Source organism: Janthinobacterium sp. 75 (assembly GCF_004365495.1).
In the GTDB taxonomy this organism is placed as follows: domain Bacteria; phylum Pseudomonadota; class Gammaproteobacteria; order Burkholderiales; family Burkholderiaceae_D; genus Janthinobacterium.
Genome location: NZ_SORD01000001.1, coordinates 1,250,503 through 1,308,173, shown reverse-complemented (window position 1 = coordinate 1,308,173; position 57,671 = coordinate 1,250,503). Strand labels below are relative to the sequence as shown.

Sequence of the window (57,671 nt, the reverse complement as noted above, 5' to 3'; positions counted from 1 at the left end):
TCGGAAGCGCTGCAGCTGCAAACGGCCACCGATACCTACATGATGCTGGCAGAAGCCTTGCCCGCGCTGCAGGTGGGCCTCGTGCACGGCCGTTTGAAACCGGCGGAAAAGCAGGAAGTGATGGATGCCTTCATTGCCGGCCATATCCATGTGCTGGTGGCCACCACCGTCATCGAGGTGGGCGTCGATGTGCCGAACGCCTCGCTGATGGTGATCGAGCACGCCGAGCGTTTTGGCTTGTCCCAGCTGCATCAGCTGCGCGGCCGCGTGGGCCGCGGCTCGGCGGCCAGCGTCTGCCTGTTGCTGTACCAGGGTCCGTTGGGAGGTGTGGCGCGCCAGCGCTTGATGACCATGCGCGAGACGACGGACGGCTTCGAGATCGCCCGCCGCGACCTGGAAATCCGCGGCCCCGGCGAATTCCTCGGCGCGCGCCAGTCCGGCCAGGCCATGCTGCGCTTCGCCGACCTGGAGACGGATCAATGGCTGGTCGACCAAGCGCGCGACGTGGCGCACGATCTGCTGCACGCCACCACAGCCGCCGCCGCTGCCACCGTGGAAGCGCACCTGGCGCGCTGGCTGGGTGGGAAAGAAGAGTTTTTGAAGGTGTAAATCTGGTATTGCATGCTTCAGGGTGTTGTCGGATTACGCGCTGTGCGCTAATCCGACAACATTGTTAGCGCTCCTCACTCCCGCCCAACACACTCAATCGCCACACCGTCCCCGCCCCAATCCTCTGCACACAAGCCGTGCTTTACATACTGGTGAAAACTGGAATACGGCCAATCGATAACTTTGCCCACTAAACCATGTTTGACAGGGTTGTAATGGATGTAATCGACATGGTTGGCGAAGTCGCGCTCGTCGCGCAAGACATGCTCCCAATACCGCTGCTGCCAGATATTTTTAAGATCGCTATGCTTGCTGAACCACGTCTTGATCAAGCGCCAGCGCGTCATGAAATCGGCATCGCCTTCAGGCAAAGTCCAGATGCAGTGCAGATGGTCAGGTAGGATGACGATAGCGTCGATAGCGAATGGCCTTTTATGGCGCACGGCGCTGAATGAGCCACACAGCAAGTCCACGGCTGTTGCCGACGAAAAAATGGGTCGGCGATGAGCCGTCACCACCGTGAAGAAAAAGCTTCCACCTGGCTGGAATGCGCGTCGGTATCGCATGGTTTCAGGGTGTTGTCGGATTACGGCCAATGGCCCAGACGCCGTCGGTACTGTTTGTTTTCGGGTGTTGTCGGATTACGGCCTGCGGCCTAATCCGACCTACGCGAATACGCTGACGGCAGGTCGGGTAGGTCGGATTAGCGTAGCGTAATCCGACTTTTCGCAAACCACCTTGCGCCCGCGCAGTCTACATGCACATCCAGAAACGGTTCGCCAGGTCGAGCATGAAGTCGGGTCGCAGATAGGCCATAAAAACGATGGCCAGCAGCGCGGCGCCAGCCAGGCACCATAGCCATATGCGCCAGCTCCCCATTACGCGGCCACCGCCACGCGCTTGACGGCGCGCTCGTCGATGGGCAAGTTGATCAGCGCGGCCAGCAAGCCCAGGCCGATGGTGATCATCCACACGACGTTGTAACTGCCCTGCCGCTCGTACAGATAGCCGCCCAGCCACGCGCCCAGGAAACTGCCCACTTGGTGCGAAAAGAACACCATCCCGGCCAGCATCGACAGGTGCTTCACGCCGAAGATGCCGGCGATGATACCGTTCGTCAGCGGCACGGTCGACAGCCACAGCACGCCCATGCCGGCGGCAAACAGGTACACCGACCACGCCGACAGGGGCGCCAGCAGGAATAGCGTGATGACCACGGCGCGCGTCACGTAGATGGCCGACAGCAGATAGCGCTTGGCGATTTTTCCACCGAGTTTGCCCGCGTAATAGGAGCCAACGATGTTGAACAGGCCGATCAGTGCCAGCGCCGTGACGGCGATGTTCGGATTCATCAGTCCCTGGTCCTTCAGGTAGGCCGGCAAATGCACGCCTATGAAGACCAGCTGGAAACCGCAGACAAAATACCCTGCCAGCAGCAGCCAGAACGAGCGGCTGGCGATGGCTTCGCTGAAGGCCGCGCCTATGCTTTGCTGCGGACCGCTGGCGTGCGACACGGGCGGCTCGCGCAGGTAGAAGGCCATCGGGATCATGGCCAGCAGCACCAGCGCAGCCAGCACATAAAAGGCGTTTTGCCAGCCCACGGCGGAGATGAGCTGCTGCTCGACCGGCATCATGAGGAACTGGCCGAACGAGCCGGCCGCCGAGGAGATGCCGAAGGCCCACGAGCGCTGCTCGGGCGGCGCGCTGCGGCCAATGATGCCGCTGATGGCGCCAAAGGCCGTGCAGGCCAGCGCCAGGCCGATGAAGACGCCGGAACCGGCGATGAACAGCGTGGGCTGCGTCACGAGCGCCATCCACACCAGGCCCGCCATGTAGCTGATGGCGCCGACGATGACGACGCGCATGGTGCCGAAGCGGTCGGCCGCCATGCCGGCGAACGGGCCAAAGACGCCCCACATCAGGTTTTGCATGGCCAGCGCCAACGAATACGTTTCGCGCGTCCAGCCATTGGCTTGCGAGATCGGCTGCATCCAGAAGCCCAGGCCATGGCGCACGCCCATCGCCAGGGTCAGGACGACGCCGCTGGCGATCAGAACGGTTTTCAGGCTGGGACGGGAAGAGTGCAATGTCATGGAGATTCCGGCCTAGGCCTGGTCGGCACGGTACACGAGGCCGATCTGGCCGCGCATGGTGTCAAGGTTGTGCATCAGCGCCACGCTGTCGGCGTGCGGCATGACGGGGCTTTCCAGCATGCCGGCGCGGATGCAGCGCATCGCTTCGATCGCCTCGTGCGCATAGCCATTGCCCAGATGTGGCGCGGCGACGACGCGGCGTTCGCCATCCATTGATTCGACGATCAGGTGGTCGGGTTTGTAAAAACGGCTGGGCAGGCGAATCCGTCCCATACTCCCGGCAATGGTCATTTCCGTCGGCGTCTGCGCGCGCAGGCTGCAGGCGCAGGACGAGGTGCCGCCGCCTGCGTGCAGCAGCGAAAACACCACCTGTTCATCGACGCCGGTGGCGCCCATTTCAGCGAGCGCCTGCACCTGCGATACCGGGCCGAGGAAAAACGCCGCCATTGACAGCGGATAGATGCCCACGTCGAGCAGCGCGCCGCCCCCCAGTTCCCGATTGAACATGCGGTGCTCGGGCGGGAAATTGGCGACAAAGCCGATATCGGCCTGCACTTGCTGCAGCACGCCGATTTCACCGCTGGCGATGATGCGCTGCGCTTCCTGCACAGCGGGCAGGAAGCGGCTCCACATGGCTTCCATCAGGAACAGTTTTTTCTCACGCGCCAGGTCGACTACAGCCTGCGCTTCGCGCGCGTTCATGGTGAACGGTTTTTCGCAGACGACATGCTTGCCGGCAGCCAGGCACATCAAAGCATTTTCCGCATGCAAGGTGTGCGGCGTGGCAATGTAGATCACGTCCACATCGGGGTCTTCAGCCAGCGCCTGGTAGGATCCATGGCAACGCTCGATGCCGAATTCGGCGCCGAAGGTCTGCGCGCCTGCGGCGCTGCGCGAGGCGACCGCCACCAGCTGCGCGCCGGGCGCGTCGCGCAAGCCATTGGCCATTGCGCGGGCGATCTTGCCGGTGCCGAGTATGCCCCAACGGACGGTGTTTTCCATGCTATTGATCTCTTTCTGCGCCAGCTGTCTTGCGCTTCGGGCGGAACACCGCCGTGTCATTGTAAAAATCGTCATCCTGGTCCTCGCACCAGCCGGGCAAGCCAAGCACGGGCAGCGGCGTGAAGTCGGCTGTCGTCAAGCCATCACTGGCCAGGTCTTGCGCCACCCGTTCGTCGAGCCAGGTGCGCCGTGCCGCATCATCGAGTGTGAAGTAGGCGTCGCTGGCAAAGATCACGCGCGTGTGCGCCGTGATGGCCTTGCGCGGCGCCACCAGTTTTTCCATCAGCGCGTGGCCAAACAGCCAGACTTCGGCGTCGCCACCGGCGCCAAACTTGTCGCGCTGCGCGATAAAAGCGCTGCGCCAGTCGTGTCCGCGCAAGGCTGCTTCCAGCGCGCGTCCAGCATCGCTGTCGCGCAGCACCAGCAAGGCGGAATTTTCGTCAAAGATCGTGGCGCCGTCGCGTGCCGGCCCGCGCGATTTGCCGACGCCGGACAGGGCGATCTGCGCCGCCTGCAGCGCGTTCAGCTGCCGCTTGATGCAGGGGAAGGTGAGCCACACGAGCGCGTTGAAAAAATCGTGCAGATTGTCGCGCGTGGGCACGCCGCCCGTCGCGCCGATGAACTCCTCGTACGCCACGCCTTCGGGCAAGTCCGCTTGCGGCACGAAGGCCAGCGGCAGGCCGGACGGATTGCGCAGGTCCAGCGCCCGCGCCCGCCGGTTGAGCGCCTGGACCACCGTGTCGCGCTGCAGGTCCAGCTGCCGTCGCGCCGGCAGCACCGTGGCAAACCAGGGACGGGTCCAGTCTATCGATGGCAGCATGGAACGCTTAGACCATTTTCCAGTTGATCTGCTCGCCCGCGTTGAGCGGAATGACATGGCTGTCACCCAGTGGCAGCGAGGCTGGCAAGGTCCAGCTTTCGCGCTTCAAGGTGATGGTGTCCGTGTTGCGCGGCACGCCGTAGAAGGCCGGACCATGGAAGCTGGCAAACGCTTCGAGCTTGTCGAGCGCGCCGGCGCGTTCGAACGCTTCGGCGTACATTTCCATCGCGTGCAGGGCCGTGTAGCAACCGGCGCAGCCGCAGGCCATTTCCTTGGCGCCTTGCGCGTGCGGCGCCGAATCGGTACCGAGGAAGAAGCGCTCGTCGCCGCTGGCGGCGGCCGTCATCAGCGCCAAACGGTGCTCTTCGCGCTTGAGGATGGGCAGGCAGTAGTAATGGGGGCGGATGCCGCCCTTGAAAATCTCGTTGCGGTTGTACAGCAAATGATGCGCCGTAATGGTGGCGGCGATCGGACCTTCCGCTTCGGCCACGTACTGCGCCGCATCCTTGGTCGTGATGTGCTCGAACACCACGGACAGGGCCGGGAAGGCGCTGCGCAGCGGGCGCATCACGCGTTCGATGAAGACGGCTTCACGGTCGAAAATGTCGATCTCCGGATCTGTCACTTCGCCATGCACGAGGAAGGGCATGCCCACTTCCTGCATCACTTCGAGCACCTTGTAGCAATTCTTCAAATCCGTCACGCCCAGGTCGGAATTCGTCGTGGCGCCGGCCGGATACAATTTGACGGCCTGCACGATGCCGCTGTCCTGCGCGCGGCGGATTTCGTCGGGCGAGGTGTTGTTCGTCAGGTACAGCACCATCAGCGGATCGAAGTTCACGCCTTCGGGCACGGCAGCCAGGATGCGCTCGCGGTAAGCGCTAGCGTCCGCCGTGGTGGTGACGGGCGGTTTCAGGTTCGGCATGACGATGGCGCGGCCGAACTGGCGCGCGCTGTGCGGCAGCACACTGGCCATGACGGCGCCGTCGCGCAGGTGCAAATGCCAGTCGTCAGGACGGGTAATGGTAATGGATGCGGGGGTGTGATCGAGTGTGGACATGGCGGCTGCTCTCAGGCGGTCATTGCGGATACCGCCATTTTACCAGCCACAGGGCCGTCCCGCCGGCCCGGAGAGGCAGCGCACACCAGCTGCCGGGCGACAAAACGGCCAGTGTGCACTGGCCGTTTTCAATATCAGGAGTACACGCGAATCAGGACGCGGCAGACGCAAGCTCTTGTTTCGCCACCCAGGCACGGATTTCGGCGAGCATCCGGTCCAGCGCGGCGCGGTCATACACGTGGCCACGGCTAACCACCAGGCGGATCTGGCGCGTGGCGCCAATGTCCTGCAGCGGGTTGGCGTCGAGCACCAGCAAATCGGCCGCCTTGCCGGCCGCCACGCTGCCGTAGCGGCCCAGCTTGCCCAGGAAGCGGGGCCCGTTGATGACGGCCGACTGCAAGGCTTGCTGCGGTGTCAGGCCGTACTGCACGTACAGGCCGATTTCATCGTGCAAGGCCTGGCCCGGATAGTCGAAGGAATTCAAAAATCCCGCATCGGTGCCGGCGATGATGCTCATGCCCTGCTGCTGCAAAATGGGCAGCAGCTTTGCCGACTGCTCGAACTGCGCATGGCGCTGGATGATCGCATCCGGGCCATCCTTGGCGGCGCGCTGCACGCGCCAGTCGTAGGTGGCGCGCAAGCCCTTGCCGATATATTGCAGGGCCGGATCGTGCGTGTGGTCTTCGCGGTCCAGGTAGGCCGTCACGCGCGAGCCCCAGAGGGTCGGCACGATGGCCGTGCCGCGGGCGGCCAGGTAGCTGAAGGCCTTGCGCGCCGTCGGCTCGTCGTAGCTCTGCAAGCTCTCGCGCATGGCCTCCTTGCCCGTCATCGCGCCGGTAGCCACCTTGTCCGTCAGCTCCTGTTCGCGCGGCGTGGTGGCGCGCAGCAAGTACGATTGATGCTCGATGGTGCCCAGGCCCGCATCGGCCATCTGCTCCAGGGTCAGCTGCACGGGGATATGGCCCGAGGTGCGCATGCCCCGTTCGCGCGCCTGGCGCAGCGCTTCCAGGTACAGCTCCGGCTTCAGCGTGTTTTCCGTGATCTTCACAAAGTCCACTTGCTGCGCCTGCAGGCCGTCGAGCGCGCGCGTGACTTCCTGCGGCGTACCTACTTCGATGGTGCCCTTCCACAGCGGCTTGATGCCCTCGAGCTTCGCGCCGGAAGTAAAGATCGTCGGGCCTTGCAGCTGGCCCGCGTTGATTTGCTGGCGCCAGGCCAGTACCGTGTCGGGCAAGTCGCCCGAGCAGTCGCGCACCGTGGTGATGCCATGCGCCAGGTACAAAGGCAGCAACTGCTTGTTCTCGTCAATCAGCTCTGGGCCGCCGCCAAAATGCACATGCGTGTCCCACAGCCCCGGCATCAGGTATTTGCCGGGCAGGCGGATGGTCTGCTTCGGCGCGTAGTTGCGCAACTGCGCGTCATTGATGACGGCGACGATACTGTCGCCTTTGAGCAGCACGGTCTTGCCCTTGACGGTGCGGCCGGCGGCAACGTCGATCAGGGTAGCGTCGCGCAGGGCGATGTCGACGGCGATCCTGTCAGCCGCGTGGGCATGGACCAGCATGCCCAGCGCCAGCATCGCGCCGGCTAATTGTTTCATGAGAGGCATTGGCACTCAACTTCAAAAAAATAGCGGGAGTTAATGGATGATCTTGGCGAGGAAGTCGCGCGCTCGGTCCGATCGCGTCGTGTTGAAGAAATCATCCTTGCTGCAATCCTCGATGATCTTGCCCTGGTCCATGAAGACGATGCGGTTGGCCACACGCTTTGCAAAGCCCATTTCGTGGGTGACGACCATCATCGTCATGCCTTCCTGCGCCAGGCCCACCATCACGTCGAGCACCTCGTTGATCATTTCCGGGTCGAGCGCCGAAGTGGGCTCGTCAAACAGCATGGCGATCGGGTCCATCGACAGCGCCCGGGCGATGGCCACGCGCTGCTGCTGGCCGCCAGACAGCTGGCCCGGGAATTTATCCTGCTGCGACAGCAGGCCCACGCGGTCCAGGTATTTCAAGCCCTTGGCATTGGCTTCGTCGGCACTGCGACCGAGCACCTTGATCTGTCCGATGGTCAGGTTTTCGCGGATGGACAGGTGTGGAAACAGCTCGAAATTCTGGAACACCATGCCGATGCGCGCGCGCAGTTTCGACAAGTTCGTTTTCGGATCGTTGACGCTGATGCCGTCGACGATGATCTGTCCCTGCTGGATCGGTTCGAGGCCGTTGACGGTCTTGATCAGGGTCGACTTGCCAGAGCCGGACGGGCCGCAAATGACCATCACGTCGCCCTTGGCGACCTCGGTGGTGCAGTCGGTCAGTACCTGGAACTGTCCATACCATTTGCTGACGTTATTGAGTTCAATCATCTTGTTCTTTCTTTTTCAGTTAGCGAATGATGGCGACGCGTTTCTGCAGGCGTTTTACCAGGAACGACAAGGCGTAGCACAGCACGAAATACACGACGGCCACAAACACATACATTTCCACCAGGCGGCCGTCGCGCTGCGCGATTTTCGAGGCGGCACCGACGAAATCGGGAATCGACAGCACGTACACAAGCGACACGTCCTGGAACAGCACGATGGTCTGCGTCAGCAGCACGGGGATCATGTTTCGGAAGGCCTGCGGCAGCACGATGCTGCCCATGGTTTGCCGGTAGTTCATGCCCAGCGCCTGGCCAGCCCATACCTGGCCACGCGGAATCGACTGTATGCCACTGCGCATGATCTCGCAATAGTAGGCCGCCTCGAACATGATGAAGGTGATCAACGCGGAAGAAAACGCGCCCACTTTCACGGGTTCGTTCGCGCCGATGACCCAGGCAGCGATGTACGGCACCAGAAAGTAGAACCAGAAGATCACCAGCACCAGCGGGATCGAGCGTATCAGGTTGACGTAGCTTGATGCCACGCCCGAGATGAGGCGGTTGCTGGACAGGCGCATCAGCGCCAGCAGTGTGCCCAGCACGATGCCGCCCACCATGGCCAGCGCCGTCAGTTTCAGGGTGAAGACCATACCTGTCTGGAACAGGTAAACCCACGAGCGGGAGATGACATCGAAGTCGAAGTTGCCCAACATATCAGTGTCCTCCCGTCTTGGCGCCGGCGACGATGAAGCCCGGGATGGCGACCTTTTTTTCGATCAGGTGCATCAGCACCACCACCAGCAAATTGACGACGACGTAGATGATGGTGGCGGCCGAAAACGCCTCGAACACCTGGAAGGAAAACTCCTGGATGGCGCGCGCGCTGGCCGTCAGTTCGATCAGGCCAATGGTCAGCGCCACGGAACTGTTCTTGATGATGTTCAGAAATTCACTGGTCAGCGGCGGCATGATGACGCGCGCGGCCATCGGCAGCAAGATGAAACGGTAGGTTTGCGGCAGGGTCAGGCCCAGCGCGGTGCCAGCCAGTTTCTGCCCGCGCGGCAGCGCCTCGATACCCGTCGTCACCTGCACGGCCACGCGGGAGGAGGTGAAGAATCCCAGGCACAAAACTGCCGTGACGAATGGTGCATTCGGCAGCGACTTGACCCAGGCGCCCAGGTCCGGCGGCAGCAGTTCCGGCATGACGAAATACCACAGGAACATCTGCACCAGCAGCGGCACGTTGCGGAACAATTCAACGTATGCATTGGCCGCGCCCACCAGCCATTTGTTCGGCAGGGTGCGGACGGTGCCGATCACCAGGCCCAGGATCAGGGCCATGATCCAGGCCGCACCGGCCGTGGCCAGGGTCCATACCAGGCCGGACCACAGGGTATCCATATACGTGCCCACGCCATCGGGGGACATCTCCCAGAAGATGCGCCAATTCCAGTTGTAATTCATGATCATCCTTCCCATGCAGCTCAAGGAAAGCGGCCAGCCGCCCACCCCGCAAATGAAGCGGGAGGCTTGCGCCCCCCGATTTGTTACGCACTCTTGTTACTTTTTCCGTTTGTCCGAGGTCTTCTGTGCTTCGGGCACGGCCGCATACGCAGCCGGGTCACCGGAGTCGGTAGGATTCATGAACACGGCCTTCAATTGCGGCGGCATGGGGAATTTCAGGTTGATGTTTTTCGGCGGGATCGGCGAGGTAAACCATTTCGCATAAATGCGGTTGATGTCATCGCTCTTGTACAAGCGAATCAGCGCTTCGTCGACCACTTTCTTGAAGGCCGGGTCGCCCTTGCGCAGCATGATGCCGTACGGTTCGACCGACAGCGCTTCTTTGGTGATTTCGTAGTCGTTCGGGTTCTTCGAGTTGGCCACTTGCGACGCCAGCAGGATGTCGTCGTTGGCTTCAGCCACCGCGCGTCCCGTTTCCAGCATCAGGAACGATTCAGGATGATCCTTGCCGACGGCGATGGTCATGCCCAGGTTCTTTTCCTTGTTCAAAATCGTCATCTGCTTGATGGTCGACGTGCCGGCCGTGGCGACGAGAGTCTTGCCGCGCAAGTCTTCCAGGGTCTTGATGTTCGACGTTTTCTTCGACAGCACGCGGTTTCCGATGACAAACATGGTGGGCGCGAATGCCACCTGTTGCTGGCGCTCCAGGTTGTTCGTCGTCGAGCCACATTCGAGGTCGATGGTGCCGTTGGCCATCAGCGGAATGCGGTTGGCCGACGTGACGGGGCTCATCACCACTTTCAGTTCGCTCATGCCCAGGTGCTTTTGCAGGGCCGTGACGACTTTCATGCACAGGTCGATCGAATAGCCTTGGTATTGCTGCTTGTCATCGAGATAGGAGAAGGGAACGGAGCCGTCGCGCACACCGAGGGTGACGGAACCGGCTTTCTTGATCTTGGCCAAGGTGCCGGTCAATTCCTGGGCCTGGACTGGCGACATGCTGCTGATGACACCGACGCTAAGCAGCGTGGCGATGATTTTGGTCAATTTCATAAATTCTCCTGGACGGACAAACCGGACACAAAGCCGGACGAAACAACTGTGGTGCTAACGCCACCAATGGAATTAATTTTATTTCATTTTCAGCGCTCGACTAGCCGTTTTCTGCGATTGTCCGCAAATAGGCGCTATACGCGCGCCTGAATCAGCGCGCCTGTAGCATTTTTCCTACTGATTTCGCCCCGCCGATTTATTTTGCCGGCGCCAAGCCCTCCAGCGCGTCGCCCTCCTCCTCCTCATCATCCCTGTTCGCCTGCTGGCGTTGCCACATCTGCGCATACAGGCCATCGAGCACCAGCAATTGCGGATGCGTGCCCCGCTCGACGATGCGGCCATGGTCGAGCACCAGGATTTGCTGGGCGTCGGCCACCGTCGACAGGCGGTGCGCAATAACCAGCGTGCTGCGGTTTTTGGCAATTTCCTTTAACTGCGACTGGATCGCCTGTTCGGCCTTCGAATCGAGCGCCGAAGTGGCTTCATCGAAGATCAGGATGGCCGGGTCTTTCAGCAAGGTGCGGGCGATGGCCACGCGCTGCTTTTCGCCACCCGACAGTTTCAAGCCCCGTTCGCCCACCATGGAATTGTAGCCATCTGGCAAGCTTTCAATAAAATCATGGATCGATGCCGCTTTCGCCGCCGCCACGATGGCGTCCTTGCTGGCGCCCGGCTTGCCGTAGGCGATGTTGTATTCGATGGTGTCGTTGAACAGCACCGTGTCCTGCGGCACGATGCCGATGGCGGCGCGCAAAGAGTCCTGCGTGATTGTCCGCAAATCCTGGCCATCGATGGTGATGCTGCCGCCATCGACTTCATAGAAGCGGAACAGCAAACGCGACAGCGTCGACTTGCCCGAACCGCTATGTCCCACCACGGCCGTGGTGGTGCCGGCGGGTATCTGGAAATCCACGTCGAACAGGATTTGCCGCTTGGCTTCATAGCTGAAATCCACATGCGAGAAACGCACGGCCGCGCCCCGCGTCACGAGCGGTTTGGCCTCTGGCGTATCGGCGATTTCGCGGTTTTCGTTCAGCAGGGAAAACAATCGTTCCATGTCGGCCAGGCTTTGCTTGATTTCGCGGTAGATGACCCCTAAAAAATTGAGGGGAATGTACAGCTGAATCATGAAGGCGTTCACCAGGACCAGGTCACCCAGAGTCATGCTGCCGTTGATCACACCCACCGTGGCGCGCCAGAGAATTAACGTCACGGCCGTGGCGATGATCAAGGACTGGCCCGTATTGAGCAGGGACAGGGACGTTTGCGATTTAACGGCGGCTGATTCATAGCGCTGCAAGCCTTCGTCGTAGCGCTTTGCCTCGTAATCCTCGTTGCCGAAATATTTCACGGTTTCATAGTTGATCAGCGAATCGATGGCCTTGGTATTCGCCTTCGAGTCGAGGTCGTTCATGGTGCGGCGGAAATGCGTGCGCCAGTTCGTCACCAGCACGGTAAACGCGATGTACGACACGAGCGCGACGGCCGTGATCACGGTGAACCAGATGTCGTAATGCAAGACCAGATAGCCGAGCACCAGGGTGATTTCCACCAGGGTCGGCAAGATGTTGAACAAGGTATAGGAAATGAGCGAGCCGACGCTGCGCGTGCCCCGTTCGATATCGCGCGTCATGCCACCCGTCTGCCGGTTCAAGTGGAAGCGCAGCGACAGCGCATGCAGGTGGCGGAATACTTGCAGGGCGATGGTGCGCACGGCGCGCTGCGTGACCCGGGCGAACAGGAATTCGCGCAGCTCCGTAAACAAGGTGGTCGACAGGCGCAGCAAGCCGTAGGCTACCAGCAAGCCGACCGGCAGCACCAGCAGCGCTTGCGGGTGCGCCGCCGTGATCGTCATGGCGTCGACGAGTTTTTTCAGGATCAGAGGCACGCCCACGTTGGCCAGCTTGGCGCCCACCAGGCACAGCAGCGCCAGCAGTACCCGCCATTTGTAGACCCACAAATACGGCAGCAAGGTCTTGATGGTGGCAAAATCGCTGTGGCTGGCGGAAGCTGGCGAGTGGGGCGGAGGGGGAGTCTGGGAACGGCGCATGGCGAAGGTCGGCTTTTTATGGTTCAATCTGGGCAATTGTAGCCTTTCATGAGAATAAACGATGAGCACCTCCCCCGACCGCCCCGACAACTGCCTCGCCTCCGGTCTGCCCGCCGGAAAAATGCCGGAACTGCGCATGATGCCCGCGCCGTCCGACGCCAATGTGTACGGCGACGTCTTCGGCGGCTGGATCATGGCGCAAGTCGATATCGCTGGCTCGCTGCCAGCCACGCGGCGCGCCAACGGCCGCGTCGCCACCATCGCCGTCAATTCCTTCGTCTTCAAAAATCCCGTGTTCGTCGGCGATCTGCTGTCTTTCTACGCCGAAATAGTCAAGGTTGGCAATACCTCGATCACTGTCAATGTCGAGGTGTATGCCGAACGCAACCGCCTGCAGGCATGCATCGTGAAAGTCACGGAAGCGACCCTGATCTATGTGGCGACGGACTCCGACCGCAAGCCGCGCAAGGTGCCGCCCATCGAGACCCTGCTGTCGCAATAATTCCACACTATGGATAGTCAGCGCCGCATCTTTCTGCAGAGCGCTGCGCGCATCACGGCACTGGCTGCCGCTGGCAGCGTGCTGTCACGTTCCGGTGCGAGCGCCGCCACGCGCCTCAATGGCACAGGCTATCCGTTTGCGCTCGGTGTCGCTTCCGGCTCGCCCTTGGCCGACGCCGTCGTGCTGTGGACGCGCATCTGCTACGACCCGCTGCACGCAGCCGCCACGCCCGCCATTGCCCTGACCGTACGCTGGGAAGTGGCCGAAGACGAGGCTTTTCGGCGCATCGCCGCCAAGGGCCAGGCCACGGCCATGCCCTCCCTCGCGCACAGCGTGCACGTCGACGTGGCAGGCCTGGCGCCCGGGCGCTGGTACTGGTACCGCTTTATGTTTGGCGACGCCGTCAGCCCCATGGGCCGTACGCGCACTGCACCCGCCGCCGATGACCTTCCCGCCTCGCTGAAGCTGGCCGTGGCCTCATGCCAGCACTGGGAATTCGGCGCGTATGCGGCGCACCGGCACATTGCCGCAGCCGCGCCCGACCTGGTGGCCTTCCTCGGCGACTACATCTATGAATGGGGGCCATACCAGCTGCAGCACCCGGGCCGCGCCTTGCGCACGCACGAAAGCTTTACCCTGGACGACTACCGCGCCCGCTACGCACAATACAAGAGCGACCGCGACTTGCAGGGCGCGCACCTGGCCGCGCCATGGATCGTCACCTGGGATGATCATGAAGTGGCCAACGATTACGGCAACGACCGGGACGAATTGCTCACGCCCACCTTTTTGCAGCGCCGCGCGGCCGCCTACCAGGCGTTTTATGAACACATGCCGCTGCGCCTGCTGCCGCTGGGGCGACGGGGCTTTGTCGACATGCGCATCTACCAGCGCTACGACTGGGGCCGGCTGGCGCGCTTCCACGTACTGGACGACCGCCAATACCGCGCCTATCACGCGTGCGCCAGGCCGGGCCGCGGCGGGTCCAATTCCGTCACCACGCGTAATTGCCCCGACTTGCTGAAACCGGAACGCACCATGCTGGGCGAGGAGCAGCAGCGCTGGCTGCAAGCAGGGCTCGATAATTCTCCCGCGCGCTGGAACATCCTGACCCAGCAAACCCTGATGGCGCAATCTAGCCAGGTGCCCATCCTGCGGCCCGGCGACGAGCGCATCTGGACCGATGGCTGGGATGGCTATCCCATGGCGCGCCAGCACCTGCTCGACTCCCTGCGCAGCAGCAAGGCAAGCAACCCGCTGGTGCTGTCGGGCGACGTGCACACGTTTTATGCCACGGAACTGAGCCGCAACGCCATGCGCCCCACCGGCAGGGATAATCCCGTGCTGGCCACGGAGTTTTGCGGGACATCCATCACGTCCAGCTCCCGCCCCCAGGCGCGCACGGACCAGTACGTGGCGATGAACCCGCACATCCGCTACGGACGCAGCGACAAGCGAGGCTATATGTTGATGGAAATCACGCCAGAGAAAACCACGACCCTGTTCCAGGGTCTGGAGGATGTGCGCGACAGCGCTTCTACCATCGCGACACTGGCCAGCTTTACCGTCCGGGACGGCAAGGCTGGCTTGCAAAGTTGAAGCCTAGGCAACCTTCTTTTCGTCGCGTAATTGACGGCGCAAGATCTTGCCGACATTGGTCTTCGGCAATTCATCGCGGAACTCGATGTATTTCGGTTTCTTGTAAGCCGTCAATTCATGCTTGCAATGCTCACGGATCTGTTCCACCGTCAGGTTCGGATCCTTGCGCACGACAAACACTTTCACGGCTTCGCCCGAGTTGGCGTCCGGCACGCCGATGCAGGCGCATTCGAGCACGCCCGGGCACGACGAAACAACGTCTTCCACTTCATTCGGATACACGTTGAAGCCGGACACGATGATCATGTCTTTCTTGCGGTCGACGATCTTCACGTAGCCGCGCTCGTCCATGACACCCACGTCGCCCGTCTTGAAGTAGCCATCCGCCGTCATCGACTTGGCCGTTTCGTCCGGACGCTGCCAGTAGCCAGCCATCACTTGCGGGCCGCGCACGGCGATCTCGCCAGGCTCGCCCAGCGGCACTTCCACGCCGTCATCGTTCAAAATGGCCACTTCCGTCGAGGGGAAAGGCAAGCCGATGGTACCCGTGAATTCCGTGATATCGACGCGGTTGCCCGTCACCACGGGCGATGTTTCCGACATGCCATAGCCTTCGATCAGCGGGCAGCCCGTCAGTTTCAGCCAGCGTTCGGCCACATTGCGCTGCAAGGCCATGCCGCCGCCATTGCATACCTTGTAGCTGGAGAAATCGAGCTTGGCAAACTCGGCATTATTCAGCAGCGCGTTATACAAGGTATTCACGGCTGGGAAGACGACGATCTTGTGCTTGGCCAATTCCTTGACGAAACCGGGGATGTCGCGCGGGTTGGGAATCAGCACGCTCATGCCGCCCAGGCGCATGCCCATCAGGGCGCTGACCGTCAGCGAATAGATGTGATACAGGGGCAAGGCGCACATGAAGCCCATCGAGGTGGCACGCATTGCAGGCGTCATCACGGGCGACATCCACGCCTCGTTTTGCAGCACGTTGGCGATCACGTTACGGTGCAACAACATCGCGCCTTTCGACACACCCGTCGTACCACCCGTGTATTGCAGGAAGACGATATCGTCATGCCCCTGCTGCACGGGCTGCAAGGTCAGGCGCGCGCCTTCGGCCAGCATCTTGTTGAAACTGATGGCGCCCGGCAAGGAAAACGCGGGCACCATTTTCTTGATCTTGCGCACGACGAAGTTGACGATGGCGCCCTTCAAGCCACCGAGCAAGTCGCCCATGGTGGCGACGATCACATGCTTGACCTGGGTATGCGGCAGCACCTGTTCCACCGTGGTGGCAAAGTTTTCCAGCACGATGATCGCTTCGCTGCCCGAATCGATCAACTGGTGCTGCAATTCACGGGGCGTGTACAGCGGATTCACGTTGACCACCGTGTAACCGGCGCGCAGGATCGCGGCCATGGCGACCGGATACTGCAGCACGTTCGGCAGCATGATCGCCACGCGCGCGCCCGTCTTCAGGCCCTTGCTTTGCAGCCAGGCGCCCATCTGCAGCGACAGCTTGTCGAGCTCGCGGTAGGTAAGGAATTTATCCATGCACACGAAGGCGTTGCGGTCCGCATATTTCTGGAACGACTCTTCCAGCAAATGCGTGACGGAACGGTATTGCGTGCAATCAATCTCTGCGGGAACGCTGTCCGGGTACGACTTCAACCAAATCTTGTCCATCTCGCCTCATCTTTATCTGTAAAAGGGACGCGCCTCCAGGCGCATCCCACACTGTTTATGCTGCTATCTTCGTTTCGTCACGCAGGGCGCGACGCAAAATCTTGCCGACGTTGGTTTTCGGTAGTTCATCGCGGAACTCGATGTATTTCGGCCGCTTGTAGCCCGTGAATTGTTCTTTGCAATACGCGGCCAGCACTGCCTGAGTCAGGTTCGGGTCCTTGCGCACGACAAACACTTTCACTGCCTCGCCAGAATGCTCATCGGGCACCCCCACGCAGGCGCACTCGAGCACGCCAGGATGGGCCGCGATGACGGCTTCGACTTCGTTCGGATACACATTGAAGCCGGAGACGAGAATCATGTCTTTCTTGCGGTCCACGATCTTCACGTAGCCGCGCTCATCCATGATGCCCACGTCGCCCGACTTGAAGTAACCGTCTGGTGTCATGACCTTGGCCGTCTCGTCGGGGCGATTCCAGTAGCCCGTCATCACTTGCGGGCCACGGATGGCGATCTCGCCCGTCTGTCCCAGAGGTACTTCCTTGCCGTCATCGTCGAGGATGGCGATCTCGGTCGACGGAATCGGCAAGCCGATGGTGCCGGAGAATGCCGTGCTGTCGGCGCGGTTGCAGGTAGCGACAGGCGACGTTTCCGACAGGCCATAGCCTTCAATGATGGACACGCCCGTCGCCTGCAGCCACTTGTCGTTGACGGCTTGCTGCACCGCCATGCCGCCGCCATTGGCGATCTTCAAACCCGAGAAATCGAGCTTGGCAAAATCAGGGTGATTCACCAGCGCGTTATACAGCGTATTGACCGCTGGCAGCAGGTTGAATTTGTACTTGCCCAGTTCCTTGATCAGGCCCGGGATATCGCGCGGATTCGGGATCAGGATATTCAGGGCGCCCACGCGCGTGCCCCACATCGCACATGCCGTCAGGGCAAAGATATGGTACAGCGGCAAGGCGCAGACGATGATCAGCTGCTCCTTGCTGTTCTGGTCGAGCGCCGCGCCCGACCACGCTTCGCTCTGCAGCACGTTGGCGATCACATTGCGGTGGCTCAAGGTCGCGCCTTTCGACACGCCTGTCGTGCCACCCGTGTATTGCAGGAAGGCAGCGTCATTGATGCTCAGCTCGACTGGAGTAAGTTTCATGCGGCTACCCAGCGCCAGCGCTTGCTTGAAACGCATGGCATTCGGCAAGGAATACGCGGGCACCATCTTCTTGACGTTGCGCACGACAAAATTGACGATCATGCCCTTCAAGCCACCCAGCATCTCGCCCATGCTGGCCACGATGATGTGCTTGACGGCTGTCTTGCCCAGCACTTGCTCGAGCGTATGGGCAAAGTTTTCCAGCACGATGATCGCTTCGCTGCCCGAATCGTTGAGCTGATGCTCGAGTTCGCGCGGCGTGTACAGCGGATTGACGTTGACCACCGTGTAGCCGGCACGCAGCACGGCAGCAATGGCGACCGGATACTGGAGCACGTTCGGCATCATCAGGGCGACTCGAGCGCCTTTTTTCAAGCCGCGGCTTTGCAGCCAGGCGCCCAGCTGGCGCGAATAGGTGTCGAGTTCGGCATAGGTGAGAAATTTGTCCATGCAGACATAGGCATTGCGATCCGCATATTTTTGAAACGCTTCTTCCAGCAAATGCACCAGCGAACGATATTGATCAGGATCGATGTCGGCGGGGACGCCGGGAGGGTACGACTTCAGCCAAATTTTGTCCATCCTGTGCCTCTTGTCTCGAATAATCGTGGGGGAGCCGGCGCAGCCTGCCGGCGCGGATCATTGCTGCGGATTCTGTTGTCCTGCAGTCAGTTTGAGCATTCTGACGAGCAATTGCTCTATGCTACTAATGCGATGCTATCGGTCGCCGCGCTTCCATGCAAGCGCTTTCAACAGTATTCGAGCGGCAACTCTAGGGGTATTTTATGCTGCAATGCAACATGGCAAATACACTGTTGCAGGATCGTTTGCCCTGACGTGCGAGACAATCTTTACGGGTCACGGGCTGGACAATTGTTCCAGCGCATGCCTGCGCTCAGGCTTCTTGACTTGAGCCATTGTGTGCACTGCAGCATAAAAAGCACGAAAGTTCTTTTTTTCTTCCAGCAATTTTTTGAAGGCAGGCAGAAATTCATTGTAGGTGGACACGGAAGCCAGGTGCGCATTGCTCAATGGCTGCTCGAACCAGCGATCGTAACCGGCAAACCCACCCCAGTGTTGCTTGAGCACCTGATATGCTTCTTGCAATGCCGCAAACACCTGCGCCTTGCGCGCACGCTTGTCCGCATCGCTGGCGTCGCTCGCATACACGGCTTCCAGTTCACTCCGGTAACGCAGCAGCAAGGCCAGGAAATCCTGGCGCCGCGCCGCATACTGGGCGTATGACGCCCGCATCGCGTCATTGCCCTCGCGCGCCAGCCAGCGCTGCACGCCCGCCTCTTCCACCGCGCTGGCAAACGACTCGTTGAAGGCGGAATCGCCGGGCACGTACACGACTTGGTGCGCCAGTTCATGGAAAATCAGGCGCGCCAGTTCCGCATCGTTGTAATTGATAAAGGTCGACAACAGGGGATCGTCGAACCAGCCCAGGGTGGAATACGCGGGCACGCCGCCAACCTGCACGTCGTAATGCTGGGCCCGCAGTTCGTCGGCATACGCGAACGCCTCTTCCTTGCTGTAATAGCCGCGGTAATTCACGCAGCCGGCGATGGGGAAACACCATTGCAGCGGCTGCAATGACAGTTCCGGCGTGGCCACCACGTTCCACAGTACGAAGGGGCGCCGCAGGGCCGCGTAGTTCTTGTAACTGCCATTGTCGGGCAAGTCCAGCTCGCTGACGGCAAAGCGGCGGATCTGCTGCGCCTTGGCCAGGCGCACTTTGAGGCGCGGCTCGGTGGCCGGGTCGTCCAGCCAGTCACCGATGGGCCGCGCACCCGACCACAGGGCATATTGCCCCTGCGCCGCTTGCGTGTAGTAGCGCAACTGCGTGCAGCCGCCCAGCAGCAGGCACACCGTGCCGGCAAGCAAGTGGGCCGGCCAGCGCAGCAGGGCCATGGTCAGCCAGCCTTTTCCACTTCGACCAGCGTATCGTAAAAGGTAGGCGCGCGGCCCATGTCCGTCAGGCGCTGGCTCGTCACTTCATTGGCATTCTTGCCGTCGCTGGCGAGTTTCTTCCACCACACGGACAAGCCCACCACCAGGCCCCGTCTCGCCTTGTCCGTCACCCTGGCCTTGGCAACAAAACTGCCGCGGTCGTTGAAGATGCGCACCATGTCGCCGGCCACGATGCCGCGCGCGGCGCAATCGTCAGGGTGGATATCGAGGTGCGGCTCGCCCTCGGCCGCGCGCAGGCTTTTCACGTTGACGAAGGTGGAATTGAGGAAATTGCGCGCCGGCGGAGAAATCATGGCCAGTGGATAACGGGCCGCCAGTGCGGGATTGCTGGCCAGCGACTCGTGCGGTGCAATATAGGTCGGCAAAGGATCGAGTCCCGCCTGCGCCATGGCGCTGGAATAAAACTCGCACTTGCCCGATGGCGTGGGAAAGCCGCCCGTGGCGAACGGCGCCTCGGCCATGGCCAGCTTTTGCCAGCCCGTGCGTTTCAGCGATTCCCAGTCGAAATGTACGGCGCGCGCATCCGTCGCATCGAACGCCTTGGCCGCCAGCGCATCGTCGCTTTCCTGAAAGCACGGGTCATCAAAGCCCATGTGCTGCGCCAGCAGGCGGAAGATTTCCGTATTCGCCTTCGCTTCGCCCAGCGGCGCCACGGCCGCATTGTTTGCCATCATGTACAGGTGGCCATAGGTAGAGTGCGCATCGACATGTTCCAACTGCGTGGTGGCAGGCAGCACGATGTCGGCGTAATCGACGGTATCGGTCTGGAAGTGCTCGAGCACGACCGTAAACAAATCTTCGCGGGCAAAACCCTGCGCCACTTTCGAGGAATCGGGCGCCACCGCCAGGGGATTCGAGTTGTAGACGATCACGGCCTCCACTTGCGGGCCGAACTCGGGCGAGCTGGTTTTCAGCAGATCGTCGCCGATGGTGCTCATGTTGATCGTGCGCGGCGTGCCTTTGAGCAAATCAGGGCGCTGCAAGGCCTTGCGGTTGACGGGAAAGGAACCCGAGCTCGACAGCTGCATGCCGCCGGCCGGATGGCGCCAGGCGCCCGTCAGGGCCGGCAGGCAGGCGATGTTGCGCACGGCCATGCCTCCACCATGCACGCGTTGCACGCCGTAGTTGGTACGGATGGCGGCGCCCTCGCCAGAACGGCACGCCTGACCGTACAGGCGTGCCAGTTCCACCACTTCCGTGGTGGTGATGCCGCACACCTCGGCTGCGCGCTCGGGCGGCCATTCCAGGGCGCGCTGTTTCAGGGCATCGTAGCCTACTGTGTAGCGTTCGATGTAATCATGATCGAGCCAGTCTTCCGCGATCAAGACATGCATCAAGCCCAGAGCCAGGGCCGCATCGGTGCCTGGCAGCAAGGCGATATGCTGGTGGCACTTTTCGGCCGTCAGCGAGCGGTAGGGATCGATGGCGATCAGGGTCGCGCCATTGCGCTTGGCCTCTTGCGCCCGCATCCAGAAGTGCAAGTTCGAGGCGATCGGGTTGCCGCCCCAGATGATGATCAATGTCGCGTTCTGGAATTGCTCCAGGTCCGTGCCGATGCTGGCACCCACCGTGTAGCGGTAGCCCGTGGCGCCGGCCGAGGCGCAAATGGTACGGTCCAGCAAAGAAGCACCGAGCTGGTTGAAAAAGCGCGAAGACATCGATTCGCCCTGCACCAGGCCCATGGTGCCGCAGTAGCTGTACGGCAAGATCGCCTGTGGATCGCGCGCGGCGATCGGTTTCAAGCGGGCCGCGATGGTCTGCAGTGCTTCTTCCCAGCTGATGCGCTCGAACTTGCCTTCCCCCTTCTTGCCCACGCGGCGCAGCGGATGCAGCAGCCGGTCCGCATGGTAGGTGCGCTCCGTGAAGCGCGACACCTTCGTGCACAGCACGCCAGCCGTGGTCGGGTGGTCAGGATCGCCCTTGACGGCGGTGGCCACGCCATCGGTCACGGTGACCAGCAAGGCGCAGGTATCAGGGCAGTCGAGCGGGCAGGCGGCGCGCACTTGGGTGGTGGTCATGGTGCAATCCAAAAACGTTGGGGGAAGGCGATACTGTAAACCATTCCGTGCGCTTGCTGTTGGCGCCATGGCAAGCTGGTCCGTGCGCTGGATTTACCCGGCAAACAAGGGCTACAATGCATTATTAGCCGCGCCTGTTTTTGATCAAACAGCCGCGGTCCGGCGCGCCATACATTGCTGCGTGCCAGCATCCACAGGAGAGTTCCATGAAACTAGTTGATCCCATCTTGGCGTTTCAATCTGAGCTGCAAGGTATCCGCCGCGACCTGCACGCGCATCCCGAGCTGTGCTACGAAGAACAGCGCACCTCGGACGTGGTCGCCGCCAAACTGACGGAATGGGGCATTCCCGTGGTACGCGGGCTGGGCCGCACTGGCGTGGTCGGCATCATCCAGAACGGCACCTCGACAAGCGCCATCGGCTTGCGCGCCGATATGGATGCCTTGCCCATGCAGGAAATGAATACCTTCGAGCATGCTTCACGCCACCCGGGTAAGATGCACGCCTGCGGTCATGACGGCCACACGGCCATGCTGCTGGGTGCCGCCCATTACCTGGCGCAGCACCGCCATTTCGACGGCACGGTCTACCTGGTCTTCCAGCCGGCAGAAGAAGGCGGCGCCGGCGCGCGCGAAATGATCGAAGACGGTTTGTTTACCCGTTTTCCCATGGATGCCATCTATGGCATGCACAACTGGCCAGGCGCTGAAACAGGCACCCTGAGCGTGGTGGAAGGCCCGATGATGGCGTCGAGCAATGAATTCCACGTTACCGTCAAGGGCAAGGGCGCGCATGCGGCCCAGCCCCACAAGGGCATCGATCCCGTGATGGTAGCCGTGCAGATCGCGCAAAGCTGGCAAACCGTCATTACGCGCAACAAGAGCCCGCTAGACACGGCCGTGCTGTCGATCACGCAAATCCATGCGGGCAGCGCCACCAATGTCATTCCCGATGACGCTAGCCTGGTCGGCACCGTGCGCACCTTCACCACCCCCGTGCTGGACCTGATCGAGGAGCGCATGCGCGAAATTGCCGTGCACACGGCCGCCGCTTTTGGCGCGGAAGTCGAGTTCCATTTCAAGCGCAACTATCCGCCGCTGGTCAACCACGCGAAGGAAACGGCGTTTGCCGTCGAAGTAATGAAAAGCGTGGTGGGCCCGGACAAGGTCAACGCGAACGTCGAACCGACCATGGGTGCGGAAGATTTCGCCTTTTTCCTGCAAGAAAAAGCCGGCTGCTACATCTTCATCGGCAATGGTGATGGCGAGCACCGCGATGGTGGCCACGGCCTTGGCCCTTGCGTCTTGCACAATGGTAGCTATGACTTCAACGACCATCTGCTGCCCATCGGCGCCAGTTTCTGGGTCAAGCTGGCTGAAGCGAGCCTGCCCGTCGCTTGAATCAGCTCAATTTATCCGGACCGGTGCCCAGGCGCTGGCCCGGATTCAACGCTTCCAGGGCCAGCAAGGCGGCCGCATGGTCGGCCGTCGGGTACGTTTCGGCTATGGTTTCATAGCGCTGCGTCACCAGTTGCGTCACCGGCAAGGTGACGCGCGCCGTCTCGGCTGCCGCGAGGATGTTGTGCATATCCTTGATCTGGCTTTTCACCTGCCCTCCGGCAACAAAGTTGCGTTCCAGCATGCGCAGGCCATGGGCCTCCAAAATCTTGCTCTCAGCAAAACCGCCACGGATGGCTGTGCGCACGGCGGCAGGGTCGGCTCCGGCAGCCTGTGCCAGCAACAGCGCTTCGGCCACGATGGTCAATGTTGCACCGACGATCAACTGATTGCACAGTTTGGCAACTTGGCCACTGCTTGGCGGGCCCACCAGGGTCGGGCGCCCCATGGCTGACAGAATCGTTTCAATTCGTGCGTAATCGCTGGTATCGGCACCGGCCATGATGGCCAGGCTGCCCGCCTGCGCCCCGCCGACGCCGCCCGACACGGGCGCATCGATAAAGGCATGGCCTGCCGCCTGCAAGGTGGCATGAAATTGCTGGGCTTCAGATTGCTTGGTGGAACTCATATCGATCCAGAGCGCCCCTGCGCGCAAGGCCGGCAGCGCCTCTTGCAGCACCTGTGCCACGATGGGACCGGCTTCCAGCATCGAGATAACCACGTCCGCACCATAGACTGCCTCAGCCACTGAAATGGCTGGCTGCGCCCCTGCCGCACGCAGGACTTCGGCCTTACTGTGCGTGCGATTCCAAATTGTGACAGAATATCCAGCGCGTAGCAGGCACCGGACCATCGGATCCCCCATCAGACCGATACCGAGAAATGCGATTTTTGTAGAGAATGTCAATTGAACCCCTGATATTTACAAGTGGCGAGAGCGGCATGCAAAGCAAGGTGCCTGTACAAACAAGACAATAGCCTATCGGCCAATTTTACGATGAAAGCCTCTATGTTCTTCAAGAAGAATCTCCTCAAATCCATCGCCGCCGTTGCCGCGTTGATGGCGGCCAACGCCGGCTTTGCCGCCGACGACAAGCTGATCGACTCTGTCTACGGCGAATATGCCAAGGGAGTTAAGGTACAAATGGTACGCGCCGGTGTGACCTCGAACTGGGATAAAGCCTGGTTCGTATCGAATGGTACGCAGCTGAGCGGTTACTGGGATGCCAGCATTGGCGGCTGGGATGGCAAGAGCTATCAGAATGTCCCAGGCCAGCATCAAAAACTGTGGGACCTGGGCTTTACTCCCGTCTTCCGCTTTGAAAATACGAACAAGCTGGGCTTCTATGCAGAAGGCGGTATTGGCGTACACATGCTGTCGAAGCTGTACGATAACGACGATAACCGCCTGTCGACCCACTTCCAGTTCGGCGATCATATCGGCATCGGCTATATCTTCAATAACAAATGGGAAGTCGCTGCGAAAATCCAGCATTTCTCAAATGGCGGCTACAAAAAGCCAAACAGTGGCGTCAATTACATGAACGTCAAAGTCGCTTATCACTTTTAATTGATTTGATAAATGACAAAGGCAGCGCGCAGCGCTGCTTTTTTTACGCCTGTTTGCTTTGCAAGACAAAGCAGCAGACGAAAAAAAACCCCACCGGAGTCCGGTGGGGTTTTTCTCTACTGCGAATAACAAGCCTGACGATAACCTACTTTCACACTGGTTGCAGCACTATCATCGGCGCAAAGTTGTTTCACGGTCCTGTTCGGGATGGGAAGGGGTGGGACCAACTTGCTATGGTCATCAGGCATAACTTGTACTGACGGTTGCTCCCGATTGGGCAGCAGCGTCATGAATCTGGAAGAAGTATTGGTATTTACTGAGGTGTTACTGGGTAATGAGTAGTATCAACAACTCACAACGTTACTTTCTCATCCTCTGTACCTGCTAAGGTTATAGGGACAAGCCGTACGGGCAATTAGTACTGGTTAGCTTAATGCATTACTGCACTTCCACACCCAGCCTATCAACGTCCTGGTCTCGAACGACCCTTCAAAGAGCTCAAGGCTCTGGGAAATCTCATCTCAAGGCAAGTTTCCCGCTTAGATGCTTTCAGCGGTTATCTCTTCCGAACTTAGCTACCCGGCAATGCCACTGGCGTGACAACCGGTACACCAGAGGTTCGTCCACTCCGGTCCTCTCGTACTAGGAGCAGCCCCCTTCAAATTTCCAACGCCCACGGCAGATAGGGACCAAACTGTCTCACGACGTTTTAAACCCAGCTCACGTACCACTTTAAATGGCGAACAGCCATACCCTTGGGACCGGCTACAGCCCCAGGATGTGATGAGCCGACATCGAGGTGCCAAACTCCCCCGTCGATATGAACTCTTGGGAGGAATCAGCCTGTTATCCCCAGAGTACCTTTTATCCGTTGAGCGATGGCCCTTCCATACAGAACCACCGGATCACTATGTCCTACTTTCGTACCTGCTCGACTTGTCAGTCTCGCAGTTAAGCACGCTTATGCCATTGCACTATCAACACGATGTCCGACCGTATCTAGCGTACCTTCGAACTCCTCCGTTACACTTTAGGAGGAGACCGCCCCAGTCAAACTGCCTACCATGCACTGTCCCCGATCCGGATAACGGACCAAGGTTAGAACCTCAAACAAACCAGGGTGGTATTTCAAGGTTGGCTCCACGAGAACTAGCGTCCCCGCTTCAAAGCCTCCCACCTATCCTACACAGATTGGTTCAAAGTCCAATGCAAAGCTACAGTAAAGGTTCATGGGGTCTTTCCGTCTAGCCGCGGGTAGATTGCATCATCACAAACATTTCAACTTCGCTGAGTCTCGGGAGGAGACAGTGTGGCCATCGTTACGCCATTCGTGCAGGTCGGAACTTACCCGACAAGGAATTTCGCTACCTTAGGACCGTTATAGTTACGGCCGCCGTTTACTGGGACTTCAATCAAGAGCTTGCACCCCATCATTTAATCTTCCAGCACCGGGCAGGCGTCACACCCTATACGTCCACTTTCGTGTTTGCAGAGTGCTGTGTTTTTATTAAACAGTCGCAGCCACCAGTTTATTGCAACCCTTTCACCCTCATGGAGTAAACCAATCAAGCTACCGGGGCGTACCTTTTCCCGAAGTTACGGTACCAATTTGCCGAGTTCCTTCTCCCGAGTTCTCTCAAGCGCCTTAGAATACTCATCTCGCCCACCTGTGTCGGTTTGCGGTACGGTCTCGTATGACTGAAGCTTAGAGGCTTTTCTTGGAACCACTTCCGATTGCTTCGTGAACAAGTTCACTCGTCTCAACCCCTTGAATTCCGTACCCGGATTTGCCTAAGTACCTTCTATGAGCCAAAAACCAACTATTCCAACAGTTGGACAACCTTCCGCGATCCGTCCCCCCATCGCATCATACGATGGTGCAGGAATATTAACCTGCTTCCCATCAGCTACGCATCTCTGCCTCGCCTTAGGGGCCGACTCACCCTGCTCCGATGAACGTTGAACAGGAAACCTTGGGCTTACGGCGTGGAGGCTTTTCACCCCCATTATCGCTACTCATGTCAGCATTCGCACTTCTGATACCTCCAGCATCCTTTACAAGACACCTTCGCAGGCTTACAGAACGCTCTCCTACCATATATATTGCTATATATCCGCAGCTTCGGTGACTGGCTTAGCCCCGTTACATCTTCCGCGCAGGACGACTCGATCAGTGAGCTATTACGCTTTCTTTAAATGATGGCTGCTTCTAAGCCAACATCCTGACTGTTTTAGCCTTCCCACTTCGTTTTCCACTTAGCCAATCTTTGGGACCTTAGCTGGCGGTCTGGGTTGTTTCCCTCTTGACGCCGGACGTTAGCACCCGACGTCTGTCTCCCAAGCTCGCACTCATCGGTATTCGGAGTTTGCAATGGTTTGGTAAGTCGCAATGACCCCCTAGCCATAACAGTGCTCTACCCCCGATGGTGATACTTGAGGCACTACCTAAATAGTTTTCGGAGAGAACCAGCTATTTCCAAGTTTGTTTAGCCTTTCACCCCTACCCACAGCTCATCCCCTAATTTTTCAACATTAGTGGGTTCGGACCTCCAGGGCGTGTTACCGCACCTTCATCCTGGCCATGAGTAGATCACTTGGTTTCGGGTCTACACCCAGCGACTGATCGCCCTATTCGGACTCGATTTCTCTACGGCTTCCCTATTCGGTTAACCTTGCCACTGAATGTAAGTCGCTGACCCATTATACAAAAGGTACGCAGTCACGGAACAAGTCCGCTCCTACTGTTTGTATGCACACGGTTTCAGGATCTATTTCACTCCCCTTCCGGGGTTCTTTTCGCCTTTCCCTCACGGTACTGGTTCACTATCGGTCGATTACGAGTATTTAGCCTTGGAGGATGGTCCCCCCATATTCAGACAGGATGTCACGTGTCCCGCCCTACTTGTCGTACGCTTAGTATCACCGGTCTGATTTCGAATACGGGACTATCACCCGCTACGGTTCCTATTTCCAGAGGATTCTTCTATCAGTCCGACTATCACGTACAGGCTCTTCCCATTTCGCTCGCCGCTACTTTGGGAATCTCGGTTGATTTCTTTTCCTGCAGCTACTTAGATGTTTCAGTTCGCCGCGTTCGCCTTGCATACCTATGTATTCAGTATGCAATACCCTAAAAGGGTGGGTTGCCCCATTCGGAAATCTGCGGATCAAAGTGTGTTTGCTCACTCCCCGCAGCTTATCGCAAGCTACTACGTCCTTCATCGCCTGTAATCGCCAAGGCATCCACCATGTGCACTTATTCGCTTGTCCCTATAACGTTAGCCTCTCATCATTTGCATAATGAAAGAGCGCTACAGGGATAAGAAAGTACAACGTTGTTGCTTGTTTGTTGATACATACAATCATTACCCATCGATTTGCTTTTTACGGCAAACCAATCAATAAATAATCTTTACTTCTTCCAGATTGTTAAAGAACGAAACAGCTTTGATCGCTAAAAGATCAAACCTAAACCACAGTCTTGTTGACCGGCTTACGTTTGCACTTTCGAGTAAAACTTGGTGGAGGATGACGGGATCGAACCGACGACCCCCTGCTTGCAAAGCAGGTGCTCTCCCAGCTGAGCTAATCCCCCGGGAATTTTTACTGGTAGGGCTGGTTGGACTCGAACCAACGACCCCCGCGTTATCAACACGGTGCTCTAACCAGCTGAGCTACAGCCCCAACGCGGAACTACTACGACTACTGTTTCTTCTTAATTAAACAGCCGATAAGTGTGAACATTTGATGCGTGAATCATTACTGATTCGTGCAAACTCTAGAAAGGAGGTGATCCAGCCGCACCTTCCGATACGGCTACCTTGTTACGACTTCACCCCAGTCACGAATCCTACCGTGGTAAGCGCCCTCCTTGCGGTTAAGCTACCTACTTCTGGTAAAACCCGCTCCCATGGTGTGACGGGCGGTGTGTACAAGACCCGGGAACGTATTCACCGCGACATGCTGATCCGCGATTACTAGCGATTCCAACTTCATGCAGTCGAGTTGCAGACTACAATCCGGACTACGATACACTTTCTGCGATTAGCTCCCCCTCGCGGGTTGGCGGCGCTCTGTATGTACCATTGTATGACGTGTGAAGCCCTACCCATAAGGGCCATGAGGACTTGACGTCATCCCCACCTTCCTCCGGTTTGTCACCGGCAGTCTCATTAGAGTGCCCTTTCGTAGCAACTAATGACAAGGGTTGCGCTCGTTGCGGGACTTAACCCAACATCTCACGACACGAGCTGACGACAGCCATGCAGCACCTGTGTACTGGTTCTCTTTCGAGCACTCCCAAATCTCTCCGGGATTCCAGCCATGTCAAGGGTAGGTAAGGTTTTTCGCGTTGCATCGAATTAATCCACATCATCCACCGCTTGTGCGGGTCCCCGTCAATTCCTTTGAGTTTTAATCTTGCGACCGTACTCCCCAGGCGGTCTACTTCACGCGTTAGCTGCGTTACCAAGTCAATTAAGACCCGACAACTAGTAGACATCGTTTAGGGCGTGGACTACCAGGGTATCTAATCCTGTTTGCTCCCCACGCTTTCGTGCATGAGCGTCAATCTTGACCCAGGGGGCTGCCTTCGCCATCGGTGTTCCTCCACATATCTACGCATTTCACTGCTACACGTGGAATTCTACCCCCCTCTGCCAGATTCTAGCCTTGCAGTCTCCAATGCAATTCCCAGGTTGAGCCCGGGGATTTCACATCAGACTTACAAAACCGCCTGCGCACGCTTTACGCCCAGTAATTCCGATTAACGCTTGCACCCTACGTATTACCGCGGCTGCTGGCACGTAGTTAGCCGGTGCTTATTCTTCAGGTACCGTCATTAGCAAGAGATATTAGCTCTCACCGTTTCTTCCCTGACAAAAGAGCTTTACAACCCGAAGGCCTTCTTCACTCACGCGGCATTGCTGGATCAGGCTTTCGCCCATTGTCCAAAATTCCCCACTGCTGCCTCCCGTAGGAGTCTGGACCGTGTCTCAGTTCCAGTGTGGCTGGTCGTCCTCTCAGACCAGCTACTGATCGATGCCTTGGTAGGCTTTTACCCTACCAACTAGCTAATCAGATATCGGCCGCTCCACGAGCATGAGGTCTTGCGATCCCCCACTTTCATCCTTAGATCGTATGCGGTATTAGCGTAACTTTCGCTACGTTATCCCCCACTCTAGGGTACGTTCCGATATATTACTCACCCGTTCGCCACTCGCCACCAGAGCAAGCTCCGTGCTGCCGTTCGACTTGCATGTGTAAGGCATGCCGCCAGCGTTCAATCTGAGCCAGGATCAAACTCTTCAGTTTAATCTCTGTTACTTTGCCATTTTATTGGCACCGTCTTGCGACGGGTCGCTCACTCAAAAAACTGACAGGCTACTTCCGAAGAAGTATCCTATTTCATTATTTCTTGTGAACATTTGATATTTTAAGTTTTACAGCGATCCGAAGATCACTGCTGCACTTACATCAAATGCCCACACTTATCGACTGTTAATTGTTAAAGAACTGTGATCGGTACTGCTTTCGCGCTATCAACAAAGCGTTGTGTTTGTCAGCTGCGAAGAAGGAAGAGTATGAAGCATTTTGCTACGTCCGTCAACTCCTTCTTTTTTCTCCCTTCACTCGGCATTTGCATGCGTCGTTCAGCGAGGGGGCGAATTATAGCCCTGCCCCGCACGCCCCGCAAGGGCTATTTCCCCCCCCCTGTGAAACAAGCCTGGCACCGCATTTGCTTATACAGGCTTATGCACTGTCCACTGATGAGAGCGACTCTGGGCCTGGCAGCAACACTGGGGACAGCCCAGCTCGCTTTGCTTTGCTCCCATCTGTGACAGGTGCTACATTATGGAACACTCTCGATATTCAAAAGAGCGCCGCATTACAGGGCCCAACGGAGGCAACGAGATCATGTATCAAACGTCCGCTACTTACCGTAGCACACCGTTCTCGTCTATTGCAGACGCGAACACCTCGCAGGCAGGACAGGACAACGTCCCCGTCATCATTGAAACTTCCCACCAGCGTTCAGTCGCCTTTGGCCTGTCGCCCACCGCCACGCCAGAATTTACGCCAGCAGGAAAATCCGATCTGTCCTTGCTGATCGAGCGAAACCGCATGCTGCACATGCACGCACTGCCCGCGATGGAAACGCTGTACCAGCAAATCGTCAACACGCACAATATGGTGATCTTGACGGATGCCAATGGTGTGATCGTGCATTCGCTGGGCGATGATGATTTCCTGGAAAAAGCCAACCGGGTGGCCTTGCAGCCAGGCGTGGCATGGTCGGAACAAAGCCGGGGCACGAATGCCATCGGCACGGCCATCACGGAGAAAGTACCCACCCTGGTCCATGCGGACCAGCATTACCTGGCCGCCAATCATTTCCTGACGTGCTCTGCGGCACCGATCACCGACCACAGGGGCAATGTTATCGGCGTACTGGATGTCTCGAGCGACCAGCGCAGTTTTCACAAGCATACGATGGCCCTGGTACGCATGTCGGCGCTGATGATCGAAAATCAGCTGTTTTCCGCCACCTTCGAAGATGCCATCACCGTCCACTTCCACGCGCGCCCCGAATTCATCGGCACCTTGATGGAAGGCATCGCCTCATTCACCCCGGGCGGACGGTTCTTATCCGCCAATAAGAACGGTTTATTTCAGCTGGGCCTGTCATTTGCCGCGCTGCAATCACATACCTTCAGCTCCCTGTTCGGCTTGCCCGTGTCTGCCCTGTACGACCATTACCGCACGGCCGCGCCAGGATTGCTGAACCTGTGCATGCACAGCGGCGTGCGCGTATATGGTCGCGCGCAATTGCGCCTGGCCAATAGTGCCTTCCAGCACGGTTTCACAGCCAGCACCGACCATGGCGATATCAACGCCGTGCCGGCCCCGGTTCCCGCGCCGGCCAGCCACGCGGCCAACGCGGCGCGGCGCCTGTCCGGCCTCCGTTATCTGCGCACGGGCGATCCGCAACTGGAGCTGGTGATCGAAAAAGTCAACAAGGTATTGGGGCGCGACATTCCTATTCTTGTCATGGGCGAAACGGGGACTGGCAAGGAATTGCTGGCGCAAGCCATCCATAACGATTCGCCGCGCGCCATGGGACCGTTTATCGCCGTCAATTGCGCTTCGATCCCGGAAACCCTGATCGAGTCCGAGCTGTTCGGCTATGAAGACGGGGCATTTACGGGCGCGCGCAAGAAAGGCGCCATCGGCAAGATTTTGCAGGCGAACGGCGGCACCCTGTTCCTCGATGAAATCGGCGACATGCCCTTTGGCTTGCAGGCGCGCCTGTTGCGCGTGCTGCAAGAACGCATGGTCACACCGCTGGGCAGCAGCAAATCGATCACTGTGAATGTGGAACTCATTTGCGCCACGAATCACAACTTGCGCGAACGCATGGCCAAGGGGCTCTTTCGCGAAGACTTGTATTACCGCCTGAATGGCCTGGTGGTAAAACTGCCGCCGCTGCGAGAACGCACGGACCTGGAAACGGTCGTGAAAAAGATCCTTGCAACAGAAGCGCCCGACACGCGCTATACGGTCGCGCCAGACATCCTGCGCATGTTCCACCAGCATAAATGGCCAGGCAATTTCCGCCAACTGACGAACCTGTTGCGCACGGCCATCGTCATGGCTGGCGACGAGCATGAAATCTGTTTGCGTCACATGCCCGATGATTTCCTCGACGATATTGAGATGACGCAAGCCCATGCCGCCAGCGCCAGCACGGACCGCATGATCGCCGCTGGCGCCAACCTGGAAGAAATGGAACAAAGCGTGATCCTCAAGTCGCTCGATGCGCATGGCGGCAACGTCTCGGCCACGGCCAGGGCCCTGGGCGTATCGCGCAATACGATCTATCGCAAGGTGCCACATCTGAAATAGCCTAAAGCAGACGGGGAAAGCCGGGCGACATCTTGCGCTGCCCCGACTTGTCGATAGTCATCAGGTCCACGCCCTGCATGTGCGCGGCCATGGCATGCGCACGCGCGGCGCCCGTCACCATGAAGGTCGTTGACAAGCCATCGGCCAGCAAGCCCGTGGGGGCCAGCACGGTCACGCTGGCCAGTTCTCCCGGCGAATCACCGTTCGCTGGGTCGAAGATATGGTGATGCACAAAGTCGGGCGTGAACGTGCATTCGTAGTCGCCCGACGTGGCCACGCTGCGCCCTTCCACTTTCAGGGTGGCCGCCAGGATTTCCCCGTCGCGCGGGTCCTGGATGCCCAAGGTCCATGGTCGGCGCGGGGAGCGCTGTCCGCGCGCAATGAACTCGCCCGTGTCGAGCAGCGCGTGCCGTATGCCGCGCGCCTGCACGGCCGCCAGCGCCATGTCCGCCGCGTAGCCTTGCGCCAGGCCGTTCAAGGTCAGCGCCATGCCGGGCTGAAGAAAATGTACTTCGCGCCTGTCCCACGCCAGTTGCCTCCAGCTCACCCGCGCCTGTGCCGCGCGGCGCAATGTGTCCGTCGGCAAGCTGGCCTGGTCCGCCGCCGCGCGAAACAGCTGCCACAAAGGTTGCACGGTGATATCAAACGCCCCATCGCTCCATTGCGACAAGGATTGCGCCTGCGACAGCACGGCCAGCAGATGCGCGTCCGGCCGGGCCAAGCGCCCATCGCGGTTCAGCTGGAAGACTTGGCTCGCTGGACTGTAAATGCTCATCAGGCGGTCGATATTCCTGGCCGCATGCAAGGCATCTTCAATGGCCAGTTCGGCCTGGTGCTGATCATGGTGCAATACGGTGACGGCGATGGTCGTGCCAAATCCCAGCGCGGCGCCTTGATAAGGCCGTACGCCGGACGCCGTGGCCGTGCCGCGCGCCATGATGCCAGGCAAAGCCAAGCCCGCCATGCCGGCCACGCTGCCGATGGCGGCGGAAATAAACGTCCTACGCTGCATTGCTGCTCTCCTCTGCCGTGGCCCGGACTATGGGAATGGTGCGGGCACGCTTGATTTCCAGCATCAAGGGGGCACATTTTTCATCGCTGGCGTAAATCACCACGCAATCCATACACTGAAAACACTCACCGTAATCGACTTTCCCGCTGGGCGCGATGGCGTGATACTCGCAACGGTGGCGGCAAGTCTGGCAAGGCGTGCCGCATTCCTTGCGACGGGGAATCCAGTTGAATAGGCGAAAGCGCCCCAGCAGCGCCAGCGCCGCGCCAAACGGGCACAGGTAGCGGCAAAAGAATTTGTAGGAAACACTGCTGAGCAGCAGCAAGCCCACGGCATACGCGACGAAGGGCCAGGCGCGCACAAAATTCAGGGTAATCGCCGTCTTGAACGGCTCCAGTTCCACCAGCTTGTCCGTGATTTGGCTGGAAAACATGCTGCTGCCAAGAATGGCCGCCAGCAAGCCATACTTGATCCATTTCAAGCGCCCGTCGAGGCGCGGCTTGATCTTCCACTGCGGCAAGCGCAGCCACTGGCCCAGCTTGCCCGTGAATTCCTGCAGGGCTCCAAACGGACACAGCCAGCCGCAAAACGTGCCCCGTCCCCATATAAATAGGCTGAGCAGCACAAAAGCCCACAAGATCACCGTCATCGGGTCGAACAGGAAAAAGCCCAGGCTGCGCCCCGCCAGCAACGCCTGGATGACGCCCGTAATATTGACGATCGATAGCTGCCCCTGCGCGTAGTAGCCGATGAAAGCGATGGTAAACAACAGGAACAGATTGCGGAACCAGGTAAATTGCCGCCCATCGCGCACCAGGCGTTTCTGCCAGGCCAAAGCGCCGGCCAGCAGCGCCAGCCCGGCGACCAAGAGCAGCAGTTCAGCCTTGCGGTTCTTCCACGTGCCGCGCCACGTGGCATCGTCGCCTTGTGGCGCGATATAGAAATCGGCGGGCAAGCGGTAGCTGAAATCCACGTTGCGGGCGATGCGTTCCGGATACACGATGCCCTTGTTGCGCGTGATAGGGAGAGAAAATGCCAGCGGGCTGGCCGGATCAAGCCCCGCCTGGCTGATGATGCGAAACACGGCGACATTTTCAGTCGGCAACGCCCCGCCCTCCGACAAGTGCAATTCCAGGTCCAGGTCGCGCATATCGATGGGCAAGCCATCCTGCTTCAGCAATAGCCGGTCGGGGACGGTGCCACGCACGAAATCGTCGCCCAGCACGCTGTAGCGCCCGCGCGACATCACGAGGATGGCGTGGTCGCCCTCGTCTAGCCGGTTGCGCAGCTTGTTCCAGCTGCGTTCCGTCAACAGCTTGCGTCCCACCGTGGGCACGGATACATAGGCCAGGTACAGGTCGATGAACACGCCGTCCGGCGCGCGTGTGGCTTCCACATCGAGTCCCGCGCCGGGACTGCCGGCAAACAGGCTCTCCACATCCTTGTTGCTCAGGCGTACATGCTGGATCAAGCCCTGTTTGAGCATCTGCGCCATGCTGAGTTCTTCAAACACATCCATGCGGATACGGGCGATCTGATCGGGATCGCGGCCTTGCGCGAAGCCGAGTTTTTTGCGCGACACTTTCAAGGCCGAGGCCAGCACGCTTTGATTGATGATGCGCACGGATGCCGTGGCCTTCGATACGCCATCGATATCGGCGTGGGTGGGGTCTGGCGCGCGTTTCTTCTTGGCATCGATGGCGATATTCTGTTTCAGCGACAAACCCTGATACTGTTTGACGAATTGAAACAAGGGCGCTTCTCCCAGGCCATCGAGAAACACGGGCTCATGCTGCGATAGAACAGACACGTCCAGAAAACTGCCCTGCGGATTAATGGCGATCAATAAATTGACGGGCACACCGGAAAAGCCGGGGATGGGCGCCAGGTCCACCGATTCAAAAACATAGCCGACCAGTTCGATGGCCGTCGCGTTTTGCCTGAACAAGGGCCAGACGGCCAAATCGGTCTCCTTGTCACCGACGACGATGGGAGCAGGAAAGCGCCTTGCCAGCTCGGCCTTGGTGAGCACGCCCGCCCACGCCTGGCCCAGGATAAACAGGAATAGCCAGCATCCGATGAACAACCGCATTGTCCGCATGCACTACGCTCCATGCGGCGCCCTGTTGCAAGGCGCCGCGTTGATAAGTTAGAAGAAAATGATGCCGCCCAAGGACACGCCATTCATCTTCGCTTCGCCGCCCGTAAAGCCTTTCGAGCGCGTCTGGCCCAGTTCACCCACCAGCGTGATCGCGCTGTTGAGCGAGTAATACGCACCGAGGGTCAGGTTGGCGTTCGACTTCAAGCCACCCGTGCCGGCCGTGTTATCGTCGTTCTTGCTGATGCCGTAGGACAAGCCCAGTTTCAGCTTGTCCGTCGTCTTGTACGTGCCTTGCAACAGCCAGTTTTTCGACTTGGTATCGCCCTGATCCGCATCGGACAGGATGCCCAGCCCTTTGCCGCCCTGGTAGTTGAGCAGTACGCCAGCCGGCCCCATCTGGTACGAGCCGCCCACCTCCACGCCGCGCATGGTCAGGTCATCGATACCTGGCGTTTTCGAGGTGAATTTTTGCGACTTCACACCCAGCCAGGCTTTCAAGCCTTCCTGCCCATACGTCAGCTGCGCCTGCACTTGCGGGCTCGACTTCGAAGAATAGGTCGAACCTGCCACGATGGGCGTATCGGACACAGGGCTGACCAGCGCCACATCGACGCCAAAGCCGCTGGACTTCGGCGAGCTGTACATGATCTGGCCATAGTTGCCCAGATAGGTGTAGCCAGCACCGATATGGCCCAGGGTCACCCGGCCCCGCTGCGTCGCTTGCACGGGCGCGCCAGAACCCAACAAGGTCATGTCAGACAGGATCGCATTCGCGCCGAAGATGCCGTAGTCACGGCCCAACTTGAAGGTGCCCATTTCCGCATTGCCGAACGTAAAGAAGGCCTGGCGTACATCGACCACGCTGTTCTGGCTGATGGCGCTGTCGGTGGCGGTCGAGTTGTAGATGCCGATCAAGGCTTTCACGTCGTACTCGCCAAGGCGCGACGAGGCGGAAGTGATCAAGCCATTCGGCAGCAAGCCGTTGCCGATGGTGGTGCGGTCCTTCTCGCCACCGCAACCGAGCGCCTGGCCACCCAGCGCCAGCCCGCCCACCGCATCGCCCGAACAGGACACTTGTGTGTAGTAGGCGTTGACGATGCCGCCCACCGACACCGTCCAGTCGCCCGCCTTGATATCGACGGCTTGCGCCTGCCCCATCGCTGCGATTGTCATGACACCCAGGCTCCCCAGCTTGATCAATGTGTTCATTGCTTATCCTCTTTCTTCTCTGTTTTTAGTGTGCACACCAGTGATTGATGTACCTCAAGCTTTGGCAATAAGCGTGCCCAGCACGGCTCAGAGGGAGAAAGAGAAAAAGCGTATTTCACGTGTGCAGCAGCGGATCAATTGCCCCGCATGGTGTTCATTTTTTGACCGCAAGTATGCATAGCGGTGATACAGGTAAACAAAAAACTGACGGCCTGGGCCGTCAGAAAAAAGAAAGCGCCCGGCGGACAGGGAGACGCCCATCCGAGTGGCCCGGGCGTTTCACCCCCTTACTTCGATGCCAGCTTGAAGACCCACACGGAACCGCCCTGCTCCAGGAAGTTGACCTTCTTCGCCACTTCGCCACCCCACAGTGGCACCGCGCCCCCCCAGCCGGATACGACGGCCACATATTGCGTATCGCCATCCTGCCAGGTGACGGGCGGCGCCACGACGCCGGAGCCCGTCTGGAATTTCCACAGCTCCTTGCCCGTCTTCGCGTCGACGGCTTTCAGGAAGCCTTCCGGCGTACCGTAGAACACCAGATTGCCGGCAGTACTCATCACGCCACCCCACAGCGGCGCATTGTTCTTGACTTCCCAAACGATCTTGCCCGTCTTCGGATCGATGGCGCGCATGGCGCCGATGTAGTCGTCAAACAAAGGCTTGATGGTGAAACCGGCACCGAGGAAGGCGCCGCCCTTCTTGTAGCTGATCGGCTCGTTCCAGATGTCCATGCCCCATTCATTCGCGGGAACGTAGAACAGCTTGGTCTGCGGCGAGTACGCCATCGGCATCTGATTTTTGGCGCCGAGGAAGGCCGGGGCGGAAAATACCGTCGTGCCCTTCTTGCCCTCTTCACCCTTGGTCGGATCGCCAGGGCGGTTGGCGGCGATGAAGTTCGGCCGTCCCGTCTTCAGGTCGATGCTGCTGGCCCAAGTGATCTTCTTTACGAACGGGAAGGCGTTTTGCAGCTTGCCGTTGTTTGCATCGATCACATAGAAGAAACCGTTGCGGTCAGCCTTGCCGCCGTAACGCTTGCCATCCATGTCGAAGGTGACGAACTCGTTCGCGCCATCGAAGTCCCAGGAGTCGTTCGGCGTGTTTTGATAGGCCCATTTGATCTGGCCCGTCTTCACGTCCAGCGCCACGGTGGACGAGGAATAGAGATTGTCGCCGGGACGCAAATGGCTGTTCCACGGTGCCGGGTTGCCGGTACCAAAGTAGGCCAGCTTGGTTTGCGGATCGTAGGTTCCGCCCATCCAGGTCGAGGCGCCGCCCGTTTTCCACAGGTCGCCCGGCCAGGTCTTGTTCACGGTGCCAGACACGCCGTTATCCGTCGCCTTGCCATCCTTGTCGTAGCGGTGGCCCATGTGGCCCTCCACGGTCGGACGGCTCCACACCAGTTCGCCGGTCATGGGATTGCGCGCTTCGACCCGGCCCACAATGCCAAATTCCCCGCCCGATACGCCCGTCAGCAGCAAGCCTTCGGCGATCAGCGGCGCGGCAGTCATCGAGTAACCGGCAGCGTAGTCGTCGACCTTTTCCTTCCAGACGATCTTGCCCGTGTTTTGATCCAGCGCCACCAGGTAGGCGTCCAGCGTGCCGAAGATCACCAGGTTGCCGTACAGGGCGGCACCGCGGTTGACCACGTCGCAGCATGGCATGATGCCGTCTGGCAAGCGATGTTCATACTTCCACAGCTTGGCGCCCGTTTTCAAGTCGACGGCAAAGATGCGCGAATACGAGGCCGTGACAAACATCTTGCCGTTATGAATCAGCGGCTGCGATTCCTGGCCCCGCTGTTTTTCACCACCAAACGAGAACGACCAGGCCGGCACCAGCTTGGCCACGGTCTTGTCATTGATCTGCGTCAACGGCGAATAGCGCTGGCCCTGCGTGCCCATGCCAAACGACAGGACGCTAGACGGATTCTTCGCCGTGCTGTCGAGCATGGCACTGGTGACATTGCCCACGTCGGCCGCCTGGACCAACGAGGCGACACTCAAACCGACGACGATCCCCATGATTTTTTTCTGCACAATCATCTCCCTCTGTTATTAGTATGTGTGTGTAACTCTCAGGTGCTTTTTCTGTCGTGTTCATGCGGCTGGGCATGCAACAAGGCGCACTCTTCATCGGTGAACAGGCGCGAGCGCGTCAGGAAGCGCTTGCCTGTGCCGTTGTCGAGTGAAAACATGCCGCCATTGCCATCGACCACATCGATAATCAACTGGGTATGCTCCCAGTACTCGAATTGCTCGAGTCCCATGTAAAACGGTGTGCCATTCAAATTGCCGAGATAAATGTCGGTATCGCTGACATCGAACTCGCCCAGCGCATAACACATGGGCGCACTGCCATCACAGCAGCCGCCCGACTGGAAAAACATCAGCGGTCCGTGACGCTGGCGCAACTTGTCCATCATTTCCAGCGCCGCTACGGTGGCGACCACCCGGGCAATTGCTGCACTCATGGCATCCCTTTCTGCACGCCGCGCCCGGCCAGGGGCGCGGCGCGTGTGCCGGTTTAGAAGAAGCCCAGGGCTTTCGGGCTATAGCTCACCAGCAAGTTCTTCGTTTGCTGGTAGTGATCGAGCATCATCTTGTGGTTTTCGCGGCCAATACCCGATTGCTTGTAGCCGCCGAATGCGGCGTGGGCTGGATACAGGTGGTAACAATTGGTCCACACGCGGCCCGCCTGGATGGCGCGCCCCATGCGGAAGGCGCGCGAACCGTCGCGCGTCCACAAGCCGGCGCCCAGGCCATACAAGGTATCGTTGGCAATCGCCAGCGCTTCGGCCTCATCCTTGAAGGTGGTCACGGACACGACGGGCCCGAAAATTTCTTCCTGGAAGATGCGCATCTTGTTGTTGCCCTTGAACACGGTCGGACGCACGTAGTAGCCACCCTCCAGGTCGCCTGCCTGCGTATTGCGCTCGCCACCGGCCAGCACTTCGGCACCTTCCTGGCGGCCGATATCGAGGTAGGACAGAATTTTTTCCAGCTGCTCCTGCGACGCCTGGGCGCCGATCATGGTGGAAGAGTCGAGCGGATTACCCTGCTTGATGGCGGCCACGCGCTTCAAGGCTCGTTCGATGAATTTCTCGTAGATCGATTCCTGGATCAGCACGCGCGATGGGCAGGTGCATACTTCGCCCTGATTCAGCGCAAACATCGTGAAGCCTTCCAGGCACTTGTCGAAATAATCATCGTCAGCATCCATCACATCTTCAAAGAAGATATTCGGCGACTTGCCGCCCAGCTCCAGGGTGACGGGAATCAGGTTCTGCGCGGCGTAACCCATGATCAAGCGGCCCGTACCCGTTTCACCCGTGAAGGCGATCTTGGCGATGCGCTTGCTCGACGCCAGCGGCTTGCCCGCTTCCAGGCCGAAACCGTTGATGATGTTCAACACGCCCGGTGGCAGCAAGTCGCCGATCAGCTCGATCAACACCATGATGGAGGCGGGAGTCTGCTCGGCCGGTTTCAGGACCACGCAATTGCCGGCTGCCAGGGCTGGCGCCAGTTTCCACACGGCCATCAGAATCGGGAAATTCCACGGGATGATCTGGCCCACGACGCCCAGCGGTTCGTGGTAGTGGTAGGCATAGGTTTCCGCGTCGATTTGCGCGACGGAACCTTCCTGCGCGCGGATGCAGCCGGCGAAGTAACGGAAATGGTCGATGGCCAGCGGAATGTCGGCATTCATCGTCTCGCGGATCGGCTTGCCGTTATCGATGGTTTCCGCCGTGGCGATCAGGCTCAGGTTCTGTTCGATGCGGTCGGCGATGCGGTTCAGGATGTTGGCGCGCTCGGCAGGTGAAGTCTTGCCCCAGGCATCCTTGGCGGCATGGGCGGCGTCCAGCGCCAGCTCGACGTCTTCCGCCGTGGAACGGGCGATTTCGCAAAACGGCAAGCCCGTGATGGGCGTGATGTTAGGAAAGTATTCACCTTTTACTGGCGCAACGAATTTGCCGCCGATGTAATTGTCATAGCGTTGTTTGAAGGGATTGGCTACGCCCAGTTTGCTGATGTCTGCGAGATTCATGTCGTCCTCTATCGGGTTAATTAGAATGGAATTGCTGTAATTAAAATCAAACGTCCTGGTACAGATGGGGTGAGTACACGGAGTCTTCCGCAAATGCCGTGCCAGCTCGCCATCCCACTACAAACTTAGCGGGTTTTTCCCCGCTTACAAGGGCGTGGCGCCAAACCCGGCCCGCTTTTCATCGCCTGCCCCGGGCATGAAAGGCGGGCGTGGGTCTGTTTGGGTTTTGAACAAGGTGGCGGCGCCCTGTTCCAATCCGGGCCAGTGCTGTTGCTGCGCCCCTGCGCCGCTGCACAATGGAACAGGTGTGCCAGACTGGAACACCTGCGCCTGTGCCACTACCGAATCACCACGCCCCATGGCAATTCGCCCACGGCAATATCGGCCACCTTGCGCGCGCTGGCCGTATCGATGACGGAAACGCTGTTCGAGCGGCCATTGGCCACGTACAGCTTGGCACCGTCCGGCGTGATGGCCATATTCCACGGGCGCTTGCCGACGGGAATGGTGGCCGTGACCTGATTGCTGGCCGTATCGATCACCATCACCGTGCCATCCGTGCCGTTCGAGACATACACCTGCTTGCCGCTGGGATGGACAGCGATACCGTTGGCATTCTTGCCCGCTGGAATGGTGGCAATCGCCTTGCGCGCGGCCATGTCGATCACATACACGGCATTGACCAGTTCGCACGCCACATAGGCTCGGCCCGAATCGGGGCTGAAACCAATGCCGCGCGGACGCAGGCCGACAGCGATGGAAGCGACCTGGCGGCGTTGCGCAACATCAATGACATCGACTTGCTCGGCCTCTTCCGCGCTCACCAGCAGCCAGCGCCCATCGGGGCTGAACACGGCATGTTCCGGGTTCCGCCCTTGCACCTTGATGTCGGCGAGCAAGACACCCGTCTGGCCATCGAGCAAGGCCACGCTATTGTTTTCCTCGACGGCCACAGCCACGTAACGACCGTCATGGGATGCGCTGACGCCTTCGGGCGACTTGCCCAGCGCCACCGTGCGCAGGGGCGCGCCGCCTTCATTGTCAATCAGCAATAAGGCACTGCTGGCGGCATCCGTGACAAACAATTGCCGTCCTGTGGGGTCGGCGGCGATGCCGCGCGGACGCTTGCCTGCGGCAATCTGGCGCACTACCTGGTCGGTCGCCGTGTCGATCACGCTCAGGGTGCCCGATTTTTCATTGGGCACATAGGCAAACGGAGCAGCCTGGATGGCGCTGCTGGCGAGCACAGGCAGCAGCCAGCAAACCTGGCGCAAGCGCGAGAAGAAGTTGGGCATAATCACCTTTTCCATAGCAAAACGAGGGGAAAGCGCGCGGTATCGGCGCATCTGAACATTGCTGCATGCAAACGCCGTGCCACTGACACGCGTATAATTTCAGCCCACCAATGGAGACATGGCAGGCATATTGCTTGATAAGACTATGCAGACCTGCGCCGCTCACGCGTCCAAGCAGGCTTTTATTCACATTGGAGAACCCGCATGCAGCATCGTTTCCGCTTGAACACCATTGCCAGCCTGTTTGTCGCCGGCAGCGCCACCCTCGCCCCCACGCTTTCGCCGCCGAGTCCGCTGACCTGGCCACCGGACAAGTCATGGATACGGTGGTCGTCAGCGGCAGCCGCATCGCCCACCCCAGCCAGGAAGTGCCGGCCTCGATCGATGTAGTCGATAGCGCCCGCATCCAGGAGGGCCAAATCCGCGTCAACGCGTCGGAAGCGCTGGCCGCCGTGCCGGGCCTGGTGGTGCAAAACCGCCAGAACTACGCACAAGACTTGCAAATCTCCTCACGCGGCTTCGGCGCCCGTTCGGCCTTCGGCGTGCGCGGCGTCAAACTGATCAGCGATGGCATTCCGGCCAGCATGCCCGATGGCCAGGGCCAGGCCGCCACCTTCAACCTGGACACGGCGGAGCGCATCGAAGTGCTGCGCGGGCCATTTTCTGCCATCTACGGCAACCATTCGGGCGGCGTGATCCAGCTCTTTTCCAAGGATGGGCAAAATCCCCCATCCGTCGAATTGAATGTAACGGGCGGCAGCTACGGCACCAGCAAGGTGGACTTGACGGCGCAAGGACAGGCAGGCGGCATCGGCTACGTGCTCGACGGCTCACGCTTCCGCACGGACGGCTTCCGCGACCACAGCGCCGCCACGCGCGAACAGGCTTTTGGCAAGATCACCGTCAAGCCCAATGCAGACAGCAAGCTGACCATCGTCGCCAACAGCCTGCATCAGGGCAATACGCAAGATCCCCTGGGCGTCACTTGGGCCACGTTTGCCGCCAACCCGCGCGCAGGCGAAATCGACACCACCGATACGCAAAACCCGAAGCGCACCTTTGCCGAGCGCTACAACACGCGCAAAAGCATCGACCACCAGCAAATCGGCGCCACCTATGAACAGGCGTTCGGCGAGGACCGCCTGCATGTGACCGTGTATGGCGGCAACCGTGACGTGATTCAATATCAGGCCTTCAACAAGGGCTTCCAGGCGCCCCCCAAGCATTCCGGCGGCGTGGTTGACTTCCAGCGCCAGTTTTATGGCATCGATACGAACTGGCTGCACGTGAACCAGCTGGCAGGCGGCAAGCTGAGCACCACCATCGGCATCGATTACGGCCGCTCCAGCGATGACCGCACCGGCTATGAGAATTACATTGGCAATGGCTTTGGCGTAAAAGGCAAGCTGCGCCGCGACGAGCAGGATGTCGTCTCCAGCCTCGATCCGTATATCCAGGCGGAATGGCAAAGCGGCCCATGGCTGCTCAGCGCAGGTGTGCGCTACAGTAAGATGAAAGTGGCGGTCAACGACCACTTTCTCAGCAATGGCGACGACAGTGGCAGCCTGGAGTTCAGCCACACGACACCGGTGCTGGGTCTGCTGTATAAGCTGACGCCCAGCGTCAACGTCTACGCCAGCGCCGCACGCGGCTTCGAGGCGCCCACCCTGAACGAACTGTTTTACTCGGGCACGGGCAGCGGCTTCAATTACCAGCTGAAACCGGCCACCAGCACCAACCTGGAAGCGGGCATCAAAGCCAGGATCAATAGCAACACGCATCTGAATGCAGCCTTATTCCAGATCAAGACCAGCGACGAACTGGTGGTCGATCAATCGAGCGGCGGGCGCACCAGCTACCGTAATGGGGGCAAGACCTTGCGCCAGGGTATGGAAGTGTCGCTGGACTCCAGCCTGCCGTATGGCTTCACGACAAAAGTGGCGCTGACCAGCCTGCACGCCGTGTATGACCAGGCCTTCGGCAGCGTGCGCGAAGGCAGCCGCTTGCCGGGCGTACCCAGCGCCAACCTGTTCGCGGAACTGGCATGGAAAGACACGCTGGACCGTTTTGGCGCGGCACTGGAAAGCGTGGCCAGCAACCAGATCTACGCGGAAGACAGCAACAGCGAAAAACCGGCGCCAGGCTACACGGTGTTCAATGCCAGGGTCAACGCCAAGCAAAACGCGGGCAAATGGCGCTTCAAGGAATTTGCCCGCCTGAACAATCTTTTCGACAAGACCTATGTGGGTTCCGTCATCGTTGGCGACAGCAACAAACGCTACTATGAAGCGGCGCCGGGCCGTAACTGGCTGCTGGGCGCCAGCGCGCAATATTCGTTCTAAGAAAAAAGCCCGCGCATCTTCCAATGCGCGGGCTTCTTGGCATATCAACATAGCCTGCTACGGCCGTGCTTCCTTCACGCCATATTTCTCAAAGATGGCTTTCAATTCGCCGCTAGCCGCCATCTCGTTCATGGCCGCCTGCAGCAACTTGGCCACGTCGAGCTGCTGACGGCTGACAGCCAGACCCACGGCCCAGCCGGCACGCGGCAAGCGGGCGAACGCCACCTCGCTCAAGGGGAAAGCGGAATCGCTTTTCAGCACCGACTCGATTTCCGAACGATTCGCCAGCACGGCGTCGAGCTGGCCCGCCTGCAATTGCTGCAAGGCTTCGGCAGCCGTGTCGAAGATACGCACGTCGTCGCGGTACTTGCCATTGTCTTCACCCAGCATCAGCATGGCGGCGATCGATACCTTTTCCACGCCGATACGCTTGCCGGCCAGCGAAGCGATGCCATCGAATTGCGGCACGGCTTGCGCGCTGCGCGCCAGACGCACGGTTTCCACGTAATACGGGGCGAAAATCTCGACCTTGTCGTTATCCGCCATCAACTTCTTGTCGACCGGGACATGCAACATGACATCGGCAGGACCATAGCCGAGGTAGTGGCCCTTCCACACCATATTGCGCAAATCGTCATTCAGGTTTTCACCGGCGGGAAAGGGCAGCAAGCTCAGTTTCAAACCCAGCTTTTTGGCCAGCGCTTCGGCAATGTCGATATCGATGCCCGCGCCCTTGTCGGAAAACGGCGCGAACTCGTTGTACACCGCCACTTTCAGGCTGCCCGACTGCTGCACTTTCTGCCAGTCGGCGCGCGCTGGCGCGGCTGCGCACAGCGCCAGGCAGGCGAGCGAGAGCATCGCGCGCGCGCCACGGAATTGAAATGAACGCATGGGACTCCTTGGTGATCAATCGGCTCAGTTAGAATCGCGGCGGGTTTCCAGGTAGGTTTTGATGGCCCACATGGCTTCCTGGTTGAAGACACCTTCAAACGGCGGCATGTACACGGCGCCATTGCGTACTTTACCGTGGCGGATGGTCGCCAGGAAATAATTGTCCGTTTCCTTGTAGCATGCCTGTTTCTTTGTCTCATTCTTGATACCGAAGCAATCGCGGTCGAGCTGGCGCAAGTCCGGCGCGATGCCACCCGAGATGGCTTCGATGCCGTGGCAGCGGGCGCAATTCTGGTTGTAGGCGGAGGTGCCCACCGTCAGGGCCAGCTTGTTGCCACGATACGGGTTTTGTTCGAGCCACTTGTCGCCCACCTTGGGCAAGCCCGTGGTGTCGACGCCTTGCGGCGTGACATTGCCGTGCGCATAGGCATGCGGCAAGGTCAGCAGGGAAGTGAGTGCGACGGCACCGGCGGCTGCCACGCCGAGCAGGGTACGGATGGAATAGGTCATGCTGGTCTCCTTGGTTTTTTTAGTGAATATCCAAGAAGAGCAAATGCCATGCCATGCCTATATGCCCCACATCCGGTCGCCCATGTATCAATTTGGAACAGCTGCAACAGGTAGTTGTGTCACCGCGCGCGTCAGACGGAGGCCACCGTGCAAATGCTGGCCCGCTCCTGCTGCTCGAAAGTGATACGCACAGGCAAAAACCGGGAAATCACCTCCGCATTCGTCAGCGCATGCTGCGAGACCTTGCTGCAACTGAAGGCGCCACCACCGGCCAGCGCCATGGGCAGCAAGAGCTGGTCGGCCAGGTGCTCGCCGACGGCCGCATCCGTCTTCAGATAGGCGCGCACCTCGTTCAGCAGGCGCTTGGCCACAGATTCCGCCAGCAAGTACTTTTCGCCAAAAGAAGTAAACACTTCCGTGACATGCTCATGCTCGAGCGTCAGCAACAAGACATTGCCCGGCCCCTGCTCCGCGGGCAAGCCGACGATACGCAGCTGCTTGCCGCTCCAGCCCATGCCGCTGGCGACACGCTCCAACTCGCGCTGCGCCACGTTCACATGTAGGCCCGCCAACACGCTTTCCGCATACCCTGCTTTCCGTTCACCGCGCTGCAGCAATGCGATAGGCCGCAAGCGCGGACACGGTTGTACGGTGGCAATCACTTCGCCGCCGCCTGCGGGATGAAAGCCGTAGCGTTGCAGCGCGATCTCCACCTCGGCACCCATCTGCTGCAGGATGGGGCCATACGCGCGCTGCAGGAAATGCACGGGCGGCGCCATGGGATTGTGCGTGCCGCCACTGATGCGCACGGTGGACGGCCCATCCGCATGCAGCAGGGCCGGCAACAGGGTTTGCAGCACCAGGGTGCAACTGCCGGCGCTGCCGATGGCAAAACGGTAATCGCCACCGCGTATGGAGCCAGGCACGAATTCCAGGCTAGCTGCGCGCAGCGCCAGCGGCGTCGTGCGCGCCCCGCAAATGGCGGCCGACGCCTGCACGGCCAGCAAATGCTGGCGCAGCAGGCCGGGCTTTTCCCGCCCCGCGCGGATATTCGTCAAGCGGAATGCTTGCCCCGTGATCATGGACAGGCTCAGCGCCGAGCGCAAAATCTGTCCGCCGCCTTCACCTTGCGCTCCATCTATTTCTATCATCTCTACTTTCTCTCTCTTATCCTTTGACGCAGACGACCTGCTTCAGGATATGCACGACATCGACCAGCTCGCGCTGCGCCAGCATCACCGCATCGATATCCTTGTAGGCCATCGGAATCTCATCGATCACGTTTTCATCCTTGCGGCATTCCACGCCTTGCGTGGCGCGGATCTGGTCCTCCAGGTTGAAACGCCGCTTCGCTTCCGTGCGGCTCATCGTGCGTCCCGCACCGTGGCTGCAGCTATGAAAGCTCTCCGCATTTCCTTTACCGCGCACGATAAAGCTCTTCGCCCCCATGGAGCCGGGAATGATCCCCAGTTCGCCGGCCCGGGCCGAGACGGCGCCCTTGCGCGTGACCAGTACATCCTTGCCGAAGTGGTGCTCCTTCTGCACATAGTTATGGTGGCAGTTGACGGCTTCCACATGCGTCTGGAACGGCTTATGGATGACCGTGCGCACGGCCGCGATCAGGTTCTGCATCATCACTTCGCGGTTGTTGCGGGCAAAACGCTGGGCCCAGCCCACCGCCTCCACATAATCGTCGTAATGCTGCGTTCCCTCGGCCAAATAAGCCAGGTCCTGGTCGGGCAGGTTGATGAAGTGAGTACGCATATCCTGCTTGGCCAATTCGATGAAATGGGTGCCGATGGCATTGCCCACGCCACGCGAGCCGGAATGCAGCATGAACCACACCGAGCCCTGCTCGTCGAGGCAGACTTCGACGAAGTGGTTACCGCTGCCCAAAGTTCCCAGGTGGCGGTAGTTATTCGTGTTCTTCAGCTTGGGCGTTTTCAGGCAAATGGCATCGAATTCATCCTTCAGTTGCAGCCAGGCCGCATCGACCACCGAAGGCGGCGTATGCCAGGAACCTTCGTCGCGGCCGCGGTGGCCGCGCGTCTTCGGCGACATCCCGTGCGGAATGGCGCGCTCGATGGCGCTGCGCAGTGGCCCCAGGTTATCGGGCAAGTCGCTGGCCGTCAGCGTGGTTTTCGCCGCCATCATACCGCACCCGATATCCACGCCAACCGCCGCCGGAATCACGGCGCCCAGCGTGGGAATCACGCTGCCGATGGTCGAACCTTTACCCAGGTGGACGTCGGGCATGACGGCGATATGCTTGTAAATGAACGGCAGGGTCGCCGTGTTGCGTAATTGTTTTTTGGCCGCTTCTTCGACAGGCACGCCACGGGTCCACATTTTCACGGGACGGCTGCCTTCGGCATGCAGGACTTCGTATTCTTTCATATGTTCTCTCTTCTCATGTTATCCGGGGGGATGACCAGGATTGGTGAAACGTTGCCGACGCATCGGCCCTGGATGTAGTTCCACCGGCATTCATCCGTACGACAACCCGACAAGGTGGGACAGGATTTTCTGGCAAGCTCACTGCGCCTGCCAGGCCGGTTTGACGCGGCTAAGCTATGTAATCCTGTCGGCATTCGGGGTACTGCAGCGCATGACAAGGTTGGACAGGACGTCTGTTATGTAGTCTTGTCCGCATTCATGCGCTTTACTTCAACAACTTGCAACATCGATGGCGTCGATTTCTCCCACCCAGTGCGCGGGGTCCAGCCGACCTGCAGCAAAGGCGGCGATAATCCTGAATACGTCATCGGAAAAACCACCGATGTTCAGGATATCCTCGCGCTCCATCGCCTGCGTCGTGGCGTGCGGCGCAATATCGATGCACACCAGTTTCGCTTGCGGATTGCGCTGCTTGAAGACAGTCCACTGTCCCATCGTTGCCGTGGCGCCGCTGCGTCTGGCGTCGATCCACGATTCGTTATCAGAGACATAAATCACCAGGTCCGCCAGCTCCTTCTTGCTGTTCATCCGCAGCAGTGGCGCACTGCAATTGGTGCCGCCACCTCCGATGGCCGCCAGCCTTGCCGCGTTCTCCATCACCGTGCCCTGCGCATCGAGCTGGCATGTCACCACGCTTTGCTCGAACGGCAGCACCATGGCGTCCGGATTCTTGCGCAGCATGGCCGCCGCCACCAGCGCCGCCACGTCGATGCAACGTACACTCGAGGTGGCGCTACCGCGAAAACCGCTGACGGGCGAGGACATCGAGCCGGAAACGTCGGGACACACCACCACCCTGCCCGCTATCCGCGGCACGTTCAGCAGCGATATTTCCAGCGCCTGCTCCAGCGCATTGCGCACGATGGCGGGCACGCTCTCGCTGGCGGCCATGCAGGCCGACATCAACTGGTACGGAAATACCCGCGCCCGGTCAATCGCCTCGGAATCGCGCAGCTTCGCGGCAATCAATTCCGGCATGCCGTCGATCGCATACACGCCGTGGCGGCCAAAGGTGTTCAGATTCATGCGCACCATCTGCCAGCTGCCCTGGCGGGCGATCTGCGCCCAGTCCCGGGCAGACAAGGGTAGCGCCGTCAGCATCTGGAACGGCACTTCCGGTATCGCTTGCGCTGGATCAAGCTTGTAAGCCTCGAACGCGGCCAGCGCCGGCGGCAGTGCCTTGGCATCGTACTGCTTGCCGATCAGCCATGCAAAAAACGCTGCCCGCCAGGCATCCTGCGGTTTCGGGTGCACCATCTTCACCACGTCGGCCAGCGAGGGTGCATTGCCCACGGCTGCGGCCAGCAAAACCTGCTCCGAAGCGCTGTTCAACCATGCCTGCACCAGTTTTTTCGGACGCGACCCCAGCGACTTGCGGCCCGCGACGCCCGAGCGCATGATCTGCACGAAGTTGCGCAGCATCTTGCCATTGTTGATGACGCGCTCGAAAGCTGGCGGAAATTCCACAGCGCCCTGCGCCGCCAACACCGCCACCAGCAAGGCCGGCATGTCTTTCATGTAGCCCCGTTCGCGGCAATACACGGCCGTTTTCGCAATGAAGGCCGGCTCCACGGCTTTGCACAGTTCCAGCACCCTCGCCAGCTGCGCTTCGGCGCTCGCATAGAACGTCGTGTTCAGGCAGCCCGTGGCCGCATACTGGGCCAGCTGGTGGCGTGGCGTCAGCGCGTAGGCTGGCGCGCCTTCCGCGTTGAAGCCCAGTGCGGCTGGCAGCAAGCTGGTTTGTTTAGTGCTTTGGAATAGCCGCAAGTTGGCCATGATGTGATCCTCTCTTCTACTCGTTTTATCTCGTTTGTATCCTCTCTATTGCAAGCGCTGTGCCAGCTTTTCCACCCTCGTCAAAAAAGATCATAAGTCATTGATTTTATGAAATAATATTTTCATCTGTATTTTTCAACGGGAATTAGCAGGCATTGCGATTTCGAATACAATTATCTTTTCAGATAAAGTCTTATCCAAAATATGCAAGCAAAACGCACTGTCGTCATCGGCTTTCTCGGCACGCAACTCGACAATGGCAGGGGCGCGGCACGCTGGGAGAAGTGGCGCCCCAGCATCGCCCTGACCCAGCACGAGGACAAGATCATCGACCGTTTCGAGTTGCTGTACGCAGGCAGCCAGTTCAGCAACCTGGTGCAGCAGGTGTCGCAGGATATCGCCAGCGTCTCGCCGGAAACCGAATTAATCGCGCATGCACTCCCCATCAGCGATGCCTGGGACTTCGAGAACGTGTACGGCGCCCTCTACGATTTCGCCAACAACTACCCCTTCGATCCGAACAAGGAAGACTATTGGATCCACATCACCACCGGTAGCCACGTGGCGCAAATCTGCATGTTCCTGATGACGGAGGCACGCTATTTCCCCGGCCGCCTCGTGCAGACATCACCGCCCAAGCGCCAGGCTGCCGGCAATCCCGGCAGCTACGCGCTGATCGACCTCGATCTGTCCCGCTACGATCAGATCGCCCAGCGTTTTACGCGCGAACAGGCCGAAGGCGTGGCCTTCCTGAAGTCAGGCATCGCCACGCGCAATGCGAAGTTCAACGCCATGATCGAGGAAATCGAGCGCGTCGCCATCAAGTCCCGCGCCCCCATGCTGCTGATGGGGCCTACGGGCGCCGGCAAATCCTTTCTCGCGCGCCGCGTCTATGAACTGAAAAAATCGCGCCACCAGATCGACGGCAAATTCATCGATCTCAATTGCGCCACCCTGCATGGCGACGGCGCCGCGTCCACCCTGTTCGGCCATATCAAGGGTTCATTCACTGGCGCCGGCGTGGACCGGCCAGGCTTGCTGCGCAGCGCACACAAGGGATTGCTGTTTCTCGATGAAATCGGTGAGCTAGGGCTAGACGAACAGGCGATGCTGCTGAAAGCCATCGAAGAAAAACGTTTTTTCCCTGTAGGTGCGGACACGGAAGTGCAGAGCGACTTCCAGCTGATCGCCGGCACCAACCGCGACCTGGGCAAGGAGGTAGCCGCCGGCCGCTTCCGCGAAGACCTGTATGCGCGCATCAACCTGTGGACCTATGAATTGCCTGGCCTGGTGCAGCGTCCGGAAGACATCGAGCCGAACCTGGAATATCTGCTGGCGCAATATGGCGCCGAAACGGGCGAACGAGTGCGCTTCAACAAGGAGGCCCGCGAACGCTTCATGCGTTTCGCCACCTTGCCCACCTCAGCATGGAATGGCAATTTCCGCGATCTGTCGGCCGCTGTCACGCGCCTGGCGACTCTATCGGAAGCGGGTCGCATCACGGATGGCGTGGTCGACGAAGAGATCAAGCGCCTGCAGCGGATGTGGCAGCATCATGGTGGGCGTAGCGCCCATCCGGAAGTGGACCTGGCAGCGATCATGGGAGAGCAGGCTGCCGCGCAACTCGACCTGTTCGATGCGTTGCAGCTGCAAGCAGTGATCAAGGTATGCCGGCAATCGAACAGCCTGTCCGATGCGGGCCGCACGCTGTATGCAGTCTCGCGTGCCGTGAAAGCCAAGCCGAATGATGCGGACAGGCTCAAGAAATTCCTGGCCCGCTTTGACCTGGAATGGCACAGAGTATGTTGACTTAATTAAACGGCAAAGGCAGCGGGCAGCGCGCAGCGCTGCCTTTTTTGTATCCAACCGTCTTGCAACACAAACCTGCAGACGAAAAAAAACCCCACCGGAGTCCGGTGGGGTTTTCTTCTACTGCGAATAACAAGCCTGACGATAACCTACTTTCACACTGGTTGCAGCACTATCATCGGCGCAAAGTTGTTTCACGGTCCTGTTCGGGATGGGAAGGGGTGGGACCAACTTGCTATGGTCATCAGGCATAACTTGTACTGGCATTTGTCCTCAATTGAGCGACAAAGCCTGAATCTGGAAGAAGCAAAGATTGGGGTAATGAATAGTAGTATCAACAAACTCACAACGTTGTACCGTCTTATCCTCTGTACCTGCTAAGGTTATAGGGACAAGCCGTACGGGCAATTAGTACTGGTTAGCTTAATGCATTACTGCACTTCCACACCCAGCCTATCAACGTCCTGGTCTCGAACGACCCTTCAAAGAGCTCAAGGCTCTGGGAAATCTCATCTCAAGGCAAGTTTCCCGCTTAGATGCTTTCAGCGGTTATCTCTTCCGAACTTAGCTACCCGGCAATGCCACTGGCGTGACAACCGGTACACCAGAGGTTCGTCCACTCCGGTCCTCTCGTACTAGGAGCAGCCCCCTTCAAATTTCCAACGCCCACGGCAGATAGGGACCAAACTGTCTCACGACGTTTTAAACCCAGCTCACGTACCACTTTAAATGGCGAACAGCCATACCCTTGGGACCGGCTACAGCCCCAGGATGTGATGAGCCGACATCGAGGTGCCAAACTCCCCCGTCGATATGAACTCTTGGGAGGAATCAGCCTGTTATCCCCAGAGTACCTTTTATCCGTTGAGCGATGGCCCTTCCATACAGAACCACCGGATCACTATGTCCTACTTTCGTACCTGCTCGACTTGTCAGTCTCGCAGTTAAGCACGCTTATGCCATTGCACTATCAACACGATGTCCGACCGTATCTAGCGTACCTTCGAACTCCTCCGTTACACTTTAGGAGGAGACCGCCCCAGTCAAACTGCCTACCATGCACTGTCCCCGATCCGGATAACGGACCAAGGTTAGAACCTCAAACAAACCAGGGTGGTATTTCAAGGTTGGCTCCACGAGAACTAGCGTCCCCGCTTCAAAGCCTCCCACCTATCCTACACAGATTGGTTCAAAGTCCAATGCAAAGCTACAGTAAAGGTTCATGGGGTCTTTCCGTCTAGCCGCGGGTAGATTGCATCATCACAAACATTTCAACTTCGCTGAGTCTCGGGAGGAGACAGTGTGGCCATCGTTACGCCATTCGTGCAGGTCGGAACTTACCCGACAAGGAATTTCGCTACCTTAGGACCGTTATAGTTACGGCCGCCGTTTACTGGGACTTCAATCAAGAGCTTGCACCCCATCATTTAATCTTCCAGCACCGGGCAGGCGTCACACCCTATACGTCCACTTTCGTGTTTGCAGAGTGCTGTGTTTTTATTAAACAGTCGCAGCCACCAGTTTATTGCAACCCTTTCACCCTCATGGAGTAAACCAATCAAGCTACCGGGGCGTACCTTTTCCCGAAGTTACGGTACCAATTTGCCGAGTTCCTTCTCCCGAGTTCTCTCAAGCGCCTTAGAATACTCATCTCGCCCACCTGTGTCGGTTTGCGGTACGGTCTCGTATGACTGAAGCTTAGAGGCTTTTCTTGGAACCACTTCCGATTGCTTCGTGAACAAGTTCACTCGTCTCAACCCCTTGAATTCCGCACCCGGATTTGCCTAAGTGCCTTCTATGAGCCAAAAACCAACTATTCCAACAGTTGGACAACCTTCCGCGATCCGTCCCCCCATCGCATCATACGACGGTGCAGGAATATTAACCTGCTTCCCATCAGCTACGCATCTCTGCCTCGCCTTAGGGGCCGACTCACCCTGCTCCGATGAACGTTGAACAGGAAACCTTGGGCTTACGGCGTGGAGGCTTTTCACCCCCATTATCGCTACTCATGTCAGCATTCGCACTTCTGATACCTCCAGCATCCTTTACAAGACACCTTCGCAGGCTTACAGAACGCTCTCCTACCATATATATCTGTGATAAATCACAGAACAATATCCGCAGCTTCGGTGACTGGCTTAGCCCCGTTACATCTTCCGCGCAGGACGACTCGATCAGTGAGCTATTACGCTTTCTTTAAATGATGGCTGCTTCTAAGCCAACATCCTGACTGTTTTAGCCTTCCCACTTCGTTTTCCACTTAGCCAATCTTTGGGACCTTAGCTGGCGGTCTGGGTTGTTTCCCTCTTGACGCCGGACGTTAGCACCCGACGTCTGTCTCCCAAGCTCGCACTCATCGGTATTCGGAGTTTGCAATGGTTTGGTAAGTCGCAATGACCCCCTAGCCATAACAGTGCTCTACCCCCGATGGTGATACTTGAGGCACTACCTAAATAGTTTTCGGAGAGAACCAGCTATTTCCAAGTTTGTTTAGCCTTTCACCCCTACCCACAGCTCATCCCCTAATTTTTCAACATTAGTGGGTTCGGACCTCCAGGGCGTGTTACCGCACCTTCATCCTGGCCATGAGTAGATCACTTGGTTTCGGGTCTACACCCAGCGACTGATCGCCCTATTCGGACTCGATTTCTCTACGGCTTCCCTATTCGGTTAACCTTGCCACTGAATGTAAGTCGCTGACCCATTATACAAAAGGTACGCAGTCACGGAACAAGTCCGCTCCTACTGTTTGTATGCACACGGTTTCAGGATCTATTTCACTCCCCTTCCGGGGTTCTTTTCGCCTTTCCCTCACGGTACTGGTTCACTATCGGTCGATTACGAGTATTTAGCCTTGGAGGATGGTCCCCCCATATTCAGACAGGATGTCACGTGTCCCGCCCTACTTGTCGTACGCTTAGTATCACCGGTCCAATTTCACATACGGGGCTATCACCCACTATGGCTCCTATTTCCAGAGGATTCTGTTATCGGTCCGACTATCACGTACAGGCTCTTCCCATTTCGCTCGCCGCTACTTTGGGAATCTCGGTTGATTTCTTTTCCTGCAGCTACTTAGATGTTTCAGTTCGCCGCGTTCGCCTTGCATACCTATGTATTCAGTATGCAATACCCTAAAAGGGTGGGTTGCCCCATTCGGAAATCTGCGGATCAAAGTGTGTTTGCTCACTCCCCGCAGCTTATCGCAAGCTACTACGTCCTTCATCGCCTGTAATCGCCAAGGCATCCACCATGTGCACTTATTCGCTTGTCCCTATAACGTTAGCCTCTCATCATTTGCATAATGAAAGAGCGCTACAGGGATAAGAAAGTACAACGTTGTTGCTTGTTTGTTGATACATACAATCATTACCCATCGATTTGCTTTTTACGGCAAATCAATCAATAAATAATCTTTACTTCTTCCAGATTGTTAAAGAACATACAGCACTTGATCTCGAAAAGACCAAACCTAAATCCCGGTGCATTAATCAGCACTGATTTACGTTTGAACTTTTGGTGGAGGATGACGGGATCGAACCGACGACCCCCTGCTTGCAAAGCAGGTGCTCTCCCAGCTGAGCTAATCCCCCTAGGGTATTTCCAGACTGCAGAAACTGGTAGGGCTGGTTGGACTCGAACCAACGACCCCCGCGTTATCAACACGGTGCTCTAACCAGCTGAGCTACAGCCCCAAATGCTGTTCTTTATATTAACAGCCGATAAGTGTGAACATTTGATGCGTGAATCATTTACATGATTCGTGCAAACTCTAGAAAGGAGGTGATCCAGCCGCACCTTCCGATACGGCTACCTTGTTACGACTTCACCCCAGTCACGAATCCTACCGTGGTAAGCGCCCTCCTTACGGTTAAGCTACCTACTTCTGGTAAAACCCGCTCCCATGGTGTGACGGGCGGTGTGTACAAGACCCGGGAACGTATTCACCGCGACATGCTGATCCGCGATTACTAGCGATTCCAACTTCATGCAGTCGAGTTGCAGACTACAATCCGGACTACGATACACTTTCTGCGATTAGCTCCCCCTCGCGGGTTGGCGGCGCTCTGTATGTACCATTGTATGACGTGTGAAGCCCTACCCATAAGGGCCATGAGGACTTGACGTCATCCCCACCTTCCTCCGGTTTGTCACCGGCAGTCTCATTAGAGTGCCCTTTCGTAGCAACTAATGACAAGGGTTGCGCTCGTTGCGGGACTTAACCCAACATCTCACGACACGAGCTGACGACAGCCATGCAGCACCTGTGTACTGGTTCTCTTTCGAGCACTCCCAAATCTCTCCGGGATTCCAGCCATGTCAAGGGTAGGTAAGGTTTTTCGCGTTGCATCGAATTAATCCACATCATCCACCGCTTGTGCGGGTCCCCGTCAATTCCTTTGAGTTTTAATCTTGCGACCGTACTCCCCAGGCGGTCTACTTCACGCGTTAGCTGCGTTACCAAGTCAATTAAGACCCGACAACTAGTAGACATCGTTTAGGGCGTGGACTACCAGGGTATCTAATCCTGTTTGCTCCCCACGCTTTCGTGCATGAGCGTCAATCTTGACCCAGGGGGCTGCCTTCGCCATCGGTGTTCCTCCACATATCTACGCATTTCACTGCTACACGTGGAATTCTACCCCCCTCTGCCAGATTCTAGCCTTGCAGTCTCCAATGCAATTCCCAGGTTGAGCCCGGGGATTTCACATCAGACTTACAAAACCGCCTGCGCACGCTTTACGCCCAGTAATTCCGATTAACGCTTGCACCCTACGTATTACCGCGGCTGCTGGCACGTAGTTAGCCGGTGCTTATTCTTCAGGTACCGTCATTAGCAAGAGATATTAGCTCTCACCGTTTCTTCCCTGACAAAAGAGCTTTACAACCCGAAGGCCTTCTTCACTCACGCGGCATTGCTGGATCAGGCTTTCGCCCATTGTCCAAAATTCCCCACTGCTGCCTCCCGTAGGAGTCTGGACCGTGTCTCAGTTCCAGTGTGGCTGGTCGTCCTCTCAGACCAGCTACTGATCGATGCCTTGGTAGGCTTTTACCCTACCAACTAGCTAATCAGATATCGGCCGCTCCACGAGCATGAGGTCTTGCGATCCCCCACTTTCATCCTTAGATCGTATGCGGTATTAGCGTAACTTTCGCTACGTTATCCCCCACTCTAGGGTACGTTCCGATATATTACTCACCCGTTCGCCACTCGCCACCAGAGCAAGCTCCGTGCTGCCGTTCGACTTGCATGTGTAAGGCATGCCGCCAGCGTTCAATCTGAGCCAGGATCAAACTCTTCAGTTTAATCTCTGTTACTTTGCCATTTTATTGGCACCGTCTTGCGACGGGTCGCTCACTCAAAAAACTGACAGGCTACTTCCGAAGAAGTATCCTATTTCATTATTTCTTGTGAACATTTGATATTTTAAGTTAGACGCCAATCCGAAGATTGGCGCTGCACTTACATCAAATGCCCACACTTATCGACTGTTAATTGTTAAAGAACGGTATTCGGTACTGCTTTCGCGCTATCGACAAAGCGTTGTGTTTGTCAGCTGCGAAGAAGGAAGAGTATGAAGCGTTTCGGCCATTTCGTCAACCCCGTTTTTCAGCGCATTGCACTTAAAAACTTTTTACTACCCAGCCCCGGAAGGCTGTCCCTTTTGTGCCGCAAACTAGTGCGTCTCATTGGGGAGGCGAACTATAGCCAAATCCGTGCTACTAAGCAAGCTTTATCCGGATAAATCGTCGTGTGCAGCGTAAAATGGCTGTTTTCCCCGAATCGCACCCGTCATGACCATCCTGCTCTCCACCTTGAACGCCCGCTATACCCACGCTTCGCTGGGCTTGCGCTATTTGCTGGCCAATATGGGGCCGCTGCAGGCACAAACGCG

38 protein-coding genes, 4 tRNA genes and 6 rRNA genes (2 of these 48 only partly in view) are annotated in these 57,671 nt (G+C 58.5%); 9 read left to right on the top strand and 39 right to left on the bottom strand.

Annotated elements, in window-relative coordinates:
• On the top strand, positions 1 to 609 hold the end of the coding sequence (gene recG, locus C8C89_RS06020; protein ID WP_243857913.1) for an ATP-dependent DNA helicase RecG. Its footprint begins 1,494 nt before the window's first position; 609 of the gene's 2,103 nt are visible here — the last part of the coding sequence; its start codon lies beyond the left edge, outside the window; it ends in the stop codon at positions 607 to 609.
• A 74-nt stretch (positions 610 to 683) separates the two neighbouring features.
• On the opposite strand, the gene C8C89_RS06015 is transcribed toward recG, so the two are convergent.
• The 12 genes from C8C89_RS06015 to C8C89_RS05965 form a co-directional block, all read right to left on the bottom strand.
• Positions 684 to 1,175, bottom strand: a complete 492-nt coding sequence (locus tag C8C89_RS06015) for a transposase (protein ID WP_133989129.1) — start codon at positions 1,173 to 1,175, stop codon at positions 684 to 686.
• A 187-nt stretch (positions 1,176 to 1,362) separates the two neighbouring features.
• A complete protein-coding gene (locus tag C8C89_RS27490; protein WP_279587379.1) occupies positions 1,363 to 1,488 on the bottom strand; it encodes a hypothetical protein in 126 nt (41 codons plus the stop codon).
• Positions 1,488 to 2,702: an MFS transporter gene (locus tag C8C89_RS06010; protein WP_101483082.1), complete on the bottom strand. Its 1,215-nt coding sequence runs from the start codon at positions 2,700 to 2,702 to the stop codon at positions 1,488 to 1,490. The genes C8C89_RS27490 and C8C89_RS06010 overlap by 1 nt, the downstream gene beginning before the upstream one ends.
• A 12-nt stretch (positions 2,703 to 2,714) precedes the next feature.
• Positions 2,715 to 3,704: a Gfo/Idh/MocA family oxidoreductase gene (locus C8C89_RS06005; RefSeq protein WP_101483083.1), complete on the bottom strand. Its 990-nt coding sequence runs from the start codon at positions 3,702 to 3,704 to the stop codon at positions 2,715 to 2,717.
• Between the two features lies 1 nt (position 3,705).
• Entirely contained in the window at positions 3,706 to 4,524 is an 819-nt protein-coding gene (locus C8C89_RS06000; protein ID WP_101483084.1) for a DUF3025 domain-containing protein, read from the bottom strand.
• A 7-nt stretch (positions 4,525 to 4,531) separates the two neighbouring features.
• A complete protein-coding gene (pyrC, locus tag C8C89_RS05995) occupies positions 4,532 to 5,584 on the bottom strand; it encodes a dihydroorotase (protein ID WP_101483085.1) in 1,053 nt (350 codons plus the stop codon).
• A 151-nt stretch (positions 5,585 to 5,735) separates the two neighbouring features.
• Complete coding sequence (locus tag C8C89_RS05990; RefSeq protein WP_243857912.1) at positions 5,736 to 7,184, bottom strand: amidohydrolase family protein; 1,449 nt, start codon at positions 7,182 to 7,184, stop codon at positions 5,736 to 5,738.
• A 39-nt stretch (positions 7,185 to 7,223) separates the two neighbouring features.
• Complete coding sequence (locus tag C8C89_RS05985; protein WP_101483087.1) at positions 7,224 to 7,949, bottom strand: amino acid ABC transporter ATP-binding protein; 726 nt, start codon at positions 7,947 to 7,949, stop codon at positions 7,224 to 7,226.
• 19 nt (positions 7,950 to 7,968) lie between these two features.
• Positions 7,969 to 8,661, bottom strand: a complete 693-nt coding sequence (locus C8C89_RS05980; protein WP_099761845.1) for an ABC transporter permease subunit — start codon at positions 8,659 to 8,661, stop codon at positions 7,969 to 7,971.
• A gap of 1 nt (position 8,662) precedes the next feature.
• Positions 8,663 to 9,412, bottom strand: a complete 750-nt coding sequence (locus tag C8C89_RS05975) for an amino acid ABC transporter permease (RefSeq protein WP_101484769.1) — start codon at positions 9,410 to 9,412, stop codon at positions 8,663 to 8,665.
• A 96-nt stretch (positions 9,413 to 9,508) separates the two neighbouring features.
• The gene (locus C8C89_RS05970; protein WP_101483088.1) at positions 9,509 to 10,465 is read right to left on the bottom strand and encodes an amino acid ABC transporter substrate-binding protein; all 957 of its coding nucleotides are present in this window, start codon (positions 10,463 to 10,465) and stop codon (positions 9,509 to 9,511) included.
• Between the two features lie 196 nt (positions 10,466 to 10,661).
• Complete coding sequence (locus C8C89_RS05965; RefSeq protein ID WP_133989127.1) at positions 10,662 to 12,515, bottom strand: ABC transporter ATP-binding protein/permease; 1,854 nt, start codon at positions 12,513 to 12,515, stop codon at positions 10,662 to 10,664.
• A 136-nt stretch (positions 12,516 to 12,651) separates the two neighbouring features.
• Between C8C89_RS05965 and C8C89_RS05960 the strand changes: the two genes are divergently transcribed.
• Positions 12,652 to 13,017, top strand: a complete 366-nt coding sequence (locus C8C89_RS05960) for an acyl-CoA thioesterase (protein ID WP_226938791.1) — start codon at positions 12,652 to 12,654, stop codon at positions 13,015 to 13,017.
• Between the two features lie 9 nt (positions 13,018 to 13,026).
• A complete protein-coding gene (locus C8C89_RS05955) occupies positions 13,027 to 14,616 on the top strand; it encodes an alkaline phosphatase D family protein (RefSeq protein WP_133989125.1) in 1,590 nt (529 codons plus the stop codon).
• 3 nt (positions 14,617 to 14,619) lie between these two features.
• On the opposite strand, the gene C8C89_RS05950 is transcribed toward C8C89_RS05955, so the two are convergent.
• From C8C89_RS05950 to C8C89_RS05935, 4 genes are all read right to left on the bottom strand, one after another.
• A complete protein-coding gene (locus tag C8C89_RS05950) occupies positions 14,620 to 16,302 on the bottom strand; it encodes a long-chain-fatty-acid--CoA ligase (RefSeq protein WP_101483091.1) in 1,683 nt (560 codons plus the stop codon).
• A gap of 55 nt (positions 16,303 to 16,357) precedes the next feature.
• Positions 16,358 to 18,040 (bottom strand): long-chain fatty acid--CoA ligase, encoded by a 1,683-nt coding sequence (locus C8C89_RS05945; protein WP_101483092.1) that lies wholly within the window; start codon positions 18,038 to 18,040, stop codon positions 16,358 to 16,360.
• A gap of 276 nt (positions 18,041 to 18,316) precedes the next feature.
• Positions 18,317 to 19,372: an aminopeptidase gene (locus C8C89_RS05940; RefSeq protein WP_133989124.1), complete on the bottom strand. Its 1,056-nt coding sequence runs from the start codon at positions 19,370 to 19,372 to the stop codon at positions 18,317 to 18,319.
• A 2-nt stretch (positions 19,373 to 19,374) separates the two neighbouring features.
• On the bottom strand, positions 19,375 to 21,450 hold the full coding sequence (locus C8C89_RS05935) for a molybdopterin oxidoreductase family protein (protein WP_133989123.1): 2,076 nt from the start codon (positions 21,448 to 21,450) through the stop codon (positions 19,375 to 19,377).
• A gap of 206 nt (positions 21,451 to 21,656) precedes the next feature.
• Between C8C89_RS05935 and C8C89_RS05930 the strand changes: the two genes are divergently transcribed.
• Complete coding sequence (locus C8C89_RS05930) at positions 21,657 to 22,850, top strand: M20 aminoacylase family protein (protein ID WP_133989122.1); 1,194 nt, start codon at positions 21,657 to 21,659, stop codon at positions 22,848 to 22,850.
• Between the two features lies 1 nt (position 22,851).
• On the opposite strand, the gene C8C89_RS05925 is transcribed toward C8C89_RS05930, so the two are convergent.
• Positions 22,852 to 23,736, bottom strand: a complete 885-nt coding sequence (locus C8C89_RS05925) for an NAD(P)-dependent oxidoreductase (protein WP_279587409.1) — start codon at positions 23,734 to 23,736, stop codon at positions 22,852 to 22,854.
• Positions 23,737 to 23,844: 108 nt separating this feature from the next.
• Here C8C89_RS05925 and C8C89_RS05920 point away from each other — a divergent pair, with 108 nt between their 5' ends.
• Positions 23,845 to 24,417: an acyloxyacyl hydrolase gene (locus C8C89_RS05920; RefSeq protein WP_243857911.1), complete on the top strand. Its 573-nt coding sequence runs from the start codon at positions 23,845 to 23,847 to the stop codon at positions 24,415 to 24,417.
• Positions 24,418 to 24,549: 132 nt separating this feature from the next.
• Here C8C89_RS05920 and rrf (C8C89_RS05915) read toward each other — a convergent pair.
• The 5 genes from rrf (C8C89_RS05915) to C8C89_RS05895 all read right to left on the bottom strand — a co-directional run bounded on the left by rrf (C8C89_RS05915) (position 24,550) and on the right by C8C89_RS05895 (position 29,730).
• A 5S ribosomal RNA gene (rrf, locus tag C8C89_RS05915) occupies positions 24,550 to 24,662 on the bottom strand.
• A 149-nt stretch (positions 24,663 to 24,811) separates the two neighbouring features.
• Positions 24,812 to 27,687, bottom strand: a 23S ribosomal RNA gene (locus C8C89_RS05910).
• A gap of 249 nt (positions 27,688 to 27,936) precedes the next feature.
• Positions 27,937 to 28,012, bottom strand: a tRNA-Ala gene (locus C8C89_RS05905).
• A gap of 12 nt (positions 28,013 to 28,024) precedes the next feature.
• Positions 28,025 to 28,101: transfer RNA gene (locus C8C89_RS05900), tRNA-Ile, on the bottom strand.
• A 98-nt stretch (positions 28,102 to 28,199) separates the two neighbouring features.
• Positions 28,200 to 29,730 (bottom strand): 16S ribosomal RNA (locus C8C89_RS05895).
• Together the 16S, 23S and 5S rRNA genes with 2 tRNA genes alongside form the textbook arrangement of a ribosomal RNA operon.
• Before the next feature lie 603 nt (positions 29,731 to 30,333).
• On the opposite strand from C8C89_RS05895, the gene C8C89_RS05890 reads away from it, so the two are divergent.
• Positions 30,334 to 32,322, top strand: coding sequence for a sigma-54-dependent Fis family transcriptional regulator (locus C8C89_RS05890; RefSeq protein WP_166674675.1), 1,989 nt, complete (start codon positions 30,334 to 30,336; stop codon positions 32,320 to 32,322).
• A gap of 1 nt (position 32,323) precedes the next feature.
• On the opposite strand, the gene C8C89_RS05885 is transcribed toward C8C89_RS05890, so the two are convergent.
• The 7 genes from C8C89_RS05885 to C8C89_RS05855 form a co-directional block, all read right to left on the bottom strand.
• Positions 32,324 to 33,334 (bottom strand): FAD:protein FMN transferase, encoded by a 1,011-nt coding sequence (locus C8C89_RS05885; RefSeq protein WP_133989121.1) that lies wholly within the window; start codon positions 33,332 to 33,334, stop codon positions 32,324 to 32,326.
• Complete coding sequence (locus tag C8C89_RS05880) at positions 33,324 to 35,435, bottom strand: 4Fe-4S binding protein (protein WP_133989120.1); 2,112 nt, start codon at positions 35,433 to 35,435, stop codon at positions 33,324 to 33,326. Before C8C89_RS05880 ends, C8C89_RS05885 begins: the two co-directional genes overlap by 11 nt.
• A gap of 48 nt (positions 35,436 to 35,483) precedes the next feature.
• Positions 35,484 to 36,644, bottom strand: coding sequence for a porin (locus tag C8C89_RS05875; protein ID WP_243857910.1), 1,161 nt, complete (start codon positions 36,642 to 36,644; stop codon positions 35,484 to 35,486).
• A gap of 287 nt (positions 36,645 to 36,931) precedes the next feature.
• Entirely contained in the window at positions 36,932 to 38,668 is a 1,737-nt protein-coding gene (locus C8C89_RS05870; protein ID WP_257562590.1) for a PQQ-dependent methanol/ethanol family dehydrogenase, read from the bottom strand.
• Between the two features lie 53 nt (positions 38,669 to 38,721).
• Positions 38,722 to 39,117 carry a DUF779 domain-containing protein gene (locus C8C89_RS05865; RefSeq protein ID WP_101483101.1) on the bottom strand — a complete coding sequence of 132 codons (396 nt, stop codon included), beginning with the start codon at positions 39,115 to 39,117 and terminating at the stop codon, positions 38,722 to 38,724.
• A gap of 53 nt (positions 39,118 to 39,170) precedes the next feature.
• Positions 39,171 to 40,691: an aldehyde dehydrogenase gene (gene adh, locus C8C89_RS05860; protein WP_099404118.1), complete on the bottom strand. Its 1,521-nt coding sequence runs from the start codon at positions 40,689 to 40,691 to the stop codon at positions 39,171 to 39,173.
• 338 nt (positions 40,692 to 41,029) lie between these two features.
• The gene (locus tag C8C89_RS05855; RefSeq protein WP_133989119.1) at positions 41,030 to 41,986 is read right to left on the bottom strand and encodes a beta-propeller fold lactonase family protein; all 957 of its coding nucleotides are present in this window, start codon (positions 41,984 to 41,986) and stop codon (positions 41,030 to 41,032) included.
• 110 nt (positions 41,987 to 42,096) lie between these two features.
• On the opposite strand from C8C89_RS05855, the gene C8C89_RS05850 reads away from it, so the two are divergent.
• On the top strand, positions 42,097 to 44,328 hold the full coding sequence (locus tag C8C89_RS05850) for a TonB-dependent receptor (protein ID WP_347876578.1): 2,232 nt from the start codon (positions 42,097 to 42,099) through the stop codon (positions 44,326 to 44,328).
• 57 nt (positions 44,329 to 44,385) lie between these two features.
• Here C8C89_RS05850 and C8C89_RS05845 read toward each other — a convergent pair whose 3' ends face one another.
• The 5 genes from C8C89_RS05845 to C8C89_RS05825 form a co-directional block, all read right to left on the bottom strand.
• Entirely contained in the window at positions 44,386 to 45,219 is an 834-nt protein-coding gene (locus C8C89_RS05845; RefSeq protein ID WP_243857908.1) for a transporter substrate-binding domain-containing protein, read from the bottom strand.
• A gap of 24 nt (positions 45,220 to 45,243) precedes the next feature.
• A complete protein-coding gene (gene pedF, locus C8C89_RS05840; RefSeq protein WP_101483104.1) occupies positions 45,244 to 45,729 on the bottom strand; it encodes a cytochrome c-550 PedF in 486 nt (161 codons plus the stop codon).
• Positions 45,730 to 45,860: 131 nt separating this feature from the next.
• The gene (rtcA, locus tag C8C89_RS05835) at positions 45,861 to 46,880 is read right to left on the bottom strand and encodes an RNA 3'-terminal phosphate cyclase (RefSeq protein ID WP_133989118.1); all 1,020 of its coding nucleotides are present in this window, start codon (positions 46,878 to 46,880) and stop codon (positions 45,861 to 45,863) included.
• Between the two features lie 16 nt (positions 46,881 to 46,896).
• On the bottom strand, positions 46,897 to 48,126 hold the full coding sequence (locus C8C89_RS05830; protein ID WP_133989117.1) for an RtcB family protein: 1,230 nt from the start codon (positions 48,124 to 48,126) through the stop codon (positions 46,897 to 46,899).
• A 270-nt stretch (positions 48,127 to 48,396) separates the two neighbouring features.
• The gene (locus C8C89_RS05825) at positions 48,397 to 49,920 is read right to left on the bottom strand and encodes an RNA-binding protein (RefSeq protein ID WP_243857907.1); all 1,524 of its coding nucleotides are present in this window, start codon (positions 49,918 to 49,920) and stop codon (positions 48,397 to 48,399) included.
• A gap of 246 nt (positions 49,921 to 50,166) precedes the next feature.
• On the opposite strand from C8C89_RS05825, the gene rtcR reads away from it, so the two are divergent.
• Entirely contained in the window at positions 50,167 to 51,771 is a 1,605-nt protein-coding gene (rtcR, locus tag C8C89_RS05820; protein WP_133989115.1) for an RNA repair transcriptional activator RtcR, read from the top strand.
• A gap of 136 nt (positions 51,772 to 51,907) precedes the next feature.
• Here rtcR and rrf (C8C89_RS05815) read toward each other — a convergent pair.
• The 5 genes from rrf (C8C89_RS05815) to C8C89_RS05795 form a co-directional block, all read right to left on the bottom strand.
• Positions 51,908 to 52,020 (bottom strand): 5S ribosomal RNA (rrf, locus tag C8C89_RS05815).
• Positions 52,021 to 52,158: 138 nt separating this feature from the next.
• A 23S ribosomal RNA gene (locus tag C8C89_RS05810) occupies positions 52,159 to 55,048 on the bottom strand.
• 243 nt (positions 55,049 to 55,291) lie between these two features.
• Positions 55,292 to 55,367 (bottom strand) — tRNA-Ala (locus C8C89_RS05805).
• A 25-nt stretch (positions 55,368 to 55,392) separates the two neighbouring features.
• A tRNA-Ile gene (locus tag C8C89_RS05800) sits at positions 55,393 to 55,469 on the bottom strand.
• 81 nt (positions 55,470 to 55,550) lie between these two features.
• Positions 55,551 to 57,081, bottom strand: a 16S ribosomal RNA gene (locus C8C89_RS05795).
• Between the two features lie 489 nt (positions 57,082 to 57,570).
• On the opposite strand from C8C89_RS05795, the gene C8C89_RS05790 reads away from it, so the two are divergent.
• Positions 57,571 to 57,671, top strand: the 5' portion of a protein-coding gene (locus C8C89_RS05790; RefSeq protein WP_133989114.1) for a DUF4080 domain-containing protein. Its footprint extends 1,420 nt past the window's final position; only the first 101 of its 1,521 coding nucleotides appear in the window; the start codon lies at positions 57,571 to 57,573; the stop codon falls past the right edge of the window.

Coding starts and splice junctions, on each gene's coding strand:
- C8C89_RS05985 (WP_101483087.1), bottom strand. CDS start 7,949: ATGATTGAACTCAATAACGTCAGCAAATGGTATGGACAGTTCCAGGTA.
- C8C89_RS06010 (WP_101483082.1), bottom strand. CDS start 2,702: ATGACATTGCACTCTTCCCGTCCCAGCCTGAAAACCGTTCTGATCGCC.
- C8C89_RS05980 (WP_099761845.1), bottom strand. CDS start 8,661: ATGTTGGGCAACTTCGACTTCGATGTCATCTCCCGCTCGTGGGTTTAC.
- C8C89_RS05920 (WP_243857911.1), top strand. CDS start 23,845: ATGAAAGCCTCTATGTTCTTCAAGAAGAATCTCCTCAAATCCATCGCC.
- C8C89_RS05885 (WP_133989121.1), bottom strand. CDS start 33,334: ATGCAGCGTAGGACGTTTATTTCCGCCGCCATCGGCAGCGTGGCCGGC.
- C8C89_RS05965 (WP_133989127.1), bottom strand. CDS start 12,515: ATGCGCCGTTCCCAGACTCCCCCTCCGCCCCACTCGCCAGCTTCCGCC.
- C8C89_RS05955 (WP_133989125.1), top strand. CDS start 13,027: ATGGATAGTCAGCGCCGCATCTTTCTGCAGAGCGCTGCGCGCATCACG.
- rtcR (WP_133989115.1), top strand. CDS start 50,167: ATGCAAGCAAAACGCACTGTCGTCATCGGCTTTCTCGGCACGCAACTC.
- C8C89_RS05845 (WP_243857908.1), bottom strand. CDS start 45,219: ATGCGTTCATTTCAATTCCGTGGCGCGCGCGCGATGCTCTCGCTCGCC.
- C8C89_RS05880 (WP_133989120.1), bottom strand. CDS start 35,435: ATGCGGACAATGCGGTTGTTCATCGGATGCTGGCTATTCCTGTTTATC.
- C8C89_RS05855 (WP_133989119.1), bottom strand. CDS start 41,986: ATGCCCAACTTCTTCTCGCGCTTGCGCCAGGTTTGCTGGCTGCTGCCT.
- C8C89_RS05990 (WP_243857912.1), bottom strand. CDS start 7,184: ATGAAACAATTAGCCGGCGCGATGCTGGCGCTGGGCATGCTGGTCCAT.
- C8C89_RS05870 (WP_257562590.1), bottom strand. CDS start 38,668: ATGGGGATCGTCGTCGGTTTGAGTGTCGCCTCGTTGGTCCAGGCGGCC.
- C8C89_RS05830 (WP_133989117.1), bottom strand. CDS start 48,126: ATGAAAGAATACGAAGTCCTGCATGCCGAAGGCAGCCGTCCCGTGAAA.
- C8C89_RS06005 (WP_101483083.1), bottom strand. CDS start 3,704: ATGGAAAACACCGTCCGTTGGGGCATACTCGGCACCGGCAAGATCGCC.
- C8C89_RS05850 (WP_347876578.1), top strand. CDS start 42,097: ATGGAGACATGGCAGGCATATTGCTTGATAAGACTATGCAGACCTGCG.
- rtcA (WP_133989118.1), bottom strand. CDS start 46,880: ATGATAGAAATAGATGGAGCGCAAGGTGAAGGCGGCGGACAGATTTTG.
- C8C89_RS05945 (WP_101483092.1), bottom strand. CDS start 18,040: ATGGACAAAATTTGGCTGAAGTCGTACCCTCCCGGCGTCCCCGCCGAC.
- C8C89_RS06000 (WP_101483084.1), bottom strand. CDS start 4,524: ATGCTGCCATCGATAGACTGGACCCGTCCCTGGTTTGCCACGGTGCTG.
- C8C89_RS05935 (WP_133989123.1), bottom strand. CDS start 21,450: ATGACCACCACCCAAGTGCGCGCCGCCTGCCCGCTCGACTGCCCTGAT.
- C8C89_RS05930 (WP_133989122.1), top strand. CDS start 21,657: ATGAAACTAGTTGATCCCATCTTGGCGTTTCAATCTGAGCTGCAAGGT.
- C8C89_RS05865 (WP_101483101.1), bottom strand. CDS start 39,117: ATGAGTGCAGCAATTGCCCGGGTGGTCGCCACCGTAGCGGCGCTGGAA.
- C8C89_RS05940 (WP_133989124.1), bottom strand. CDS start 19,372: ATGGCCCTGCTGCGCTGGCCGGCCCACTTGCTTGCCGGCACGGTGTGC.
- C8C89_RS05950 (WP_101483091.1), bottom strand. CDS start 16,302: ATGGACAAGATTTGGTTGAAGTCGTACCCGGACAGCGTTCCCGCAGAG.
- C8C89_RS27490 (WP_279587379.1), bottom strand. CDS start 1,488: ATGGGGAGCTGGCGCATATGGCTATGGTGCCTGGCTGGCGCCGCGCTG.
- C8C89_RS05970 (WP_101483088.1), bottom strand. CDS start 10,465: ATGAAATTGACCAAAATCATCGCCACGCTGCTTAGCGTCGGTGTCATC.
- pedF (WP_101483104.1), bottom strand. CDS start 45,729: ATGACCTATTCCATCCGTACCCTGCTCGGCGTGGCAGCCGCCGGTGCC.
- pyrC (WP_101483085.1), bottom strand. CDS start 5,584: ATGTCCACACTCGATCACACCCCCGCATCCATTACCATTACCCGTCCT.
- C8C89_RS05960 (WP_226938791.1), top strand. CDS start 12,652: ATGATGCCCGCGCCGTCCGACGCCAATGTGTACGGCGACGTCTTCGGC.
- C8C89_RS06015 (WP_133989129.1), bottom strand. CDS start 1,175: ATGCGATACCGACGCGCATTCCAGCCAGGTGGAAGCTTTTTCTTCACG.
- adh (WP_099404118.1), bottom strand. CDS start 40,691: ATGAATCTCGCAGACATCAGCAAACTGGGCGTAGCCAATCCCTTCAAA.
- C8C89_RS05890 (WP_166674675.1), top strand. CDS start 30,334: ATGTATCAAACGTCCGCTACTTACCGTAGCACACCGTTCTCGTCTATT.
- C8C89_RS05875 (WP_243857910.1), bottom strand. CDS start 36,644: ATGAACACATTGATCAAGCTGGGGAGCCTGGGTGTCATGACAATCGCA.
- C8C89_RS05975 (WP_101484769.1), bottom strand. CDS start 9,412: ATGAATTACAACTGGAATTGGCGCATCTTCTGGGAGATGTCCCCCGAT.